General features: G+C 58.4%; 47 protein-coding genes, 5 tRNA genes and 1 riboswitch (2 of these 53 only partly in view). Of the genes, 28 read left to right on the top strand and 24 right to left on the bottom strand.

Annotated elements, in window-relative coordinates; genetic code table 11:
* From mddA to ACZRMS_RS15645, 4 genes are all read right to left on the bottom strand, one after another.
* Positions 1 to 6, bottom strand: the beginning of a protein-coding gene (mddA, locus tag ACZRMS_RS15660) for a methanethiol S-methyltransferase (protein ID WP_463995972.1). The gene continues 783 nt to the left of window position 1, outside the view; the window shows 6 of its 789 coding nt (coding positions 1-6); its start codon is at positions 4 to 6; the stop codon falls past the left edge of the window.
* A gap of 56 nt (positions 7 to 62) precedes the next feature.
* Positions 63 to 1,271, bottom strand: a complete 1,209-nt coding sequence (locus ACZRMS_RS15655; protein WP_463995971.1) for a GAF domain-containing sensor histidine kinase — start codon at positions 1,269 to 1,271, stop codon at positions 63 to 65.
* A 155-nt stretch (positions 1,272 to 1,426) separates the two neighbouring features.
* On the bottom strand, positions 1,427 to 1,732 hold the full coding sequence (locus ACZRMS_RS15650) for a PepSY domain-containing protein (protein WP_463995970.1): 306 nt from the start codon (positions 1,730 to 1,732) through the stop codon (positions 1,427 to 1,429).
* Positions 1,733 to 1,827: 95 nt separating this feature from the next.
* Positions 1,828 to 2,955 carry a glycerophosphodiester phosphodiesterase gene (locus ACZRMS_RS15645; protein WP_463995969.1) on the bottom strand — a complete coding sequence of 376 codons (1,128 nt, stop codon included), beginning with the start codon at positions 2,953 to 2,955 and terminating at the stop codon, positions 1,828 to 1,830.
* Positions 2,956 to 3,179: 224 nt separating this feature from the next.
* Here ACZRMS_RS15645 and ACZRMS_RS15640 point away from each other — a divergent pair, with 224 nt between their 5' ends.
* The gene (locus ACZRMS_RS15640; protein ID WP_048359794.1) at positions 3,180 to 3,503 is read left to right on the top strand and encodes a DUF2025 family protein; all 324 of its coding nucleotides are present in this window, start codon (positions 3,180 to 3,182) and stop codon (positions 3,501 to 3,503) included.
* On the opposite strand, the gene ACZRMS_RS15635 is transcribed toward ACZRMS_RS15640, so the two are convergent.
* Complete coding sequence (locus ACZRMS_RS15635; RefSeq protein ID WP_463995968.1) at positions 3,500 to 4,039, bottom strand: DUF1003 domain-containing protein; 540 nt, start codon at positions 4,037 to 4,039, stop codon at positions 3,500 to 3,502. The genes ACZRMS_RS15640 and ACZRMS_RS15635 overlap by 4 nt on opposite strands.
* Positions 4,040 to 4,070: 31 nt before the next feature.
* Positions 4,071 to 5,156, bottom strand: coding sequence for a diguanylate cyclase (locus ACZRMS_RS15630; RefSeq protein ID WP_463995995.1), 1,086 nt, complete (start codon positions 5,154 to 5,156; stop codon positions 4,071 to 4,073).
* A gap of 293 nt (positions 5,157 to 5,449) precedes the next feature.
* On the opposite strand from ACZRMS_RS15630, the gene ACZRMS_RS15625 reads away from it, so the two are divergent.
* Positions 5,450 to 6,481, top strand: coding sequence for an MBL fold metallo-hydrolase (locus ACZRMS_RS15625; protein ID WP_463995967.1), 1,032 nt, complete (start codon positions 5,450 to 5,452; stop codon positions 6,479 to 6,481).
* 14 nt (positions 6,482 to 6,495) lie between these two features.
* Here the strand turns inward: ACZRMS_RS15625 and ACZRMS_RS15620 are convergent, their stop codons facing one another.
* The 4 genes from ACZRMS_RS15620 to ACZRMS_RS15605 all read right to left on the bottom strand — a co-directional run bounded on the left by ACZRMS_RS15620 (position 6,496) and on the right by ACZRMS_RS15605 (position 9,446).
* The gene (locus ACZRMS_RS15620) at positions 6,496 to 6,813 is read right to left on the bottom strand and encodes a helix-turn-helix domain-containing protein (protein WP_463995966.1); all 318 of its coding nucleotides are present in this window, start codon (positions 6,811 to 6,813) and stop codon (positions 6,496 to 6,498) included.
* Positions 6,814 to 7,067: 254 nt separating this feature from the next.
* On the bottom strand, positions 7,068 to 8,318 hold the full coding sequence (locus ACZRMS_RS15615; protein WP_048359788.1) for a ribonucleotide-diphosphate reductase subunit beta: 1,251 nt from the start codon (positions 8,316 to 8,318) through the stop codon (positions 7,068 to 7,070).
* 502 nt (positions 8,319 to 8,820) lie between these two features.
* Entirely contained in the window at positions 8,821 to 9,039 is a 219-nt protein-coding gene (locus ACZRMS_RS15610; RefSeq protein ID WP_463946120.1) for a heme utilization protein, read from the bottom strand.
* Positions 9,040 to 9,182: 143 nt separating this feature from the next.
* Entirely contained in the window at positions 9,183 to 9,446 is a 264-nt protein-coding gene (locus tag ACZRMS_RS15605; protein ID WP_048359786.1) for a DUF2790 domain-containing protein, read from the bottom strand.
* Positions 9,447 to 9,861: 415 nt separating this feature from the next.
* On the opposite strand from ACZRMS_RS15605, the gene acs reads away from it, so the two are divergent.
* The 7 genes from acs to argR all read left to right on the top strand — a co-directional run bounded on the left by acs (position 9,862) and on the right by argR (position 17,566).
* Complete coding sequence (gene acs / locus ACZRMS_RS15600) at positions 9,862 to 11,817, top strand: acetate--CoA ligase (RefSeq protein ID WP_463995965.1); 1,956 nt, start codon at positions 9,862 to 9,864, stop codon at positions 11,815 to 11,817.
* A 491-nt stretch (positions 11,818 to 12,308) separates the two neighbouring features.
* A complete protein-coding gene (locus ACZRMS_RS15595; protein WP_463995964.1) occupies positions 12,309 to 13,082 on the top strand; it encodes an ABC transporter substrate-binding protein in 774 nt (257 codons plus the stop codon).
* 91 nt (positions 13,083 to 13,173) lie between these two features.
* Positions 13,174 to 13,863 carry an ABC transporter permease gene (locus ACZRMS_RS15590; protein ID WP_463995963.1) on the top strand — a complete coding sequence of 230 codons (690 nt, stop codon included), beginning with the start codon at positions 13,174 to 13,176 and terminating at the stop codon, positions 13,861 to 13,863.
* On the top strand, positions 13,860 to 14,558 hold the full coding sequence (locus ACZRMS_RS15585; protein WP_463995962.1) for an ABC transporter permease: 699 nt from the start codon (positions 13,860 to 13,862) through the stop codon (positions 14,556 to 14,558). The genes ACZRMS_RS15590 and ACZRMS_RS15585 overlap by 4 nt, the downstream gene beginning before the upstream one ends.
* Before the next feature lie 3 nt (positions 14,559 to 14,561).
* Entirely contained in the window at positions 14,562 to 15,674 is a 1,113-nt protein-coding gene (locus ACZRMS_RS15580) for a succinylglutamate desuccinylase/aspartoacylase family protein (protein ID WP_463995961.1), read from the top strand.
* A gap of 23 nt (positions 15,675 to 15,697) precedes the next feature.
* Positions 15,698 to 16,462 carry an ABC transporter ATP-binding protein gene (locus ACZRMS_RS15575; RefSeq protein ID WP_019823425.1) on the top strand — a complete coding sequence of 255 codons (765 nt, stop codon included), beginning with the start codon at positions 15,698 to 15,700 and terminating at the stop codon, positions 16,460 to 16,462.
* 123 nt (positions 16,463 to 16,585) lie between these two features.
* Entirely contained in the window at positions 16,586 to 17,566 is a 981-nt protein-coding gene (gene argR, locus ACZRMS_RS15570; RefSeq protein ID WP_463995960.1) for a transcriptional regulator ArgR, read from the top strand.
* Between the two features lie 3 nt (positions 17,567 to 17,569).
* On the opposite strand, the gene ACZRMS_RS15565 is transcribed toward argR, so the two are convergent.
* Positions 17,570 to 21,613, bottom strand: a complete 4,044-nt coding sequence (locus tag ACZRMS_RS15565) for a dermonecrotic toxin domain-containing protein (protein ID WP_463995959.1) — start codon at positions 21,611 to 21,613, stop codon at positions 17,570 to 17,572.
* Positions 21,614 to 21,802: 189 nt separating this feature from the next.
* Positions 21,803 to 25,849, bottom strand: a complete 4,047-nt coding sequence (locus ACZRMS_RS15560) for a dermonecrotic toxin domain-containing protein (protein WP_463995958.1) — start codon at positions 25,847 to 25,849, stop codon at positions 21,803 to 21,805.
* Between the two features lie 394 nt (positions 25,850 to 26,243).
* Between ACZRMS_RS15560 and ACZRMS_RS15555 the strand changes: the two genes are divergently transcribed.
* The 7 genes from ACZRMS_RS15555 (at position 26,244) to astE (ending at position 34,053) form a co-directional block, all read left to right on the top strand.
* Entirely contained in the window at positions 26,244 to 27,464 is a 1,221-nt protein-coding gene (locus tag ACZRMS_RS15555; protein ID WP_463995957.1) for an aspartate aminotransferase family protein, read from the top strand.
* A 107-nt stretch (positions 27,465 to 27,571) separates the two neighbouring features.
* Entirely contained in the window at positions 27,572 to 28,591 is a 1,020-nt protein-coding gene (gene aruF, locus ACZRMS_RS15550; protein ID WP_463995956.1) for an arginine/ornithine succinyltransferase subunit alpha, read from the top strand.
* A 55-nt stretch (positions 28,592 to 28,646) separates the two neighbouring features.
* Positions 28,647 to 29,684: an arginine N-succinyltransferase gene (gene astA, locus ACZRMS_RS15545; RefSeq protein WP_463995955.1), complete on the top strand. Its 1,038-nt coding sequence runs from the start codon at positions 28,647 to 28,649 to the stop codon at positions 29,682 to 29,684.
* Positions 29,681 to 31,150, top strand: a complete 1,470-nt coding sequence (astD, locus tag ACZRMS_RS15540) for a succinylglutamate-semialdehyde dehydrogenase (RefSeq protein WP_463995994.1) — start codon at positions 29,681 to 29,683, stop codon at positions 31,148 to 31,150. Before astA ends, astD begins: the two co-directional genes overlap by 4 nt.
* A gap of 157 nt (positions 31,151 to 31,307) precedes the next feature.
* Positions 31,308 to 32,654, top strand: a complete 1,347-nt coding sequence (gene astB, locus ACZRMS_RS15535) for an N-succinylarginine dihydrolase (RefSeq protein WP_463995954.1) — start codon at positions 31,308 to 31,310, stop codon at positions 32,652 to 32,654.
* A gap of 66 nt (positions 32,655 to 32,720) precedes the next feature.
* Positions 32,721 to 33,017, top strand: a complete 297-nt coding sequence (locus tag ACZRMS_RS15530) for a topoisomerase II (protein ID WP_463995953.1) — start codon at positions 32,721 to 32,723, stop codon at positions 33,015 to 33,017.
* Positions 33,018 to 33,030: 13 nt separating this feature from the next.
* Positions 33,031 to 34,053: a succinylglutamate desuccinylase gene (astE, locus tag ACZRMS_RS15525; RefSeq protein WP_463995952.1), complete on the top strand. Its 1,023-nt coding sequence runs from the start codon at positions 33,031 to 33,033 to the stop codon at positions 34,051 to 34,053.
* Here the strand turns inward: astE and ACZRMS_RS15520 are convergent.
* Positions 34,038 to 35,543, bottom strand: a complete 1,506-nt coding sequence (locus ACZRMS_RS15520; RefSeq protein WP_463995951.1) for a M91 family zinc metallopeptidase — start codon at positions 35,541 to 35,543, stop codon at positions 34,038 to 34,040. The genes astE and ACZRMS_RS15520 overlap by 16 nt on opposite strands.
* 152 nt (positions 35,544 to 35,695) lie before the next feature.
* Positions 35,696 to 36,208 (bottom strand): 6,7-dimethyl-8-ribityllumazine synthase, encoded by a 513-nt coding sequence (locus ACZRMS_RS15515; RefSeq protein ID WP_048359770.1) that lies wholly within the window; start codon positions 36,206 to 36,208, stop codon positions 35,696 to 35,698.
* A gap of 131 nt (positions 36,209 to 36,339) precedes the next feature.
* Positions 36,340 to 36,510, bottom strand: a riboswitch (FMN riboswitch).
* A 217-nt stretch (positions 36,511 to 36,727) separates the two neighbouring features.
* Here ACZRMS_RS15515 and ltaE point away from each other — a divergent pair.
* From ltaE to mgtE, 9 genes are all read left to right on the top strand, one after another.
* Positions 36,728 to 37,732: a low-specificity L-threonine aldolase gene (ltaE, locus tag ACZRMS_RS15510; RefSeq protein WP_463995950.1), complete on the top strand. Its 1,005-nt coding sequence runs from the start codon at positions 36,728 to 36,730 to the stop codon at positions 37,730 to 37,732.
* 146 nt (positions 37,733 to 37,878) lie between these two features.
* Positions 37,879 to 40,497, top strand: a complete 2,619-nt coding sequence (alaS, locus tag ACZRMS_RS15505) for an alanine--tRNA ligase (RefSeq protein WP_463995949.1) — start codon at positions 37,879 to 37,881, stop codon at positions 40,495 to 40,497.
* Positions 40,498 to 40,580: 83 nt separating this feature from the next.
* The gene (locus tag ACZRMS_RS15500; protein WP_463995948.1) at positions 40,581 to 41,816 is read left to right on the top strand and encodes an aspartate kinase; all 1,236 of its coding nucleotides are present in this window, start codon (positions 40,581 to 40,583) and stop codon (positions 41,814 to 41,816) included.
* A gap of 188 nt (positions 41,817 to 42,004) precedes the next feature.
* Positions 42,005 to 42,178: a carbon storage regulator CsrA gene (gene csrA, locus ACZRMS_RS15495; protein WP_463995947.1), complete on the top strand. Its 174-nt coding sequence runs from the start codon at positions 42,005 to 42,007 to the stop codon at positions 42,176 to 42,178.
* 76 nt (positions 42,179 to 42,254) lie between these two features.
* Positions 42,255 to 42,345 (top strand) — tRNA-Ser (locus ACZRMS_RS15490).
* A gap of 107 nt (positions 42,346 to 42,452) precedes the next feature.
* Positions 42,453 to 42,529 (top strand) — tRNA-Arg (locus tag ACZRMS_RS15485).
* Between the two features lie 71 nt (positions 42,530 to 42,600).
* Positions 42,601 to 42,677: transfer RNA gene (locus ACZRMS_RS15480), tRNA-Arg, on the top strand.
* A gap of 70 nt (positions 42,678 to 42,747) precedes the next feature.
* Positions 42,748 to 42,824: transfer RNA gene (locus ACZRMS_RS15475), tRNA-Arg, on the top strand.
* Between the two features lie 424 nt (positions 42,825 to 43,248).
* Complete coding sequence (gene mgtE / locus ACZRMS_RS15470) at positions 43,249 to 44,691, top strand: magnesium transporter (protein WP_463995946.1); 1,443 nt, start codon at positions 43,249 to 43,251, stop codon at positions 44,689 to 44,691.
* A gap of 112 nt (positions 44,692 to 44,803) precedes the next feature.
* Here the strand turns inward: mgtE and ACZRMS_RS15465 are convergent, their stop codons facing one another.
* The 4 genes from ACZRMS_RS15465 to ACZRMS_RS15450 form a co-directional block, all read right to left on the bottom strand.
* Positions 44,804 to 45,130, bottom strand: coding sequence for an Arc family DNA-binding protein (locus ACZRMS_RS15465; RefSeq protein WP_463995945.1), 327 nt, complete (start codon positions 45,128 to 45,130; stop codon positions 44,804 to 44,806).
* Between the two features lie 276 nt (positions 45,131 to 45,406).
* Complete coding sequence (locus tag ACZRMS_RS15460) at positions 45,407 to 45,583, bottom strand: PA3371 family protein (protein ID WP_463995944.1); 177 nt, start codon at positions 45,581 to 45,583, stop codon at positions 45,407 to 45,409.
* A 30-nt stretch (positions 45,584 to 45,613) separates the two neighbouring features.
* Complete coding sequence (locus tag ACZRMS_RS15455) at positions 45,614 to 45,853, bottom strand: hypothetical protein (protein ID WP_463995943.1); 240 nt, start codon at positions 45,851 to 45,853, stop codon at positions 45,614 to 45,616.
* Positions 45,854 to 46,105: 252 nt separating this feature from the next.
* Complete coding sequence (locus ACZRMS_RS15450) at positions 46,106 to 47,644, bottom strand: NCS1 family nucleobase:cation symporter-1 (protein WP_463995942.1); 1,539 nt, start codon at positions 47,642 to 47,644, stop codon at positions 46,106 to 46,108.
* A 538-nt stretch (positions 47,645 to 48,182) separates the two neighbouring features.
* Between ACZRMS_RS15450 and ACZRMS_RS15445 the strand changes: the two genes are divergently transcribed.
* A tRNA-Arg gene (locus tag ACZRMS_RS15445) sits at positions 48,183 to 48,259 on the top strand.
* Between the two features lie 317 nt (positions 48,260 to 48,576).
* Here the strand turns inward: ACZRMS_RS15445 and nhaA are convergent.
* Positions 48,577 to 49,779 carry a Na+/H+ antiporter NhaA gene (gene nhaA / locus ACZRMS_RS15440; RefSeq protein WP_463995941.1) on the bottom strand — a complete coding sequence of 401 codons (1,203 nt, stop codon included), beginning with the start codon at positions 49,777 to 49,779 and terminating at the stop codon, positions 48,577 to 48,579.
* Between the two features lie 347 nt (positions 49,780 to 50,126).
* Between nhaA and ACZRMS_RS15435 the strand changes: the two genes are divergently transcribed.
* Positions 50,127 to 50,669: a MepB family protein gene (locus tag ACZRMS_RS15435; protein WP_463995940.1), complete on the top strand. Its 543-nt coding sequence runs from the start codon at positions 50,127 to 50,129 to the stop codon at positions 50,667 to 50,669.
* A gap of 288 nt (positions 50,670 to 50,957) precedes the next feature.
* Entirely contained in the window at positions 50,958 to 51,632 is a 675-nt protein-coding gene (locus tag ACZRMS_RS15430) for a DUF3313 domain-containing protein (protein ID WP_463995939.1), read from the top strand.
* A 61-nt stretch (positions 51,633 to 51,693) separates the two neighbouring features.
* Here ACZRMS_RS15430 and ACZRMS_RS15425 read toward each other — a convergent pair whose 3' ends face one another.
* The 5 genes from ACZRMS_RS15425 to denD all read right to left on the bottom strand — a co-directional run.
* On the bottom strand, positions 51,694 to 52,875 hold the full coding sequence (locus tag ACZRMS_RS15425; protein WP_463995938.1) for a fumarylacetoacetate hydrolase family protein: 1,182 nt from the start codon (positions 52,873 to 52,875) through the stop codon (positions 51,694 to 51,696).
* Positions 52,876 to 53,008: 133 nt separating this feature from the next.
* Positions 53,009 to 54,793 (bottom strand): IlvD/Edd family dehydratase, encoded by a 1,785-nt coding sequence (locus ACZRMS_RS15420; RefSeq protein ID WP_463995937.1) that lies wholly within the window; start codon positions 54,791 to 54,793, stop codon positions 53,009 to 53,011.
* Positions 54,794 to 54,809: 16 nt separating this feature from the next.
* Positions 54,810 to 55,694: an NAD(P)-dependent oxidoreductase gene (locus ACZRMS_RS15415; protein WP_463995936.1), complete on the bottom strand. Its 885-nt coding sequence runs from the start codon at positions 55,692 to 55,694 to the stop codon at positions 54,810 to 54,812.
* Positions 55,691 to 57,061: an MFS transporter gene (locus ACZRMS_RS15410; protein WP_463995935.1), complete on the bottom strand. Its 1,371-nt coding sequence runs from the start codon at positions 57,059 to 57,061 to the stop codon at positions 55,691 to 55,693. The genes ACZRMS_RS15415 and ACZRMS_RS15410 overlap by 4 nt, the downstream gene beginning before the upstream one ends.
* A gap of 151 nt (positions 57,062 to 57,212) precedes the next feature.
* Positions 57,213 to 57,285, bottom strand: partial view of a D-erythronate dehydrogenase gene (gene denD / locus ACZRMS_RS15405; RefSeq protein ID WP_463995934.1) — the end only. It continues 902 nt past the right edge of the window; the window shows 73 of its 975 coding nt (coding positions 903-975); its start codon lies beyond the right edge, outside the window; its stop codon occupies positions 57,213 to 57,215.

Below are 57,285 nucleotides of genomic sequence, written 5' to 3'. Positions count from 1 at the left end.
GTGCATGATCGACTCCTTTCGAACATGGCATAACCGCAAGGCAAGCGGTTGTAGCGATTACCTTAGCCCTGATGTGGAAAATCACCAGCATTCGCAGGCAGGGAAAAACTGAAGGTAAAGACCGTGCCGTGCTGTTCATCCGAAGCCGCTTCGATACGGCCGCCGTGGGAGAGGGCGATCTGGTCGGCAATGTACAACCCAAGGCCAAGGCCGGCTTGCGGGGTGTTGCTGGCGGGGCGGGAATAGGGTTTGAACAAGTGCTCAAGCTGGTCGGCAGGAATGGGCGTGCCCTGATTGGTGACGGAGAGGGTAAATACCTTGTCGCGGATCATGGCGGCGACGTGCACCGCGCCTGTGGACGAGCCGTGAGTGATTGCATTGGCCAGCAGATTGGAGAGCAGCTGCGCCAGGCGGCCGCTGTCGCATCGAATGCCGTCAAGTGGCCCGATCCGGGTCTGGATCACACGGTCGGGATGCACGCTTTGTACTTCTGAGATGACGTGCCTGAATACCTGATCGAGGTCGGTGCACACCTGAAGTGTCAGGGGGATGCCATTGCCAAGCCGGCCTCGGGCAAAGTCCAGAACGTCCTCAACCAGCTGCGAGGCGCGTTGGCCGCAGCTCAGAATGTGTTGCACCAGCGTATCGGTTGGCGGGTTGGGATGCTTGCGTAACAAGCGTTCAGCCGCGGTGTTGATGGCGAATAACGGGTTGCGCAGATCATGGCCGATCACTGCGATGAATTGTTCGCGCAGCTCCGCATTTTCGCGCTCCTGTACCAGCTCGGACTCTGTGCGTTGCAGGTTTTCTTCCGCCTCGATCTGCAGCGAAAGCAGGCGGGCAAAGGACTCCATGGTGGTCTGTATGGTGCTGCCCTTGAGCCTTGCAGGCTCGGGGTCCAGAGCACACAGGGTGCCGAAGAAACTGCCGTCGGTGCGAAACACCGGAATAGTGATGTAGCTCTCGAATCGGTACAGTTTTGGCGTGTGATGATGCTCGTAGAGCGGGTCTGTGCTGGCTTCGTCGATGATGATCGGCAGATGCGAACTCATGGTTTCAAAGCACAGGGTACTGACCAGGTCCAGCTCCCCACCTGCTTGCAAACCAAAGCCAAGATTGTCGAGCACCGCGCAGGCGGTCCAGGTTGTCTGGGTAACACGGGCAACGGCGGCAAAGCGCATCCCGGTCATTTCAGCGATGACCCGCAAGATGGCGGGCACTGCACTGATCCGGTTAATTGTTGCGATATCGTCAGCCGCGCTATGGCCCATGGGATGTGCTCTGGTTCAAAAAGCTGATTCTAGCCACAACCATTGTGGGTAGCACGACTTCATATGTCATGTATAAGCTATTCAGCCGAGCGTCCATATGAAAAGGCCGCGCCACTCAGGGTGAGTGGTGCGGCCTTTTAATTAAATCTACTTACTTAAGTGTCTTGTTTGTTTTGCAGGACTTCGGCAGTTTTAGCGTCGAGATCGACATCCCACTTAATGCCTTTGGTGTCACGCAATTCAACTTCATAAACCAGTTTGCCGTAGGAGTGATCAAGCTCGGTGTCGAGAATGGTTGCGCCAGGGTGCTTGGCCAGCGCGGCTTGATTCAACTTTTCAAATGAAGTGATTTCACCTGATTTGAGCAGGTCTGGAATATGGTCAGGGCGAACATCAGCCTGGGCCAGGCCAGCAGTCAGTGTCAGGGCAACAGTGGCGAATACAAGATTAAGTGCTTTCATGTTTAGTCCCTTGGGGTTGATCTGTTTAAGTGGGGCTAGATTAACCGTCGCAACTTAATTCATCCTTAATTTTCGCCCTGTGCTCCGCACACTCATTAATAACCGTTGTGTTCCAGCAGTTGGGGGACTGTTTGTGACGCCGGGCGCTGGTAGTACTTGAGCAGTTCGCTGGCGCGGTTAGTGAAAATGCCGTCGACGCCAGCCTCCATAGCCTTCTTGAAGTCCGCCGGTTCGTCCAGGGTATAGACGTGCACCAGCATGCCCTTGTCGTGGGTGGCCTTGTTCATCCATGGCTGGATCAGGTCGAAATAGCTCTGGTCGCCGCCGTCGGTCAAGGCTGCCGAAGGGCCTGTACCCATGGCGCCGCTGGCCTTTGCAAAGTCGATCCATTGCATGAACGCGGCCTTGTCCTTGGGCTGAAGCCTGGCGTAGTAGGTGGCTTTGTCCTTCTCGCCCGAGTCGGCAAAGCTGAGGGGACTATTGGGCGTTATAGCGTCTTCACCGACCCACAACAGCAGGATTTTCGGCGTGTCGGGCATTTCTTTTTGCAGCAGCCCAAGGCTGTTTTTCTCAAAGGTCTGCAAGACGACCCGGCCTTTGCCCTGGCCAGTCTGCGGCTGTCCGTTCAGCCCGGCCACAGGCTCAAGCCAGCCGCGTTCGTTCAGTTTGTTCTTCAGGTCGTGTTCGATGCCGGGAAATTGCTTGGGTTCTTTGGTTTCGATGTACAGGCCGGGTTTGTGCTGCGGGTTGGCCTGGGCGATGTCGATGATTTCATCCAGGGTCAGAATCGGCAGCCCAACGTAGGACGGCCGCGCACGATCCGGGTACGCCTGGTTGAACCAGCTGCCGGCATCCAGGGTTTTCAGCTCTGCCAGGGTGAAGGCGCTGGCGGGGCTGTCCTTGCGGTCCGGGAATTTTTTGGCCACGTCGGTGGTGCGCAACAGGCTGTTGTCGTGCAGGGCAAACAGAACTCCGTCCTTGCTGCGTTGCAGGTCCATTTCCAGATAGTCGGCGCCCAGGTCCCGGGCGAGGGTGTAGGCGGCTGCCGTTGACTCCGGGGCGTCGAAGGATGCACCGCGATGGGCAATGACTGCCGGGTGCGGGATGCCATGGGCGTTGGCCAGTTTCGCCTCGGCGGTGTTCGTCTCGCTGGTGGCCTGTGCGCTGCTCATGCCCAGAAGCAGGCTCAACAGCAAAACGCTTTTGCCAAAGGTGTCAGGCATTGGTTGAATTCCTTTCGATTAGACGTAGAGAGTGTTTGTTGGCAATCGGCCCCCTCGCAGGCTATCGGGAACCCGGCGTGGGCGTGCATCGCACTTTTTTAGCGATCTTTCGTGCAGATGTGCAGTACTCTGGCGACACCAACGTCCCCGGCAGAGGGACAAGCGTTAAATCTTGCGTGTAAACCATTGTTCCAGAGCCTTTGGGCTCGTCAGTGAGGTTTACCATGCGCATCACTTCGCAACTCATCTGCCAGGCCGCCGACCTACTTAACGGCTTTGTTGGTTTCAATCGTAAGACAGGCCAGCACATTGTTCGTTTTAGTGAAGACTCTTTCGGGATGGATGTTGCTGACGACAACATCACGCCCACCAGCGAGTTTGTCTGGCAGGCCGGTGCCGCAGACACCATGACCCTCAAACGTGAGTTGATCCAGTTACTGCTGGATCAAAATATCGATGACCGCCTGAACATTACCGAACCCTTGCGTGTGTATATGCGGCGTCAGGACGTGCCTGAAATTTCGGCTGTGCGTCGCTGCGTCAACTAGGGCGCTTTGCGGACAAAATGCTGGTGCATCTCAGTAGTCAGGCTTTCGATCCGCTCGGTCAGTTGCTTGGTCATTTCGGTCAGCCGGGTGTTTTGCTCCAGCAGCGCCATGATTTGCTCTGTGGTTTGAGCTGCGGCGGCTTGCCGTTCGGCGTTGGCCACGGCCAGTGCTTCACGGTGTTGGGCGTCCGCATCGGACTGGGCTTTGTCGCGGGCGGCCTGACGCGTTTGCGCGAGCAGGATCAGCGGTGCGGCATAGGCCGCTTGCAAGCTGAAGGCGAGGTTAAGCAGGATGAACGGGTAAATATCAAAGTGCGTCACGCCAAACAGGTTCAAACAGATCCAGATCACCACGATGAGTGTTTGTGCACCGAGAAATGCAGGTGTGCCAAAAAAACGGGCGAAGGCTTCTGCCTGCAAGGCGAAACGGTCACTGCCGAAGGTCGGTGCCAAATGTTCGTAGGCCCGATGAAAGCGCAAGTGGTCAACCTTCTTTGACGGTGCTTTGGCTGTGGTGTGTTTTTTTTCTGGGGGCATGGTTTTTTTCTCATCTCGGGTGCTTGAGGGGCTACTCCGGACTGGGGCTCAAAACTGACTCAGGCAGTGTGTCTGCGGCCCCGACGCTGATTTTGTTACGGCCAGTATTTTTTGCGACGTACAGAGCTTTATCGGCTTCGTTCAGCCAGGTGGAGGCATTTTGAAACTCGGGGCGGCAGGAGGCCAGTCCTATGCTCAGGCTTACGCTTATCTGCGACTCGGGTTCGTCGCCGTGTTGGTAGTTGCAAAACACCTGACGCAACCGCTCCATGATTTCCCGGGCCTGGACCAGTGAACAGTTGGGCAAGATGACGCAGAACTCATCGCCGCCATATCGTCCTGCCAGGTCCTGGGCCCGCAAGTTGTCCTTGAGTTCCTTGCTGAGCCGGCGCAATACGCTGTCACCGATGATATGTCCGTAGGTGTCATTGATTTGCTTGAAGTGATCGATATCAATCAGCGCCAGAGTGGCGGGTTTATTGCTTTCCTGGCTCTGATGGAAGCTCAGTTGCAGCAGGTCTTTCCATGAACCGTGATTGAGCAGTCCGGTCAGGCTGTCGGTACGGCTGAGGGCGCTTAATGCACGTTTATGCTCTGCCAGTTTTATCGCCAGGCGATAGCTGACCATGCCTACCGCAAACGGGTAGAGCGTCAGCATGGGCAGACAGGCATAGATCTGCAGGGCGCTGGTGTTCGGGTTGAAAGCGATACCCAGTAACAGCCATGAGAACAGGGCGCCGGCCAGTTGTGCCAACGCACCGCGTACCAGCATTCTGGGGCCGCCAGCCGCTACGTTATTCATCATCATCATCGACAGAATGGTGACTGTCGGCAGGGGGTTGAACTGCATGCTGGCCGCCCAGAATCCCCCCCAGAGCGAATCCATCAACATGTTGCGGCGCTCGGCCTCATAGGGGAAGGCGGAGCGGGTCGATAATTGAAAGGCGAGATGCGGCCAGACAAAGCCGTTTAACAGCAGCAGGCACCACACCCATACAGGCATATTGAGCGGGTAGAGGGCAGCCATCACGCTGAAACAGCCAACCCCCAGGCCGATGGTTCGCGGCAGGTAAATACGCTTGGCGAACGACAGCCCTTTGCCTCTTTTATTGTCCATGGTTATCTGCGCAAGATGTTTGGGTTCAGTGCCGCGCCCTGTTGGGTGCCGCACCGCCCACTGTTGGGTTGTGTTAGCTTGCCGAAAGGCAGTGTCGAGAAAAAATCGCACATATTCCGCAATTCTCTGAGTCAACCATGAGGTCAAGCCTAGCTCCTTAAGCTGAAGATGAGTCTGCGATAACGGTAATAAACCACGCGTCTGCAGGCTCGGATGTTTATTGAATGACAATTTCCTTTTCATGGGGCGCGCAGCTGGGCGGTCATCGCGTTTTTTACTGGAGTCTTCAAACCATGGCACTCGAGTCCGGCAGTGCAGAGGGCCCTAAACCCGCTGAGCATTATCAAGGCGCATTTCGAAATGAAGGCGCAAGGCCGTCTTCCAGTCTTGGGAAGACATTGGGTATTTTCTGGAAGATGCTTTTCCAAAAACCTGCCAATACCCGCCCGACAGGTGTGGTCCCGGTCCGGTCATTGACCCGCGAGCAGTTGCACGCCGCGCCGGATTTCAGCGTGTACCGGTTGGGGCACTCAACCCTTCTGCTCAAGCTCAACGGTAAATACTGGCTGACCGACCCGGTCTACGCTGAGCGTGCTTCGCCGTTCCAGTGGGCAGGGCCCAAACGTTTCCATGCACCTCCCATCAGCCTTGATGAGCTTCCATCCCTGGAAGCCGTGATTCTTTCCCATAACCACTACGACCATCTCGATCAAAAAACCGTCTTGCAGTTAGAGGCCAAAACCCGGCAGTTTCTGGCACCGTTGGGTGTCGGCGATCTGCTTGTCAAGTGGGGTGTGCCAGCCGGCAAGGTTAAACAAATGGACTGGTGGCAGGATACCCACCTCGATGGCATTCGCTTTGTCGCCACCCCGTCCCAGCACTTTTCCGGTCGGGGTCTGTTTGATCACAACCAGACGCTTTGGGCATCCTGGGTGATGATTATTGATGATGTGCGAATTTTCTTCAGTGGAGACTCGGGATACTTCGACGGCTTCAAGTTGATCGGTGAGCAGTTCGGACCGTTCGACCTGACCCTGATGGAAACGGGGGCCTATAACGTCGACTGGCCCCACGTGCACATGCAGCCCGAACACAGCCTGCAAGCTCATATCGACCTGAACGGGCGCTGGTTGTTACCCATTCACAACGGCACCTTTGATTTGGCCTTCCATGCCTGGTCCGAACCCTTTGACCGCATTGTGGCGTTGGCCGAGCAACGCAATGTGCTCATCACCACGCCTCAAATGGGGGAGGCGTTCAACCTCAAGCAGCCTCACAAGGGCCGTGCCTGGTGGCTTGAAGTGCACACCGCTGAAGGCGAGTGAGGGCGCTCGTTTTTTTACTCGATCAGGGCAAAGTCGTCGCGCCCCATTGGGTCAGGGGTCGTGCCGCGAACATTGCCGCCGCGGCCAGGAGAAAAGCCAGGGAAGAACACCAGACCTTGTGCCTCCAGGCTGTAAGCCAGAGCCAGCCTGGTGACGTCGCGCACGGGCTCTGCGGCTTCAAAGCGCTGAATGGCGGGCACTGAAACCCCGGATTGTTCACTCAGGTGTTCCGGGCTCCAGCCGAGCATTTCGCGGGCTTGCGCGCAGTGCAGCGGGGTAAATTGATTGATCACGATGCGTTCAAACGTACTGCGCATGGCTGAGTTGGGCATGGGCGTTCTCCAGGGCTGAGTCAGTGCTTGAAAATATACTGTGTTTTTATACAGTTCTTTTTTGCGTGGATCAAACTCATTTCTTGATAAATGCTGATCGGGGAAATCTGCCGCTCAGCGGCCCTGTCGCTGCGTTTAACGGGGAGAGGAATGAGTCGAAAATTTCGATGATGGCCGCGGGCTCAAATATTTGGGGCAAAAAAAAGGGCTGCCTTCAGGCAGCCCTTTTACTCAGCAAGTAGCCAGGGTACGGATCAATCCCAGCTCAGCGCACCGCCGGTCTGGTATTCAATAACCCGCGTCTCGAAGAAGTTTTTCTCTTTCTTCAAGTCCATGATTTCGCTCATCCATGGGAACGGGTTAGTGGTGCCCGGGTATTCTTCTTTCAGGCCGATTTGCGACAGGCGACGGTTGGCGATGAACTTGAGGTAGTCCTCCATCATGGCCGCGTTCATGCCCAGTACGCCGCGCGGCATGGTGTCGCGTGCGTATTCGATTTCCAGCTGGGTGCCTTGCAGGATCATCTGCGAAGCTTCTTCCTTCATTTCGGCGTCCCACAGGTGCGGGTTTTCGATCTTGATCTGGTTGATCACGTCGATGCCGAAGTTAAGGTGCATGGATTCGTCGCGCAGGATGTACTGGAACTGCTCGGCGACGCCGGTCATCTTGTTGCGACGGCCCATCGACAGGATTTGGGTGAAGCCGCAGTAGAAGAAGATGCCTTCCAGAACGCAGTAGTAGGCGATCAGGTTGCGCAGCAGCTCTTTGTCGGTTTCAACGGTCCCGGTTTCGAACTTCGGATCGGAGATCGAACGGGTGTACTTCAGGCCCCAGGTGGCTTTTTTAGCGACCGACGGGATCTCGTGGTACATGTTGAAGATCTCGCCTTCATCCATGGCCAGCGATTCGATGCAGTACTGGTAGGCGTGAGTGTGGATCGCCTCTTCGAATGCCTGGCGCAGGATGTACTGGCGGCACTCGGGGTTGGTGATCAGGCGGTACACGGCCAGCACCAGGTTGTTGGCAACCAGGGAGTCGGCGGTAGAGAAGAAGCCCAGGTTGCGCATCACAATGCGGCGCTCGTCGTCAGTCAGACCTTCCGGGTTTTTCCAGAGGGCGATGTCGGCGGTCATGTTGACTTCTTGCGGCATCCAGTGGTTTGCGCAGCCGTCCAGATACTTCTGCCAGGCCCAGTCGTACTTGAACGGTACGAGCTGGTTGAGGTCGGCACGGCAGTTGATCATCATCTTTTCGTCAACCGCAACACGGGCGGAAGCGCCTTCGAGCTCGGCCAGGCCTTCAGCAACGTCGAGGTCGTCCAGAGCGGCCTTGGCGCGAATGATCGCGGCCGAATCGGTAGCCGTGACTGCACGTGCTTCCTGTGCGGCAACACCGCCGGCGGCGTCGAGGCGGTCCATGTTGGCTTCCGTTGCGTGGCCAGCGTTGGCGCCTTTAACAGCGACTTCGCCTTCGTCTTCTTTGTCGAATTCGTCCCAGCTCAGCATGACGTGTCGTCTCCTGCGTGAGGGCCCAGGCCCGTGTGAAAACACTTATGGTTTGGTTTTTACACGGCCATAGGCCACTTGGATCTAAGAAATGTTGCTTGCAGTAGCGTTGTGCTCACGCAAAAACATGAATGTATTCGTGGGCTTGTCCCGCTGTCGCTCAGAGGGGCAGGTTTTACCTGCACTCGCTCTGGACCTTGAGGTCGTAGCAGCGTGGGTTTATAGCCCGCCAAGGGGATATATCAAGCCTTTTTGATGGGCGCAGTATACGGCTTTTGCACAAGGTATTTCAGCCAGTTTTTTTTCGGGGCATGCGACGAAACGCCCTAAATTTGTCCTGGACTTACGGAGGGCTGCGGCTGAGCGAGGGTTTGCCGGTGCAGAAGTTTTTTTGCCGTGGGCCAGGGACGTCAAATGACCTGCGGTGTGAGCGGGGATGTGGCGGGATTTGGTGCGGGGCAGATCAAGCCCGGCCGAAACCGGGCGTCAAGTTGATGCGGTGTCAGCTGAGTCGATGGCCGTTGGTGCGATCGTAGCCGTCTTCGGCAAAGGTAGCCGAGCGGGTGCTGTCGTATCCGTCTTCGGCAAAGGCAGCCGAGCGGGTGCTGTCGTAGCCGTCTTCGGCAAAACCCGCCGAATGCGTACGGTCATAACCGTCAGCGGCAAAAGCAGCGCTGGCCAGAACGGACAAACTTAAAGCCATTATCAATGAGCGTTTCATTTAATGATTCCCGGGCGATATAAGCGCAGGCGGGCAACTGTTCAAGGGCGGTCAAGTTACGATGAAAGTTGCAGTCAAGCGCCGCGTTGGATCGCTTAAACAAGTGTGAGGATTGAGGGCTGGAATAAACCGCAGAACTTCAATCAGCCGTTGGAGCAGCCGTTGCCCATTACGCGGTATTCAAGGGTGTGCTGCATGCCCTGGGAGTCTTCGTAGACCATTTGAGCCGGCACGACCTCACAGACGCTGGGGATCTCGCTCATGGAAATCACTTTGGCGATATCCAGTTCGGAAGAATAAGAATACTGTTCAACGGCAGGTTGCTGGCGGGGAACTTGAGTGTTCACTTCATCAGCCAGGGCGGTTAAACACACACTGCTGAGGGCCAGAACTAACAACGCTTTCATTTCAAAATTACCTGTTTTAGGTCGAGTGGGTTCACACAGCCCTTATGAGGCCGTGTGTGAAACTGAGTAATGAAGAGCGACTAAACTTGCCTTCGTGGGGGCTGTAACTTGGGTTAATCGCGGTGCCTTGGTTGGCGAGATGAATTTTAGGCCTGCGCTGCACCGGCATATAGAGGGACTTTTGATAAAGACTGTTGGCATTTTTTGCAACAATCGACGAAAACCCGGCTCATTTGCAGCGTTTGCCCGATGTGAGCCGAAGGGTAAATCGCTGTAAGCATTGATTTTGAGCCTTGCGCAGAAAAACCATGGTTTTTCTGCGTGTTTCTTACTACCAACGTCGAATGGTTCTCACGGCCTGGCCCGGCTAAAACAGGGTCATAAAACAACAACTACAAGCATTGAGGTATGAAACATGAGTGCCGCTTCCCTGTATCCCGTACGCCCTGAAGTTGCAGCCAATACGCTGACCGATGAGGCGACCTACAAGGCGATGTACCAGCAGTCCGTCGTCAACCCCGATGGCTTCTGGCGCGAGCAAGCAAAGCGTCTCGACTGGATCAAGCCTTTCACCACCGTCAAGCAGACCTCCTTCGACGACCATCATGTCGACATCAAATGGTTCGCGGACGGCACCCTCAACGTTTCCTACAACTGCCTGGACCGCCACCTTGCCGAGCGCGGCGACCAGGTAGCAATTATCTGGGAGGGGGATGACCCTTCCGAACAGCGCAACATTACCTACCGCGAACTGCACGAAGAAGTGTGCAAGCTGGCCAACGCCTTGCGCGGTCAGGATGTGCACCGTGGTGACGTCGTCACTATTTATATGCCGATGGTGCCTGAAGCCGTGGTCGCCATGCTGGCCTGTACCCGGATCGGCGCGATTCACTCGGTGGTGTTCGGCGGCTTCTCGCCCGAAGCGCTGGCCGGGCGGATCATCGACTGCAAATCCAAGGTGGTGATCACTGCCGACGAAGGCCTGCGTGGCGGCAAGCGCACACCGCTCAAGGCCAATGTCGATGTGGCACTGACCAACCCTGATACCTCAAGCGTGCAGAAAATCATCGTGTTCCAGCGCACCGGCGGTGACATCGCCTGGTACAAGCACCGTGATATCTGGTACCACGACCTGATGGCAGTGGCTTCTACGCACTGCGCGCCGAAAGAAATGGGCGCCGAGGAAGCGCTGTTCATCCTTTATACCTCCGGCTCAACCGGCAAGCCCAAGGGCGTGCAGCACACCACCGGCGGCTACCTGCTGTATGCGGCGCTGACCCACGAACGCGTGTTCGACTACCGTCCGGGCGAGGTTTACTGGTGCACGGCCGATGTGGGCTGGGTGACCGGTCACACTTATATCGTTTACGGGCCGCTGGCCAATGGCGCGACCACCTTGTTGTTTGAAGGCGTGCCGAACTATCCGGACATCACCCGGGTGTCGAAAATCGTCGACAAGCACAAGGTCAATATCCTCTACACCGCGCCTACCGCCATTCGCGCCATGATGGCCGAAGGTCAGGCAGCGGTTAAAGATGCCGATGGCTCCAGCTTGCGCTTGCTGGGCTCGGTGGGCGAGCCCATCAACCCGGAAGCCTGGAACTGGTACTACACAACGGTCGGCAAGGAGCGTTGCCCGATCGTGGACACCTGGTGGCAGACCGAGACCGGTGCTTGCATGATGAGCCCTCTGCCGGGCGCACACGCACTCAAGCCGGGCTCCGCTGCCCGCCCGTTTTTCGGCGTGGTACCAGGACTGGTGGATAACCTGGGCAACCTCATAGAGGGCGCTGCCGAAGGCAACCTGGTGATTCTGGATTCGTGGCCGGGGCAGGCGCGTACCTTGTATGGCGATCATGACCGGTTCGTCGACACCTACTTCAAGACTTTCCGCGGCATGTACTTCACAGGTGACGGCGCACGTCGCGACGAAGACGGTTACTACTGGATCACTGGCCGTGTGGATGACGTGCTCAACGTGTCCGGCCACCGGATGGGTACAGCTGAAATCGAAAGCGCGATGGTGGCGCATCCTAAAGTCGCTGAAGCTGCAGTGGTGGGCGTGCCGCATGACATCAAGGGGCAAGGCATCTATGTCTACGTCACCCTCAATGGTGGCGAAGAGCCAAGTGAAGCGCTGCGCCTTGAGTTGAAAAACTGGGTGCGCAAGGAAATCGGTCCGATCGCCTCGCCGGATGTCATCCAGTGGGCGCCGGGCCTGCCGAAAACCCGATCGGGCAAAATCATGCGCCGTATCCTGCGCAAGATTGCTACCGGCGAATACGATGGTTTGGGTGATATCTCAACCCTGGCCGACCCGGGAGTGGTGCAGCACCTGATCGAAACCCACAAGAGCATGCAGGGCGCATAACACTTCATGAGCGTCATCGAACCCCGCCCGGCATTGCCGGGCGGGGTTTTTTGTGGGTGGGGGAAGTGTTACCGGATTTGTAACCGGATGCGCCAAAGTGGGGCTTTGCGACACCAAGAGCGCCGTTTTAGAGCGCTTTTTGGGCTCCGAGAAAATAAGATGAAACGCTACACTTGCCGGAATAGAAGGGTTTGCGAATAATAGGCCCGCTATTTGCAACTCATATAGGTTTTATATCTTTTGCTCTTGCATTAATTTGAAGGGCTGTCAATGCCTAGGGTCGCCTTTTTCGGTGCATCTGTAATTAGTTGTCGCATTGAAGAAATAACGGCTTGAAGCCTGTCGTTAGAATGCCGATCACTCGCTCGTCGTTGTTGTGCTGAACCCAGCGCAACGCCAGTAGGACGTGGCGCCGCATTCCCGGTTTAACCTCCGCATATTGGGCTCAGGCTCACTCTGCATTTATTGCCCTTTACCGATGGAGTCCTAAGATGAAGAAACTCGTGCTTCTTGGCGCCCTGGCACTGTCCGTGCTGTCCGTGCAGGCTTTTGCTGCTGACAAACCTCTGAAGATTGGTATTGAAGCGGCGTACCCTCCGTTCGCTTCCAAGGCCCCGGATGGCAGTATCGTGGGTTTTGACTATGACATCGGTAACGCACTGTGCGAGCAGATGCAGGTCAAGTGTGTGTGGGTCGAGCAAGAGTTCGACGGTCTGATCCCAGCGCTTAAAGTACGCAAGATCGACGCGATCCTGTCCTCGATGTCCATCACTGACGACCGCAAGAAGTCTGTCGATTTCACCAACAAGTACTACCTCACCCCGGCACGCCTGGTAATGAAGGAAGGTACTGTGGTCGGCGACAACCTTGACGAGCTCAAGGGCAAGAAAATCGGCGTACAGCGTGGTTCGATCCACGACCGTTTCGCCAAGGAAGTGCTGGCACCTAAAGGTGCAGTCGTCGTTCCTTACAGTTCGCAGAACGAAATCTACCTGGACGTGCAAGCGGGTCGCCTTGATGGCACCGTTGCTGACGCCACCCTGCTGGAAGATGGCTTCCTGAAAACCCCGGCGGGCAAAGGCTACGCATTTGCGGGCCCGGCATTCACCGACGTCAAATACTTTGGTGATGGCGTAGGCATTGCCGTGCGCAAGGGCGACGCCCTGAAAGACAAGATCAACACTGCTATTACGGCTATCCGTGAAAACGGCAAGTACAAGCAAATCCAGGACAAATACTTCAACTTCGATATTTACGGTCAGTAATACATCGCAGCAGTACGTCCGAAATGGCGCAAGCGACAGGATCTCTGAAGTTTGCGCCATTTTTTCATCCCCATTTTTGAGGACCTGAATCATGTTGAAAGGCTACGGGGCTGTCATCCTCGATGGCGCTTGGCTGACGCTTCAGCTCGCCTTGTCGTCCATGGCCCTGGCCATTGTTCTAGGTCTGATCGGTGTTTCATTACGCTTGTCGCCGGTGCGCTGGCTGGCCTGGCTGGGAGATCTGTATTCGACGGTAATCCGCGGGATTCCCGATCTGGTGCTGATCTTGCTGATTTTTTACGGAGGCCAGGATTTGCTCAACCGCGTGGCGCCGATTCTGGGTTACGACGACTACATTGACTTGAACCCGCTGGTGGCCGGTATCGGCACCCTGGGCTTTATTTTCGGTGCCTACCTGTCCGAGACCTTTCGTGGCGCCTTTATGGCCATCCCCAAAGGTCAGGCCGAAGCCGGCATGGCGTACGGCATGAGCAACCGTCAGGTGTTTTTCCGGGTACTGGTGCCGCAGATGATTCGCCTGGCGATTCCGGGCTTTACCAATAACTGGCTGGTCTTGACCAAAGCCACTGCCCTGATTTCGGTGGTCGGCCTGCAAGACATGATGTTCAAGGCCAAGCAGGCGGCAGATGCCACTCGCGAGCCGTTCACCTTCTTCCTGGCCGTTGCGGCGATGTACCTGGTGCTGACCAGTGTTTCGCTGCTGGCGTTGCGACAACTTGAGAAGCGCTACTCGGTAGGCGTAAGGGCGGCTGATCTATGATCTTCGACTACAACGTCATTTGGGACAGCATGCCGCTGTACTTGAGTGGCATGCTGGAAACCGTGAAATTACTGGGCATCTCGCTGTTCTTCGGCCTGCTGGCGGCAGTGCCGCTGGGGTTGATGCGGGTCTCCAAGCAGGCCTGGGTCAACCTGCCGGCCTGGCTGTTTACGTACGTGATTCGCGGCACGCCCATGCTGGTGCAGCTGTTCTTGATCTACTACGGCCTGGCCCAGTTCGAGAGCGTGCGCGACAGCTTCTTGTGGCCACTGTTGTCCAGTGCCACGTTCTGCGCGTGCCTGGCCTTTGCCATCAACACCAGCGCCTACACCGCCGAAATCATTGCCGGTAGCCTGCGGGCCACGCCTAATGGCGAGATTGAAGCAGCCAAGGCCATGGGCATGTCGCGCTACAAAATGTATCGCCGTATTTTGCTGCCGTCGGCCATGCGCCGGGCGCTGCCGCAGTACAGCAACGAAGTGATCATGATGTTGCAGACCACCAGTCTGGCCTCCATCGTGACCCTGATCGACATTACCGGTGCCGCGCGTACCGTGAATGCCCAGTACTACTTGCCGTTCGAGGCTTACATCACTGCCGGTGCATTCTACCTGTGCCTGACTTTCATTCTGGTGCGCCTGTTCAAACTGGCCGAGCGCCGCTGGCTGGGCTACATGGCCCCGCGAAAGGCCTGACCCATGGAACGCATTGATCACGTGCTGCCCTGGAGCAGCCTGGGTTCTGAACGCCACTTGACGGTGTTTCGTTTCGGCGCAGGTGAGCGCAAGGCCTACATTCAGGCCAGCCTGCATGCCGACGAACTGCCGGGCATGCGCTGTGCCTGGGAGCTGAAAAAACGCCTGGCCGAGCTTGAGGCGCAGGGTGCCTTGAACGGTGTGGTTGAGCTGGTGCCCGTGGCCAATCCACTGGGGTTGGGGCAGTTGCTGCAAGGTGCCCATCAAGGGCGCTTTGAGTTCGGCAGCGGCAAGAACTTCAATCGCGACTTCGCTGAATTGAGCGAGCCTGTGGCGGCGAAGCTGGAGGGGCGTTTGGGTGATGACCCGCACGCCAATATCCGGTTGATCCGTCAGGCGATGCTTGATGTGTTGTCGCAATTGCCGCCTGCGGCCAGTCAGTTGCAAGGCATGCAACGTGTGTTGCTGAGCCATGCCTGCAATGCCGATATCGTGCTGGACCTGCATTGCGAGACCGAAGCCGTACTGCACATGTACGCCTTGCCGCAGCATTGGCCGCAATGGCGCGCGCTGGCCGCGCAGCTTGATGTGCGGGTTGGTTTGCTGGCCGAAGACTCGGGCGGCAGCTCCTTCGATGAGGCCTGTTCATTGCCGTGGTTGCGCCTGCAGCGCCAGTTTGCCGACGCGCAGATTCCCCTGGCGTGCATGGCGACCACCCTGGAGCTGGGCGGGCAGTCAGACACCGGGCGCCCGCAAGCGCAAATGCATGCCGAAGGCATCCTGGCGTTTCTGGCCGGGCAGGGCCTGATCAGCGGCGACTGGCCAGCAGCGCAGCATGAGGCGTGTGAAGGCATGCCGTTTGAAGGCACCGAATTGTTATTTGCACCGCACGCGGGTGTGGTGAGCTTTTTATGTCCGACGGGCGCCTGGGTTGAAGCCGGCGAGCCGTTGTTTGAAGTAATTGATCCATTATCTGACCGGGTCAGTACGGTATGCGCGGGCACATCCGGCGTGTTGTTTGCCGTTGAGCGGCTGCGCTATGCCCAACCCGGTTTCTGGCTGGCTAAAGTGGCGGGGCGCGAGCCTTTGCGTCACGGGCGCTTGCTTAACGACTGACTGTTTTTGTGAGAACCGACAGCATGTACAAACTTGAAGTCCAAGACCTGCATAAACGCTATGGCAGTCACGAAGTCCTCAAAGGCGTTTCTCTGGCCGCCAAGGCAGGCGATGTCATCAGCATCATCGGTTCCAGTGGTTCCGGTAAAAGTACCTTCTTGCGTTGCATCAACCTGCTTGAGCAGCCGCATGCGGGCAAGATCCTGCTCAATGGCGAAGAGCTCAAGCTGATCGCCAACAAGGATGGTGCGCTCAAGGCCGCTGATCCCAAGCAGTTGCAGCGCATGCGTTCGCGCCTGTCGATGGTGTTCCAGCATTTCAACCTGTGGTCGCACATGACTGCGCTGGAAAACATCATGGAAGCGCCGGTGCATGTGCTGGGGATGACCAAATCCGAAGCCCGTGAAAAAGCCGAGCATTATCTCAACAAAGTGGGTGTCTCCCATCGCAAGGACGCCTACCCGGGGCATATGTCCGGCGGCGAACAGCAGCGTGTGGCAATTGCCCGTGCGCTGGCAATGGAGCCGGAGGTCATGCTGTTTGATGAGCCGACTTCAGCCCTCGACCCCGAGCTGGTGGGCGATGTGCTCAAGGTGATGCAAGACCTGGCGCTGGAAGGCCGGACCATGGTGGTGGTCACTCACGAAATGGGCTTTGCCCGTGAAGTGTCGAACCAGCTGGTGTTTCTGCACAAAGGCATCGTTGAGGAAAGTGGCAATCCCCGTGAAGTGCTGGTTAACCCACAGTGCGAGCGGTTGCAGCAATTCCTGTCGGGCAGCTTGAAGTAACTGCAATTTTAAGACTGCCGCTGTGCACCAAAATAGGTCATGCTCCGCATCCCGCGAAGCTGGCCTAGGCTCAGTGTTCGGCTCCTCCCGTTTTTATTCCCGTTTCGTTCCGGATAGCACGCTATGACCGCCCATCGAATTGGCTTCCTCATTTGGCCCAGCACCAAAGCCTTGACTCTGGCGCTGGCTGAGGAAGCGTTGCGTGTTGCTCAGCGCGTGCACCCTGAAGTCGTCTACGAGTTGTTGTTCCTGCAGGCCGAGCCACCGCTCGAAGGTGCCTGGCAATTGCCCGGCGAGCCCTGGAACGGAAAGCTTGAAGGTTGCCAGAAGCTGTTTTTGCTGGCGGACGAACCTCCGGCCACCCTGGCTCCTGCCCTGAGCAGTGCGCTCAAGCAACTGGTGCGGGCAGGGTGCGTGATTGGCGGGCTGTCGGCCGGTGTCTACCCGCTGGCGCAACTGGGGCTGCTCGATGGGTATCGTGCTGCGGTGCATTGGCGCTGGCAGGATGACTTTGCCGAACGTTTCCCCAAGGTGATCGCCACCAGCCACTTGTTTGACTGGGACCGTGATCGCCTGAGCGCCTGCGGCGGGTTGTCGGTGCTCGATTTGTTGCTCGCGGTGCTGGCCCGTGACCACGGCGCCGAGCTGGCGGGTGCGGTGTCCGAAGAGCTGGTGGTGGAGCGTATCCGCGAAGGCGGTGAGCGCCAGCGGATTCCGCTGCAAAACCGTCTGGGTTCCAGCCATCCCAAGCTGACCCAGGCCGTGTTGCTGATGGAAGCCAACATTGAGGAGCCGCTGACCACCGACGAAATCGCCCAGCATGTATGCGTGTCCCGTCGTCAGTTGGAGCGGATCTTCAAGCAGTACCTCAACCGGGTGCCCAGCCAGTACTACCTGGAGCTGCGCCTGAACAAGGCCCGGCAAATGCTGATGCAGACCAGCAAGTCGATTATCCAGATCGGCTTGTCGTGCGGCTTCTCGTCCGGGCCGCACTTCTCCAGCGCCTATCGCAACTTCTTCGGCGCCACCCCCCGTGAAGACCGCAACCACCGCCGCAGCAGCAGCCCGTTTGAGCTGTCCTCGGCGCCCGCCGAGCGTGGCTGAAGGTTATTGCTCGGAATTACCGAGGTCGATGGGTTCAACGTCGTCGAACGAGACGTTCATATCAATGCCTGTCTGATTAAAGTACTCGCGCAGCCGGTTCAGGCTGTCGGGTGACAGAGGGTTGCCTTCCAGATCAAGGGCATTGGTGATGTAGGCCGGCGCCTCGAACAGCTCGCTGGGCAAGGTACTTATCAGGTTTTCACTCAAATCGATCACCTCAAGCTCAGACAGGCCCAGAAGTGAGTCAGGGAACTCTCTCAACTCGGTGTTTCTCAGGTGTAGCGTGTTTAGATTCGGCATGTTGCTGAAGTCTGGAGTGATATTGAGCGGGTTATCGTCAAAGTCGATGTACTCCAGATACTCAAGCCCTGACAGGTTCGCAGCGCTGGCTGGGGTCAAGGTGATATTGCTGTCTTCAAGGCGCAACTGGGTCAGGTACTGCATTGAGAAAACGGCGTCCGGCAAGCGGTCAAGGGCAAAGCCTCTAAGGTCCAGAACCCGTAGCTTGGGGAAGTGCTGCAAAAACTCGTTAACCCCTGTCACTGCCTGGGCTCCATATAACGACAAATACGTGACATGGCTGAAGTCGGCCGTGATGGGGGGCATGTCTTCCAATATCGTTCGCGTAAATGTCAGCTCAAAACCATCACGATCAGGGTCGGCGTAAAAGTTGTCGAAGGCCGTTTGCCGACGCCAGCAGCGCTCAAGTTCTTGACTGAAGGCGCGCCTGTCCTGAACACGCGCTACCCGTAGATTCGGCCGCAGTAACTCGCCTGTGCTTTGGCTTACGGCAGGCGCATTGAGGGTCCACACCTCCAGCTCATCACGCAACCCAAGCAGTTCGCTCTGCCGGTCTGCAAGTGCGCGCCGAGCCAGTACGCCGCCCTGGGGCAGGGTTGCAATAATGCGTGCCCTTTCCCGAGTGCTGAGGCCGGGATAGAGCTGATACACCAGCGTGTCAATGGATGCGGGGCGTGGCGTTGGTGCATCGGCACCCAGTAATGGGTAACCGGCCCGCCCATGCACCAGCGCCATCGGCGACGTGAAGCCCTGTGCGACCGGCGGCTGATCCAGATACAGGCTCACGGACAGGCGCGGCAATAACGGATGCTGGCGCACCCGGTCTTTGAGCGCGGCGCCTTGGCCGACGTGAGGGAACCCCAGCGCATTGCGCTCCTGGTCCGGTAGCGCGTGCAGCAATGCGCTGTAGAGATCGTCCGCGCCGTGCAACTCCTGGCCCTGTGTATCGCGGGTGCTGTAGCGGTGCTCTGATTTGATCAGGACCTTGCGCACCGGCGCCGTCTCGCTGCCCAGGCTATTGAGCAAGGTGCCATCAAAGTGGGCATCGCGGATTTCCAGGCGCAGGGTTTTGGGCCAGCCAGGCAGGGTTTCAATGGTTTTGAGGGCCAGCCATTCGCTGTCGGGGTTGTTTACCGAGTCCAGGAACAGGCCTTCGTAGGCGCGGTTGACCCGGGTTTCCCGCTCCTGCCAGCGAGCCTCTTCTTGAAGGCGCAGAGGGACGGTTTGGTCATTGAGCAATTGCAACACTTCGTCGCCACTGGCATGCCAGATCAGCTCTTGAGCCGCTGTGCTCGACAGCCCGGGGAACTCGCGCTGCAGCAGGGCTACTGGGGGATTGGCGCGCAGTTCAAGGGTGGCGTAGCGGGAATTGAACAGCTCAAAACGCTTGCTGCGGGCCATGCGCGCCAGAACCCCGTACAGCGTGTCGATCCTGATCTGCAGGTTAGGCAGCTCATCGCCAAACGCCGGGCTTTGCCCCAGCAGGGCCCGGGTTTGGACGTCGTCGAGGTTGCGTAGAACTTCATCCAGTAATTTGCCCTCCTTGATGTGCGAATCCTGGATGTCCAGGCGCGTGATGTTGTCGTCAGTGTTGCCGTATTGCGCAATCACCTCGCCCTGTTCGTCCAGCACCCGCAAGCCTTTGCTGGCGGGCCAGCGCTCGCTGGTGGTGAGCAATTGCAACTGGGTTTGCGGGTCGGCCTTGAAGCGCAGGGCCGGGGTTTGCATGTGGGTGATAAAACCCTCGATGTCGTGGTCGATCTTGAAGCGCTGCACGGTGTCGGCCAGTTGGGCCGGGGCTGGCAAGGCGTCGGCGTGAATTCGGCGCAGTACAGCAGGATCTGTGTGGGTAATGGCCAGAATGCGTGAGGCCTGTTCATCGGTAAATGCGGCGCAGGACGGGCCCAGGCGCCTGAACAGCTCAACATCGGGCCATTGCAGCGGCGATTCGGTTTCCACCGTCCAGGCCCCCATTGCGTTGTGCCGCAAGCGCGGTGAATAGCGGTTGGCCCGTGTCGGGTGCTTGATCCGGTACTGCTGGCTGCGAGGGTCCTTTTCCACGCGATAGGGCTGGCGTTCGATCAGCAATAACTCGGCATCCTTATGCTGATGCAACCCCATGTCATTGGGCTCAAGGGTGTCGGGGAGCGTGTCGCCATGCACATAGGGTTGCAGGTCCGGCTTCCAGAGGCGGGTTTGGCTGTCGGGCAAGGTGACGGGTTGCAAACCGTCAACAAATGCAGAATTTTGCACTGCGGGAATCACGTGGCTCGAAACGCCGATCAAACCCAGATTCAACGCCACACCCGCCAAATGCCTCCACGCTTGATCTATCTCGTCTTGTTCCCAGGCCTCGATACCGCTGAATACTTCATTGAGCATTTGCGCGCAGCCCACCAGCATCATGATTTCGCCAATACCCGGGATCAGCAGTGCGGCGAAATTGAAGGTGTCGATCGATGCCTCAAAAAAACCTTCGAGCCGCGCCAGACGTGTGTGCTGATCTTCGATGTCGGTGGGAACTGCGGCGGTCTGTGCATCACTGAGTATCTTGCGAATGTGCACCTCGCAGCGATTGACCCACAGGTCGCTGATAAATTCGTCCGCAAACTCCAGCCCTTTGGCGGTGCCGGTGTAGTCATCCGAGTGCGCAAGCCGGTTGTGGGGGTCAAAGCTGCGCTTGAGTCGGTGAAAGAACAGCCCTTGCTGGCTGAGTCCGACAAACTGGGCGAAAAACTGGCGATAGCGGGCCCGCTTCAGGCGTTCGAGCAGTTCATCCACACACTGGCGGTAGGAGTCGTACTCCTTGAGCGGTTGGGTATCGTCACCGGGGATGTAGAGCAGCACCCGTTCTGTGGTGGGGCTTTCACGGTCAGGGCTGATCAGTAAAATCCCGCTGATCACCCGGTTGAAAATTTTCAGGCGGCTGTAGCGCACGGGCTTGCCATACCAGTGCACAGCGCCCGGATTGGCAATCACCCGCAGCACCATGGCGTGGGTGTCGGGTTTGATGTCGCCTTTGAGCTGTGCGGTATGAGCACTCAGGGCCAGGGCTTTCTGGTCGCTCTGGATCAGGCTTTCACGTACGTTGGCCCGTTTGACGGCATCGCCGGGCTCGAGAACGCTGTTGAGGTGCTCCTGATAGCGTCGCCCCAGGTTCAGGGTACGGCACAGTTGGGCAAAAGCGTCGGGGGGTATCGGTAATGCGATTTCAGCGGGCCAGATGGCGTCTTGAAAAGGCACGAGCATGTGGCAGTCCGGGCAGGTGCCGGGTATGGCTTCACTGGCTTCGAAGTTGGCGAGTGCGGCTTGTAGCAAGGTGATTTCGCGATATCGGGGGATCAGGTTGTTTTGGGTGCTATCGAACACCAGAACGCCACCCAGATCGCTGCGCGAAGCATTGGCCAGCTTGCGTCCATAGAAGGTGTTTTTGACATCCAGCTCTACCCCGAACGTGTTTTTGATCGCTTGCTTGAGCAGCGGTTCGGCGAAACTTTGCAGATCCTGAATGGGGCCTAATAGCCGGTCGGAGCGATTAACCGCGTTTCGCAGTTGTTGATGGCTGTGGCGCAGTGTCGTTTGTGCCTCGTCGGTGGCGCCGCGCAACCAGGCAGGCAGCGCCGGTTTAAGGCGGTGCAGCGCTGACTGTCTGTGGGGCGCCGCTTCTTTGAACCAGTCGGCAATACGTTGTTGTATGAATTCGGTGTGAAGACCCAAAGCAGGTTCTAGTGGGGTTGGCTCAGGCATTTGAAATCCTCGATTGTCTGTAAATCAGCAATCAAGATCGTCCAGCGTCGGGCTTAAAAAAAGTGCAAATACCTGCTTGAAGTCAATGCGTAACCAGCAACAATTCGGGCGTTACCCATACATATCTGGCCCCCGCGAAACCATCCATCCCAATCGCAGCCTCCTTTCTCGTTAGCGGATTTCAGTGCGTCACTCCTCTGGCGTCGTTTCAGGCAGTGGCTGTGCGTCGAGCATGTCTATGCCCAGGTCGACACCTGTTTGCAGGTAATAGGCTCTGACCCGCTGCAGACTTTGTTCCGAAAGTGCTGTGCCGGAGATGAAAATCAGATTGGTTTGAGCGGTGGGCGCTTCGAAAATATCGTCCGGTAGCGTAACAATCGGGTTGTCCGTGAAATCGGCGGTTTGCAAGTGTGGGCGGGTCAGTATTGAGACTGGAAACTGGCTGAAGTTGCAGTTTTGCATCGAGACCGATACCAGATCAGGCATGTTGCTGAAGTCGGGGATAATGCCCAGTGGGTTGTTATCCAGTTCGATGATTCCCAACTGTTCCAAACCGCCCAGTACTTGTGCGCTATCGGGTGTGAGCGTGATGCCGCAATTGGGCAATTTAAGTTCAAACAGTCCAGGCATGGCGGCCAGCACTTCAGGCAAGCGATCCATTTGAATGCCCTGGAGTTTTAAACGTCGCAAATTGGGGAACCGTTGCAAAAATTCCTCCAGACCGGTGACCGGGCCCAGCCCCACTAACGAGAGGCGGGATACGTGGCTGAAATCGGCATTGAGGGTGGGCATTGAATCAAAAAGAACGCGCGACGAGATCAACTCATGGTTGTCGCCTGGCGGGTAGGTGTAAAAGTGGTCAGAGCCGGTCTGTCGACGCCAGCAACGCTTGATCAGCGCGCCAAACTCGCGGCGGCTGTGCAGTTGCATCTGCAACATGGTCTGTGAATAGGGCGCACCGGTTATGGGGTGATTGGCCGGACTGTTCAGCGCCCAGATCTCCAGCTCATCACTGAGTTCGAGGTATTCGGTGCGCAACCGGGTGAGGCGTTGACGGGCGAGCACGGGGTCTTCGGGCAGTGTGGCAAGAAAGCGGGTTTTATCTATCGGGTTGAAGCCGGGAAACAGGCGCTGCGCCAGTTGCCCCAGCGATGGCAGGTTTTGACCGGGGGTGTCGCCGCCGAGCAAGGGATAACTTTCTCGTCCGCTGGCCAGACGCATGGGCGATTCAAAGTAGGGCGCCACGGGTGGGTAATCCAGATAAAGCTGTACCGGTAAGCGGGGCAATAGCGGTCGCTGACGCACGGACTGTTTCAGGCTTTGCCCCTGGCCGACATGGGGCAGGCCCAATGCCTTGCGCTCCCGGTCAGGCAGGGCGTGCAGCACTGCGCTGTAGAGGTCGTCCGGGCCGTGCAGTTGCAGGTTGTCGGCATCGCGGGCGCTGTAGAGGTTTTGTGTCTTGATCAGGACTTTGCGAATCGGTGCATCCTGGCTGCCGATGCTGTTCAGCAGTTTTCCGGCAAAGTGTTCTTCGCGCACTTCCAGGCGGATGTCGGCCGACCAGCCGGGCATCGCCTCAATGGTCTTCAGTGCAAGCCACTCGCTGTCGGCGCTGGCCACCGAGTCCAGAAACAAACCTTCATAAGCACGGTTGGCCCGCGTTTGCAGCACGTGCCATCTGGCCTCTTCTTGAAGGCGCGGGGCGAGGGTGTTGTGGTCGAGCAATTGCTGCAGTTCTTCCAGATCGGCATGCCAGATCAGCTCCTGGGCCGACCTTACTGTGAGCCCGGGAAACGTATCTTGCAGTAGCGATACCTGTGGGTTGGGGCTCATATGTGCGGCGTCGTAGCGTGAGTCGAACAGCTCGACCCGTTTTGCCTGCGCCATGCGCACCAGCGTGCTGTAGAGACGGGCTGTCCTCACGGCATGGTTCGATAGCGTATCGCCCGGGGCCGGGCTTTCGCCCAATAGAAGGCGGGTCTCGGTGTCGTCCAGGGTTTGCAGGACGGTGCTCAGCAGGTCGCCGTTTTGCAGTTGCGACTCCAGAATGTGTATCCGCGGCAGATGCCCCTCGGCCTTGGGGTATTGGGCAATGACTTCGCCCTCGTGACCGATCACGCGCAAGACTTTGCTCCTGGGCCACAACTCATCGCTGGTCAGCAGTTGCAATTGGCTTTGCGGGTCGGCTTTTTGCCGCTCTGCCGGGTCGGGGCTTTGCATCTGCGCGATGAAACGCTCAATGTCCCGATCGATTTTGAAGCGTTGCACGGTGTCGGCCAGCAGTGCGGGTGTCGGCAAGCCATCTGCGTGAATGCGGCGCAGTACGTCGGGCTCCGTCTGGGTGATGGCCAGAATGCGCGCGGCTTCTTCATCGCTGAAGCTGGCGTTGACCGGGCTCAAGCGCTTGAATAGCTGGCTGTCGCTCCATTGCAGCGGCTGCTCGGTTTCGATCAGCCAGGCGCCCTGGCCGTTGTGTTGCACCCGGGGGGCGTAAAACTGGGGCCGGTCGGGGTGTTTGATCCGATAACCCGGGCTGCGCGGGCCTTGCTCCACGCGGTAGGTCTTGCCTTCAACGCTCAGCCACTCAGCGCCGTTGTACTGATGCAGTCCTCTATCGTTGGGCTGCAACGCGGCGGGTACTGGGTCGAATTCATAGGGGCTCAAGTCCGGCTTCCAAAGGCGGGTTTCGCTGTCGGGCAGGGTCACCGGCTGCAAACCGTCAACCAGCGAGCTGTGCTCAATTGCAGGCAGCACCTGGCTGGAGGTGGCGATAAACCCGACATTCAGGGCGACACTGGCCAGGTGGCCCCAGGCCTGATCGATGTCTCCCTGCTCCCAGGCTTCGATTCCGGTAAACGCGTCGTTGAGCATTTGTGCGCAGCCCACCAGCAGCATGATTTGCCCGACCCCGGGAATGAAAAACGCTGCGACGTTAAAGGTATCGATGGCGGCGTTGAAAAAGCCTTCCAGACGGCTGAGCCGCTCGCGTGCGTCTTGCTTATCTGTGGGCACCGCAGCGGTTTGGGCGTCGCTGAACAGTTTTCGAAGCTGGACATCGCAGCGGTTGAGCCACAGGTCGCCGATAAACTCGTCCGCAAACTCCAGCCCTTTGGCCGTGTCACTGTAGTCATCGATATGGGAAAGCCGATTGTGCGGGTCAAAGCTGTGCTTGAGCCCGGAGAAAAACGCTCCCTGCTGGCTGAGCCCCACAAACCGGGCAAAAAACTGGCGGAACCTGGCGCTTTTCAAACGCTGCAGCAGGTCGTCGATGCACGCCCGGTACGACGCATACTCCTTGAGCGGCCGGGTGTCATCCCCGGGGATGTAGATCAGCACCCGCTCCGGTGTGGCGGCTGAGCGGTCGCAGCTGATCAGCAGGATGCCACTGAGCACGCAGTTGAGTATTTTCAGGCGGCTGTAGCGCACGGGTTTGCCATGCCACTGAACATGGGGCCTGTCGGCGATAACCTCTTGCACCAACACGAGGGTATCGGCCTGGATATCGCCCTTGAGCAAGGCGATGTGGGCGCACAGGGCCAGGGCTTTCTGATCGCTGGCGATCAAGCTTTCGCGTATCTGTCGGCGTTTGCTGGCCTCCCCGGGTTCGAGTATGGCTTTGAGGTGTTCCTGATAGCGTCGCCCCAGATCCAGGGTTCGGCACACGCGCGCGAAGGCCTCGGGGCGGATGGGCAAGGCGATGTCCAGAGGGTTGATTGAGTCGCGATAAGGCACGATGGCCAGGCAATCGGTGCAGCGTCCGGGCGAGGTTTCGCTGGCGGTAAAGTTGGCCAGGGCGGCCTCCAGCAAGCTGATTTCGTGATAGTTGGGGATGAGGCCGTTTTGCGTGGTATCGAGCACCAGCGCTCCGCCCAAATCGTTGCGCGAAGGGCGGGCCAGTTTGTGGGCGAGGTAGGTATGGCGCACATCCAGTTCAAGACCGAAGGCGGTTTTGATCGCCTGTTTGAGCAGTGGCTCGGCGAACAGGTCCAGACCCTGCAGGCGGCCTAGCAGGCGGTCGGTATGGTTGAGTGCCTGTCGGTGCTGTTGATGGCTGTGTTTGAGGGTGTGCCGGGTCTGGGCCGTGGCGTCATGCAGCCATTGGGGGAGAGTGGGCTCAAGTTGTTTGAAGGCCAGCTGGCGATGCAGGGCAGCGTCTTTGAACCATTGGGGGATGCGTTGCTTGATGAACTCGGTGTGAAGGCCGATCGCGGGTGTCTGAACGGTAGGTTCGGGCATTTGAAACACTCGATTGTCTGTTTAATGAACAATCAAGATCGATTAGCCGGAGGCTGAAAAAAAGCGCAAATACCTGCTGCAAGCCTGCCTGTATGGATCAATATTCAGCGCCCGGCCAATACACATCTAACACCCGATCAATACTGCGCCTCAGGCGAGCGCTGAAACCTGATTGTTTTGGCGCAATCAAAATGTCATGAAGCTGCCGCAAAGACCTCTCAACGTTTAAACTGCGCCTTTGTGACGGAATATGTCGCATTGCCGAAAACCCGGGCAAATCATGGTTTAGCGCTGTAAGAAGTTGTCGCTTGGCGGCAAGGCTTGACCCCCATCTGTCCTTACAATCCCCCATCGCTCGCCAGTTTAGGCAGGCGTTCCTCTCCAGGAGACTCCGATGTCCGTTGAGCAAGCCCCGGTGCAACGCGCCGATTTCGACCAGGTCATGGTTCCCAACTACGCACCTGCAGCCTTTATTCCTGTGCGCGGCGCCGGCTCCCGAGTCTGGGACCAGTCGGGTCGCGAACTGATCGACTTCGCAGGCGGCATTGCCGTTAACGTGTTGGGGCATGCGCATCCGGCCCTGGTGGGTGCATTGACCGAGCAGGCCAATGCCCTGTGGCATGTGTCCAACGTGTTTACCAACGAGCCGGCGCTGCGCCTGGCCAGGAAGCTGGTGGATTCGACCTTCGCCGAGCGCGTGTTCTTCTGCAACTCGGGTGCCGAAGCCAACGAGGCCGCTTTCAAGCTGGCCCGTCGTGTCGCCCACGACCGTTTCGGCGCCGAGAAGTACGAAATCATTGCCGCGCTCAACAGCTTCCACGGCCGTACCCTGTTCACCGTGAACGTGGGCGGGCAGTCGAAGTACTCCGACGGTTTCGGTCCGAAAATCACCGGTATCACCCATGTCCCGTTCAACGATCTTGACGCGCTGAAAGCGGCGATCTCGGACAAGACCTGCGCCGTGGTGCTGGAACCGATTCAGGGCGAAGGCGGCGTGCTGCCGGCCGAGCAGGCTTACCTGCAAGGCGCCCGCGACCTGTGCGACCAGCACAATGCGCTGCTGGTATTTGACGAAGTGCAAACCGGCATGGGCCGTACCGGCGAACTGTTTGCCTACATGCATTACGGCGTGACCCCGGACATCCTGACCAGCGCCAAGAGCCTGGGCGGCGGTTTCCCGATCGCAGCCATGCTGACCACCGAGGCGCTGGCCAAGCATCTGGTTGTCGGCACCCACGGCACCACATACGGCGGCAACCCGCTGGCGTGTGCTGTCGGCAATGCCGTGATTGATGTCATCAACACCCCGCAGGTGCTGGCTGGCGTGAAAACCAAGCACGATCAGTTCAAAACCCGTCTTGAGCAAATCGGCCAGCAATACGGCCTGTTTACTGAAGTACGCGGCATGGGCCTGTTGATCGGTTGTGTGCTGAGCGATGCCTGGAAAGGCCGTGCCAAAGACATTTTCAACGCCGCAGAAAAAGAAAACCTGATGATTCTGCAGGCGGGCCCTGACGTGGTGCGTTTTGCTCCGAGCCTGGTCGTAGAAACAGCCGATATCGAAGAAGGCCTGAACCGCTTCGAACGCGCGGTTAAAACGCTGACCCAAGCCTGAGTGTGACCTCGACGCCTGAGTTGTCAGGCGTCGAACCGAATTAATGTGGGAGCGGGCACGCCCGCTCCCACACCCTCTATGTAGTTCAAGGATTAAGGAGTGACACCATGCTGGTGATGCGCCCCGCGCAAATGGCTGATCTGGGCGAGGTACAGCGTCTGGCTGCGGACAGCCCGATTGGTGTCACTTCATTGCCGGACGATATCGAACGCCTGCGCGACAAGATCGCCGCGTCCGAAACCTCGTTTGCCGCCGAAGTCAGCTTCAACGGCGAAGAGAGCTACTTCTTCGTCCTTGAAGACACAGCCACCGGCAAGCTGGTGGGCTGCTCGGCGATCGTGGCCTCGGCCGGTTACTCGGAGCCGTTTTACAGCTTCCGAAACGAAACCTTCGTGCATGCCTCCCGCGAGCTGAAGATCCACAACAAGATCCATGTTCTGTCGCAGTGCCATGACCTGACCGGTAACAGCCTGCTGACCAGTTTTTATGTGGTCCCGGAACTGGTGGGTTCGACCTGGTCGGAACTCAACTCCCGTGGCCGCCTGTTATTTGTGGCCAACCACCCGGAACGCTTTGCCGATTCGGTAGTGACCGAGATCGTCGGTTACAGCGATGAAAATGGCGACTCGCCGTTCTGGGACGCCATTGGCCGCAACTTCTTCGACTTGAACTACGCCGCCGCCGAGCGTCTGTGCGGGCTCAAAAGCCGCACCTTCCTCGCCGAGCTGATGCCGCATTACCCGATTTACGTGCCGCTGCTGCCCGACACTGCCCAGGAAGCCATGGGGCAGGTTCACCCGCGGGCGCAGATCACCTTCGACATCCTGATGCGCGAAGGCTTCGAGACCGATCATTACATCGATATTTTCGACGGCGGCCCGACCCTGCATGCACGGGTTTCGGGTATTCGCTCAATCGCCCAAAGCCGCGTGGTGCCGGTCAAGATCGGTGAACCGAGCAAGGGCGGCGGTCGCCAGTACCTGGTGGCCAATGCCCAGTTGCAGGACTACCGCGCCGTTTTGCTGGAGCTTGACTGGGCGCCTGGCAAGCCGGTCACGCTGGATCTGGAAGCGGCCGAAGCACTTGGCGTTGGCGAAGGTGCCAGCGTACGAGTCGTGGCGGTTTAACGCGTTTGAGCGAGTTTCGCGGGGTTCGTCAGCGAGCCCTGTCTGAGGAGATAGCATGATCGTTCGTCCTGTACGCAACAGCGATTTACCGGCCCTGATTGAGCTGGCACGCAGCACCGGCACCGGCCTGACCACCTTGCCGGCCAACGAGGAGCGCCTGCTGCATCGTGTCACCTGGGCTGAAAAAACCTTCCGTGGCGAAGCCGAGCGCGGTGATGCGGACTACCTGTTTGTGCTCGAAAACGACGAAGGCAAGGTGGTGGGGATTTCCGCCATTGCCGGCGCTGTGGGCCTGCGCGAGCCCTGGTACAACTTCCGGGTGGGCCTGACCGTCAGCGCCTCCCAGGAGCTGAATATCTATCGCGAAATCCCGACCCTGTTTTTGGCCAACGACCTGACCGGCAACTCGGAACTGTGCTCCCTGTTTCTTAGCGCCGACTCCCGCACCGGCCTCAACGGCCGCATGCTGGCCAAGGCGCGGATGCTGTTTATCGCGGAATTCCCGGATCTGTTCGGCAACAAGATCATTGCCGAAATGCGCGGCATGTCCGATGAAGCCGGGCGCTCGCCATTCTGGGAAAGCCTGGGCCGGCACTTCTTCAAAATGGAATTCAGCCAGGCGGACTACCTGACCGGCGTGGGCAACAAGGCTTTTATTGCCGAATTGATGCCCAAGTTTCCTGTGTACACCTGCTTCTTGTCCGAAGACGCCCGCGGGGTGATCGGCAAGGTGCATACCCACACCGAACCGGCCTTGAACATGCTTAAAAGCGAAGGTTTCAGCTACCAGGGCTACGTTGATATTTTTGACGCAGGCCCGGCAGTGGAGTGCGAAACCAGCAAAATCCGCGCCATACGCGAAAGCGAATCGCTGGTGCTGGCCATCGGTACCCCGGGTGACGACGCCACGCCGTACCTGATCCACAACCGTAAACGCGAAGATTGCCGCATCACCGCCGCACCTGCGCGCCTGGCAGCCGGCACCCTGGTGGTCGACCCGCTGACCGCCAAACGCCTGCAACTGACCGCAGGTGATCAAGTGCGAGCGGTGACGTTGTCTGCCCAGCCAGTAGCCCCACGGGAGTCGAAATAATGAGCACGTTGTACATCGCAGGCGCCTGGCAGAACGGGCAGGGCGAAGCCTTTGAATCGCTGAACCCGGTGACCCAGCAAGTGCTGTGGGCCGGCAATGGTGCCAATGCAGGGCAAGTGGATGCCGCCGTCAAGGCAGCGCGTCAGGCTTTTGCGGCCTGGGCCAGGCGTTCTTTTGAAGAGCGCCTGAGCGTGCTTGAAGCATTCGCCGCCAGCCTTAAAAGCCACGCCGACGAACTGTCGCGCTGCATCGGTGAAGAAACCGGCAAACCCCTGTGGGAGTCGGCCACCGAAGTCACCAGCATGATCAACAAAGTGGCGATCTCGGTACAAAGCTACCGCGAGCGCACGGGTGAAAAAAGCGGCCCGCTGGGTGATGCCACGGCCGTTTTGCGCCACAAGCCACACGGTGTAGTGGCCGTGTTCGGCCCGTACAACTTCCCGGGCCATTTGCCCAACGGGCATATCGTTCCGGCCTTGCTGGCCGGTAACACCGTGGTGTTCAAACCAAGTGAACTGACCCCCAAAGTCGCTGAGCTGACGGTTAAGTGCTGGATCGAAGCAGGCCTGCCCGCGGGCGTGTTGAACCTGCTGCAAGGCGCGCGGGAAACCGGTATTGCGCTGGCGGCGCATACCGGCATCGACGGTTTGTTTTTCACCGGCTCGAGCCGTACCGGCAATGCCCTGCATCAGCAGTTCGCCGGGCGTCCGGACAAAATTCTGGCCCTGGAAATGGGCGGCAACAACCCGCTGGTGGTTGACCAGGTGGCCGATCTGGACGCTGCGGTCTACACCATTATCCAGTCGGCGTTTATCTCTGCCGGCCAACGCTGCACCTGCGCCCGGCGCCTGCTGGTCCCGCAAGGGGCATGGGGCGATACCCTGCTGAACCGTCTGGTTGAAGTCAGCCAGAACATCGAAGTCGGCGCCTTTGACCGCCAGCCTGCGCCCTTCATGGGTTCGGTAATTTCCCTTGGCGCTGCTCAGGCCCTGATGGATGCCCAGGAAGTGTTGCTGGGTTCGGGCGCTGTTGCCTTGCTGGAAATGACCCGGCCGGACAGCAACGCAGCCTTGCTGACGCCAGGCATTATCGATGTGACGGAAGTCAGTGACCGGTCGGACGAAGAACTGTTCGGGCCGCTGCTGCAAGTGATTCGCTACGCCGATTTCGACGCGGCGATTGCCGAGGCCAACAACACGGCGTTCGGTTTGGCGGCAGGTTTGTTGTCAGACTCCGAAGAGCGTTACCAGCAGTTCTGGCTTGAAAGCCGTGCCGGGATCGTGAACTGGAACAAGCAGTTGACGGGCGCGGCGAGCAGCGCCCCGTTTGGCGGTGTCGGAGCGTCGGGCAACCATCGCGCCAGTGCCTATTACGCGGCGGATTATTGCGCGTACCCGGTGGCATCCCTGGAAACGCCGACGCTGGCGTTGCCTGCGGCGCTGACCCCGGGCGTGCGCTTGTCGTAACGCCTGGCCCCATCCCTTTGTGGGAGCGGGCTTGCTCGCGATAGCATCAGCGCGGCCTGACAACAGCGCCGCGTCGCCAGCATCGCGAGCAAGCCCGCTCCCACAGGGGGGGAACAGTAAGACCTTTAGCCATACACCGTTTGCTGGAGCCTCACCGATGAAGTCCTTTGAAGTCAATTTTGACGGTTTAGTGGGGCCGACCCATAACTACGGCGGTTTGTCGTTTGGCAACGTCGCTTCCCAGAGCAACAGCCAGCAGGCTTCCAACCCCAAGGAAGCCGCGCTGCAAGGCCTGGAAAAAATGAAAGCGCTGATGGACATGGGTTTTGTCCAGGGCGTGCTGGCCCCGCAAGAGCGCCCGGACGTCGCGGCTTTACGCAGTCTGGGTTTTGCCGGCACTGACGCTCAGGTCATTGAGCGCGCCGCCAAAGAAGCCATGCCATTGCTGGTTGCCAGCTGCTCGGCATCGAGCATGTGGGTGGCCAACGCGGCCACTGTCAGCCCGAGTGCGGATACCGCAGACGGGCGCGTGCATTTCACGGCGGCCAATCTCAACTGCAAATTCCACCGCAGCATCGAGCATCCGACCACCAGTCGTGTGCTGGGCGCGATGTTCGCCGATCAGCAGCACTTTGCGCATCACGCGGCGTTGCCGGCTGTGGCGCAATTTGGCGATGAAGGCGCAGCGAACCACACGCGTTTTTGCCGCGAATACGGTGAGGCGGGTGTGGAGTTCTTTGTGTTCGGGCGCAGCGCGTTCGACAGCCGCTACCCGGCACCGCAAAAATATCCGGCCCGCCAGACACTCGAAGCCTCCCAGGCGGTGGCCCGTTTGCATGGTTTGAGCGAAGAGGGCGTGGTGTTTGCCCAGCAAAACCCGTCCGTGATCGACCAGGGTGTGTTCCATAACGATGTGATCGCAGTGGGCAATGGCGAGCTGCTGTTCCATCACCAGGATGCGTTCCTCAATACCGAGCAGATGCTGGGCGAACTGCATGGCAAGCTGGCCGCGCGCGGTGGCAACTTCCAGTCGATCAGCGTGCCGCGCGATCAGGTGGCCGTGGAAGACGCGGTGCGTTCGTACCTGTTCAACAGCCAGCTACTCAGCCGTGCAGACGGTTCGATGTTGTTGATCGTGCCCGAAGAGTGTCGCGCCAACCCGCGCGTCTGGCAGTATCTGCAAGGGTTGACGGCCGCTGGCGGACCGATTCGTGAGGTCAAGGTGTTCGACCTCAAGCAGAGCATGCAGAACGGCGGTGGTCCGGCATGCCTGCGGTTGCGGGTCGCACTCAATGAAACCGAGCTGGCGGCAGTCAATCCGGGGGTTATCATGACCGCTCCGTTGTATGACACGCTGACCCAGTGGGTAAACAAGCACTACCGCGATGCCCTGCGCGAAAGCGACCTGGCCGACCCGCAATTGTTGCTTGAATGCCGTACGGCATTGGATGAGCTGACGCAAATCCTTAAACTGGGCGCGGTTTACCCCTTCCAGATCAATTGAACAGTTGCGTGCCTGAGCGATTATTAGCGCCGGGCACGCACCTTACCTCCCAATGAGAGCGAAATAATGACCGATACCCTGAAGCTGATTCTTGAAGATACCGACGGCACCCAGCTGGAAACCAGCTGCACCCGCGTCGCCGTCATGTGGCAGGGCAAAGAGTTGTGGATCCAGCAAGACGGCCGTGGCCAGCTGCTGATCGGTGTTGACGTTGAAGAAGGCGATGCCGAATACGCCAACCTGCTGCTGCGTCCATTAGCGACTAACCTTGTCAGCCTGCAACTGGAAATGGAACCGGCTGAACTGAGCGATGACGAAGATGGTGAAGACGGTCATGTGCACGGCCCAGACTGCAACCACTGATTAAGGATGCACTATGCTCGCTCTCGGCAAACTGCTTGAACTGACCTTGGCCGGACGTGAACCGGCCGAGAAAACTCAACTGACTGTCGACGGCGTGCGGATGCGCTGGCTGACCGAAGGCGCGCTTGAAGTGCGCCCGCCCGAGGTTCGCGACAACGGCCTGGATCTGTTGTTGTCAGCCGGCATCCACGGCAACGAAACAGCGCCGATCGAGTTGCTTGATCGCCTGTTGCAGGCCATTGCACGGGGAGAAATCAAACCCCGTGCACGTATTCTGTTCCTGTTCGGCAACCCGGGCGCCATGCGCACCGGGGCACGATTTGTCGAAGAGGACCTCAACCGGTTGTTCAACGGTCGCCACGAAAGCAGCAGTGGCCCTGAAGCCTTGCGCGCATGCGAGCTTGAACATCTGGCTGAAACTTTTTTCAGCCCGCCTGAGCGCACCCGTCTTCACTACGATTTGCACACGGCAATTCGCGGTTCGAAGATCGAGCAGTTCGCGCTGTATCCGTATAAAGAGGGGCGGGCCCATTCCCGTGACGAACTGGCCCGCCTGCGTGCTGCCGGGATGGAAGCGGTGCTGTTGCAAAACAAACCGTCGATCGTTTTCAGTGCCTATACCTACGACAAGCTGGGCGCCGAGGCATTCACCCTGGAGCTGGGCAAGGCCCGGCCTTTTGGGCATAACGGCGGGGTCAATGTCGGGCGCCTTGAGCTGCGCTTGCAGCAGATCATCGAAGGTACCGAGTCGCCACTGGCCCAAGCATCGCTGGACGGCTTGCAGCTGTTCAGCGTGGCCCGTGAAGTGATCAAGCACAGCGATGCATTCATCCTGCACTTGCCCGCAGATGTAGAAAACTTCTGCGAGTTGCCCAAGGGCTATTTGCTGGCGCAGGACACGGGCAAGACCCGCTGGGTGATCGAAGAAGAGGGCGCGCGGATCATCTTTCCCAACCCGAAGGTGAAGAATGGCTTGCGGGCCGGGATGATTATCGAGCCGGCTACCCTCAATCAGGCGAGTCAGTCACCCACGTAGTGGATATAGGTTTTGCGCAGGGGCAGCCCCAGCTCCTCGCGCATGCCGTTTTCGCTATAGGGCACGGGGTTTGTCGTGCGGGCCGGGGTGGCGGGATCGTTATCAAAGTCAAAGGGTTCAATGTTGCAAGGCAAGCCCACGGCCTGCAGCTCCGCATTATTTACCAGCGGGGGTTGCTTGGTGCCTAGATGCCCGTCTGGGCTTGTGCCTGGGAATTGCGTGCCTGTGACGCAGTTATACGCGTGGCAAAGCTCGTGGTAGAGGCCAATAAGCGGTATTGAGCCCGGCATTGAATAGGTCGGGTTGTAATACACCGTTCCTCCGAAATCCGGCAGCCCGTGCTTGCCGGCTTGAACACGGGACCTGCCATCACCCCTGCCCGGGATGTAAAGGCCGTTTTCCACATGCTTGAGTTCGACGATGGTGATGGCTTTTCGGCTCTTGCGAATGCTTTTTGTCAGCTCTCTGAGTAGTTGGCTTCCGTTGCCAGAGCTAAGTAACAGCTTCAGGTCATCCTGGACCCGTTTGGTGAATTCTTCGCTGCCATAAATAACCAGCCCCGACTCGGACAGAGGTTCGGAGGTGACCTTAAATGTGTTTGCGCCGAAACGGCCCGGGGTGTTTTCGACCGCTTTGCGCGGGACGATTGTGCCTTCAGAAATGTAGGTGGGATCACTCTCGGTGAATACCTTGTCCTTATTCTTGATTTCATTAAGCATGTCCCGGCCCAGGCCGGTGTAGATCACACTGGAGCCAGCACCTGCGGTGATCAGGTCGTCACCATCGCTACCGCATAAAATACTGTGGCCCTGGCCTCCGACGGCGATGTCGTCATCTTCGCCAGCGTCTACAAAGGACGTTCCCGCCCCTCCACGAAAGAAGTCTGTGCCTTTGCCCGTATAGGCAACCGTTGTGCCTGAGCCATTGGCATTGACAATGTCATTGCCGTCCCCGGTGTCTACATAGATTGTGCCTTCGCGCGTCATCACCATGTCATCGCCAGTGCCGGTCAATACGGTGGCGTGCCCGCTGCTGGTGACGACAGTGTCATTGCCGGGGCCGGTTTCGATATGGAATGGGTTTTTGATGGTGTCGGCGATGTAAACCGTATCGTTGCCGTGCGAGGTGTGGATTTCGATGATTTGTTGGGGGCTGGCAGGTTTTATTCGATAGCGCTCGTGGTTCAGGTCGATCAAAAGTGCATCGTTGTCGGCCTTGGTAATGCAGATGGACGCTCGCGCAGCTAAAGCACGGAACACCAGGCGATCAATGGGGTGGGGGTAAAGGGATCCTTCAGTAACGAGGCGCACTATTGTGGCGTTGTCGCCGATATGAAGAACGCTGTGTGTGGTGGTTTCTGTCGCGTGAGGCAGGGGGTGCGAAACCGTTTGTTGGGTTCTTTCGGGCGAGGCTTTGGCGCCGCCGTCAAACTCGAATTGATGGTGTGCAGGCTGAGTGCCAGTTGTCACTGACGGTGGGGTGGGGCACATAAATGAGACTCCGAAGCGTCAAGTTCAAAAGTGATCAGGTGGCCGGGCACCTGTTGCAGACGATTGAAACGCTTGGGTGACTCATGTGTGCTTTAGATAGTTATGCGTACGCCCCGGCTGGCCCGTTTTTGGGCCCGCCGGGGCGCCTGGCGTTACACCGCGCGTTTTTGCTGGCTATCCATGCGCTTGATGTTGCGGATCTTGTGCAGGGTATCGGCGCAGGTTTTTGCAGCTTCTTCGCCTTTATGGACGAAGTGGTCAAAGAAGAACTTCTGATGTTCTTCGCCGGCATGGAAGTGGTGCGGGGTCAGGCTGACCGAGAACACCGGCACTTCAGTTTCCAGCTGGACTTGCATCAGGGCGCTGACCACGGTCTGGGCCACGAAGTCGTGACGATAGATGCCGCCGTCTACGACCAGTGCCGCACCGACGATCCCGGCATAACGGCCGGTCTTGGCCAGCAGCTTGGCGTGCAGCGGGATTTCGAAGGCGCCGCCGACTTCAAAGAAATCAATGTCGCTTTCCTGGTAGCCCTGCACCAGCATTTCGGCCAGAAACCCTTTGCGGCTCTGGTCGACAATCTCTTTGTGCCAGCAAGCCTGGATAAACGCTACGCGCTCGTTGTGGTGGTTTTTGCTTTTGCTATCGATTGCGGTGGGTTGCATGTTCTGACTCCTGTTTGTGTGAAAAACAGGGCATATGAATCGAATGGGATTTAAGGGTGCGCTCAGACGGGCTGCGCGTGGCCGTTGAGCCTCGACACACACCCGCCTGGTTGACGGCCCTTTGGCGCCAATCCCGTTCTCTCTTCATCCGGACTATGACCGTCGGCCCCGGGATCACACCGGGTCTGCTGACCTTGGCCTATCCTCAACCGAAGCCGATGGATCTGCCAAGCGCTCGCGGGCTATGCGCATTGCGCGCAATTACCGCCGGTGGGGAGTTACACCCCGCCCTGAGAACGTTGCCGCCAGCCTTTCTGGCGGCGGACATTTTGTATCACAAATGTTTCAAGGATGCATTGCTGCTTTTTGCTAATAGCCATCAATTTTTATGATTGTTTTGTTCATGGATTCTCACGTAAACCCTTGAATATGAGCAATCTTGCCCGTCGTGCCCTTGTTCGAAAGGGAATACCCCGATTAGCATCCAGTGCTGATTACTTAATTGCCGAGGCTCCTCCAATGACTGTTATCGATCTTCGTAGTGACACCGTGACCCAACCCAGCCCCGGCATGCGCGAGGCCATGGCGAATGCGCCGATGGGCGACGATGTTTATGGCGAAGATCCCTCGGTCAACAAGCTGGAGGCCGAGCTGGCCTTGCGTCTTGGTTTTGCCAGGGCGCTGTTTGTGCCAACCGGCACCATGAGCAACCTGCTGGCGCTGATGGCGCATTGCGGGCGCGGTGATGAATATATCGTGGGCCAGCAGGCCCACACCTATAAGTATGAAGGCGGCGGGGCGGCGGTCCTGGGCTCCATCCAGCCGCAGCCGCTGGAAGTGCAGGCGGATGGTTCGCTGGACCTGGGCCAGGTCGTGGCTGCGATCAAGCCTGACGATTTTCACTTTGCCCGCACACGCTTGCTCGCTCTGGAAAACACCATGCAGGGCAAGGTGTTGCCGCTCGAGTATCTGGCCGCAGCCAGTCGCCTGACCCGTGAGCATGGCCTGGCGCTGCATCTTGATGGTGCGCGGCTGTACAACGCGGCCGTCAAGCTTGGGGTCGATGCCAGGGACATCACGCGTCATTTCGATTCGGTATCGGTGTGCCTGTCCAAGGGCCTGGGTGCGCCGGTGGGCTCGGTGCTGTGCGGTACTGCTGACCTGATCGCCAGGGCGCGGCGCCTGCGCAAGATGGTCGGTGGCGGCATGCGCCAGGCTGGCCAGCTGGCTGCCGCCGGGTTGTATGCGCTGGATAATCAGGTTGAGCGTCTGGCCGATGACCATGCCAACGCCCAGTTCCTGGCCGAGGGCTTGCGCGCCGCCGGTTATGAAGTCGAGCCGGTGCAGACCAATATGGTGTACGTTCAGGTCGGCGAGCAGGCCGAGGCCCTCAAGGCCTTCGCGGCCGAGCATGAGATCAGGCTCAGTGCGGCACCGCGGTTGCGAATGGTGACGCATATGGATGTCAGTCACAGTCAGATCGAGCGTGTAATAGCCGTTTTTGCCGACTTTTCCCGCCAATGAGCTTTCAATCCGTCCAATTGCTTGTCGCTATCGTATAAACACGCTGTACCCGGGGCGAAGGGCCGATATAATGCGGCCCTTTGCGAGTCGCACTGTCGATTGACGTGATTCACTTGCCTCTGGCCGCAGCCTCCGTGGAAGAACCTATGAAAAGCGCAGAAATCCGTGAAGCCTTCCTTCGCTTCTTCGAGGAGCAAGGTCACACCCGTGTCCCTTCCAGCTCCTTGGTCCCGAATAACGACCCAACCCTGCTGTTCACCAACGCGGGGATGAACCAGTTCAAGGACTGCTTCCTGGGTCAAGAAAAACGTGCCTACACCCGGGCGACCAGCAGCCAGAAGTGCGTGCGCGCCGGCGGCAAGAACAGCGACCTGGAAAACGTCGGTTATACCGCGCGTCACCACACCTTTTTTGAAATGCTGGGCAACTTCAGCTTTGGCGATTACTTCAAGAAAGATGCGATCAATTTTGCCTGGACCTTCCTGACCGGCGTCTTGAAGCTGCCTAAAGACAAACTCTGGGTAACCGTCTACGCCAGCGATGACGAAGCCTATGAGATCTGGACCAAAGACGTCGGCGTACCTGCCGAGCGCATGATCCGCATCGGCGACAACAAGGGCGCCCCATACGCGTCAGACAACTTCTGGACCATGGGCGATACCGGCCCGTGCGGCCCTTGCACCGAGATTTTCTACGATCACGGTCCTGAAATCTGGGGCGGCCCGCCGGGCTCGCCAGATGAAGACGGTGACCGTTACATCGAAATCTGGAACAACGTGTTCATGCAGTTCAACCGCACCGCCGATGGCGTGTTGCATCCGTTGCCAGCGCCGTCGGTAGATACCGGCATGGGCCTGGAGCGGATCAGTGCGGTGATGCAGCACGTCAACTCCAACTACGACATCGATCTGTTCCAGAGCCTGCTCAATGGCGCGGCGCAAGCCATCGGCTGTGCCAACGAAGGCCAGGCATCGCTCAAGGTTGTAGCCGACCACATCCGTTCGTGCAGCTTCCTGATCGCTGACGGTGTATTGCCATCGAACGAAGGCCGCGGCTATGTGCTGCGTCGCATCATTCGTCGCGCCTGCCGTCACGGCAACAAGCTGGGTGCTACCGGCAACTTCTTCTTCAAGATCGTCGCGGCCCTGGTGGCCGAGATGGGCGAGAGCTTCCCGGAGCTGGTGCGCGAGCAGGCCAACATCGAGCGCGTGCTCAAGGCTGAAGAAGAGCAGTTCTCCAAGACCCTGGAGCAGGGCCTGAAAATTCTCGAGCAGGACCTGGCTGACCTCAAGGGCACCGTGGTTCCTGGCGACGTGGTGTTCAAGCTTTACGATACTTACGGCTTCCCGATGGACCTGACGGCCGACATCGCCCGTGAGCGCAACCTGACCGTGGACGAAGAAGGTTTCGAGCGCGAGATGGAAGCCCAGCGTGTGCGTGCACGTTCGGCCAGCTCTTTCGGTCTGGACTACAACACTCTGGTTAAAGTCGATGTGCCAACCGAGTTCATCGGTTACACCGCTACCCAGGCCCCGGCCAAGGTTGTTGCGCTCTATAAAGACGGCCAGTCGGTTGCCAGCTTGAGCGAAGGCGACGAGGGCGTGGTGATCCTCGATCAGACCCCGTTCTACGCCGAGTCGGGCGGCCAGGTCGGCGACTGTGGTTACCTGCAGGCTGGCGCAGCGCGCTTTGACGTGCGCGACACCACTAAAACCGGCGGTGCGTTCCTGCACCACGGCGTGATTGCCGCGGGTGGCCTGGAAGTTGGCCAGTCCGTTGAGGCGAAGGTTGACGCTGATGTGCGTCACGCCACGGCACTGAACCACTCGGCAACGCACTTGCTGCACGCGGCCTTGCGTCAGGTGCTGGGTGAGCACGTCCAGCAGAAAGGCTCGTTGGTAGACAGTCAGCGCATGCGCTTCGACTTCAGCCACTTTGAAGCGATCAAGCCTGAGCAGATCAAGGCGCTGGAAGATATCGTCAACACGCAGATTCGTAACAACACGCCTGTTGAAACTGAAGAAACCGACATCGAAACCGCCAAGCAAAAAGGCGCCATGGCGCTGTTTGGCGAGAAGTACGGCGACAATGTGCGCGTACTGAGCATGGGCGGTGATTTTTCGGTTGAGCTGTGTGGTGGTATCCATGCCAAGCGCACCGGTGATATCGGCTTGATGAAAATCACCAGCGAAGGTGGTGTAGCCTCCGGTATCCGTCGTATTGAAGCGGTGACGGGCGCTGCAGCACTGGCTTACCTGAACGCCGCCGAAGAGCAGCTCAAGGAAGCCGCAAACCTGGTCAAGGGCTCGCGTGAGAACCTGGTCGACAAACTGTCGGCGGTCCTTGAACGCAATCGCCAGCTGGAAAAACAACTTGAGCAATTGCAGGCCAAGGCCGCAAGCGCTGCCGGTGATGATCTGTCATCGTCGGCGGTGGACGTCAAAGGCGTGAAAGTGCTGACCGCTCGCCTGGACGGTCAGGACGGCAAGGCGCTACTGGCGCTGGTAGATCAGCTGAAGAACAAGCTCGGCCGTGCAGTGATCCTGCTCGGCAGTGTCCATGAAGACAAGGTTGTACTGGTTGCAGGCGTAACCAAAGACCTGACTGGCCAACTCAAAGCCGGTGATTTGATGAAACAGGCCGCTGCGGCAGTGGGCGGGAAGGGCGGTGGTCGTCCGGACATGGCGCAAGGCGGCGGTGTTGATGCCGCAGCCCTGGACGCCGCGCTGGCCCTGACTGTGCCATTTGTCGAGCAAGGTATCTGAGGTCCAGTACGCGCTGTCGTCTAGTGATGGCGCGTCGTTTGAATGATAAATGGGCGCCCTTTATGGGCTGAGGCTGCTTTGAAATGGCTTTGATCGTACAAAAATTCGGAGGCACCTCGGTCGGCACTGTCGAGAGAATCGAGCAGGTCGCCGATAAAGTTAAGAAGTTCCGCGAAGCCGGCAATGATCTGGTGATCGTGCTGTCTGCCATGAGCGGCGAAACCAATCGCCTGATCGACCTGGCCAAGCAAATCACTGATCAGCCGTTACCCCGTGAGCTGGATGTGATTTTGTCCACGGGCGAGCAGGTGACGATCGGCCTGCTGGCAATGGCGCTGAACAAGCGCGGTGTGCCAGCGGTGTCCTACACCGGCAGCCAGGTACGTATCCTGACGGACAGTTCGCACACCAAAGCCCGCATCCTGAAAATTGACGACCAGAAGATTCGCGCAGACCTCAAGGCCGGGCGTGTGGTTGTGGTTGCAGGTTTCCAGGGTGTGGACGAGGACGGCAACATCACCACCCTGGGCCGTGGCGGCTCCGACACCACCGGTGTGGCGCTGGCGGCAGCCTTGAAGGCTGACGAATGCCAGATCTACACCGATGTCGATGGCGTTTACACCACTGACCCGCGGGTTGTGGCCCAGGCTCAGCGTCTGGAAAAGATCACCTTCGAAGAAATGCTGGAAATGGCCAGCCTGGGCTCCAAGGTGTTGCAGATCCGTGCTGTCGAGTTCGCAGGCAAGTACAACGTTCCGCTGCGCGTATTGCACAGCTTCAAGGAGGGTCCAGGCACCCTCATTACTATTGATGAAGAGGAATCCATGGAACAGCCGATCATTTCTGGCATCGCTTTCAATCGCGATGAAGCCAAGCTGACCATCCGTGGCGTGCCAGACACCCCGGGTGTGGCATTCAAGATTCTGGGCCCGATCAGTGGGGCCAATATCGAAGTCGACATGATCGTGCAGAACGTTGCGCACGATAACACCACCGACTTCACCTTCACCGTACACCGCAATGACTACAGCGCTGCCCAAAGCGTGCTGGAAAACACCGCGCGTGAGATCGGTGCCCGTGAGGTGGTGGGTGACACCAATATTGCCAAGGTTTCGATTGTTGGCGTGGGCATGCGTTCGCATGCGGGTGTTGCCAGCCGCATGTTTGAATCGCTGGCCAAAGAGAACATCAACATCCTGATGATCTCGACCTCCGAGATCAAAGTCTCGGTGGTGATCGAAGAGAAGTACCTGGAGCTGGCCGTGCGTTCCCTGCACACTGCTTTTGATCTGGACGCGCCTACCCGACAGGGTGAGTAGCGCGTTGCCAGAAGGGCGCGGTTGATCCGCGCCCTTTGTTTTTTGAGCAGCGTGACCGAAGACCTCCAGTTTCGTCATGCTGGTCGATACTTAAGGAGCACGGGGCGCTATAGCTATTTAGCTAGTAGGCCCGGGCTCTTTTTTTTTGCAGACTGTTGTTCCTGAAATGAAAGTGTGAGGAGAGACGTATGCTGATTCTGACTCGCCGGTGTGCAGAGAGCCTGATCATAGGCGATGGCGAAATTACTGTGACCGTGCTCGGTGTCAAAGGAAACCAAGTACGAATTGGTGTGAACGCCCCAAAAGAAGTGGCGGTGCACCGTGAGGAGATCTACCTGCGGATCAAGAAGGAAAAGGACTAAGAACCAAGTCTTTAATTTTATTTAAGTTTTTAGTTGCATGCGGGGAAAAGGCTGGTTATTATACGCCCCGTGTTGCGGAGAGGTGGCCGAGTGGCCGAAGGCGCTCCCCTGCTAAGGGAGTACATCTCAAAAGGGTGTCGGGGGTTCGAATCCCCCCTTCTCCGCCATTATTCAAGTAGCACGTTTGATCTAGCCGGTTTCAGTAAGTTGTTGAAATTATTGAAAAAAAAGCTTGGCAGAGAGATTAAACGGTCTATAATACGCAGCTTCAAATGCACTCGTAGCTCAGCTGGATAGAGTACTCGGCTACGAACCGAGCGGTCACAGGTTCGAATCCTGTCGAGTGCACCATTTCAAAGGTTAGTTGCTTCTGCGGCTAACTTGCTTCAACCAGCGGTGGTCTGGTTTAACAAACACAACTTGCACTCGTAGCTCAGCTGGATAGAGTACTCGGCTACGAACCGAGCGGTCACAGGTTCGAATCCTGTCGAGTGCACCATTTAAGAGTTAGTTGCTTCGGCGGTTAACTTGGCTTCAACCAGGGTGGTCTGGTCTAACAAACACAACTTGCACTCGTAGCTCAGCTGGATAGAGTACTCGGCTACGAACCGAGCGGTCACAGGTTCGAATCCTGTCGAGTGCACCAAACACCAAAAAGCCTGCATCTGATGCGGGCTTTTTGCTGTCTGGGATTTGAGTGATCTCAGGCATGCTGTCGCACCGGGCGCTGCTGTCATCCTGCAGACTTCTCGCCTGTTTACTCTCGCAGTGGCTATCGGAACCCACCGGTGATGGTTTTTTGCCGGGGTGTGTGCCCCGGGCGAATCATCTTGCGTCGCACAGGCGTCGCGCAAACAAAGCCTGGTGGCGCCCCGCAAGCTTTTGTTATCCCCGAGATTTTTGCGTCATAAATTTTTAAGCCGTGTATGATTGCGCCCGTCAGCCCCGCCGGGGCTTGTGGAACACCTCCATGGACTTACCCAGTAGTAACTCAGCATCCCGTTTTTCCAATCATGAATTGACTGATTGATCCTTCCGGCGTGCCCTGCTGCTGGGAGTGGAGTTCGCCTATGACCGAAGTTGAAGTAAAGAAAACGCAAGACAGCCTGCAAAGCCGCCTCGCTCAAGTTATTGAGCTGCTTAATCGCCAGCGTGTGGTCGAAGACCTGACTCATCGTCAGGAAGGCCATCACCATGATCGGGTCGAGAACCTGGTCCACCGGCAAAACCTTGTCGAGCTCCAGCGTAAACTGGAAGACCTGCACTCCGCAGACGTTGCCTATATCCTCGAAGCATTGCCGCTGAACGACCGTCTGACGGTCTGGCAGCTGGTCAAGGCTGATCGCGATGGCGACATCCTGCTCGAGGTTTCCGACTCGGTACGTGAAACCCTGATCGCCGACATGGACGATCACGAGCTCCTGGCTGCGGCCAAGGAGATGGACGCCGACGAACTTGCTGACCTGGCCCCCGAGCTGCCGCGAGACGTCGTCCATGAGCTGATGGAGACCCTTGATGGCCAGCAGCGTGAGCGTGTTCGCTCCGCACTGTCCTATAACGAGGATCAGGTCGGCGCCCTGATGGACTTTGAGATGGTGACGATCCGCGAGGACGTCAGCCTTGAAGTCGTACTGCGTTACCTGCGTCGTCTCAAGGAGTTGCCGGGCCATACCGACAAACTGTTTGTAGTCGACTATGACGGCGCACTCAAGGGTGTGTTGCCGATCAAGCGTTTGCTGGTCAATGACCCTGAAAAACAAGTGTCCGAAGTGATGGCCAGCGATCCGGTGAGTTTTCACCCGGACGAAGACGCCTACGATGCGGCCCTCGCCTTTGAGCGTTATGACTTGATTTCGGCTCCTGTCGTCGACAAGAACGGCAAGCTGATCGGCCGTTTGACCATAGATGAAATGGTCGACTTGATCCGTGAGGAAAGCGAAAACGAAGTCCTCAACATGGCGGGTCTTCGTGAAGAGGAGGATATTTTCGCGTCAGTCTGGAAATCCCTGCGTAACCGCTGGGCCTGGCTGGCAGTCAATCTGGTCACGGCGTTCATTGCTTCGCGGGTGATCGGCCTGTTCGAAGGCTCGATTGAAAAACTGGTAGCGCTTGCCGCGCTGATGCCCATCGTGGCCGGTATTGGTGGTAACTCCGGCAACCAGACCATCACCATGATCGTACGGGCGATGGCCCTCGATCAGGTCAACACCGGCAGCACCTCACGCCTCATGCGCAAGGAGCTGGCTGTAGGCTTGATCAACGGCCTGGTGTGGGGTGGAGTGATCGGCATTGTCGCGTACCTGCTGTACGGCAGCTGGTCGCTGGGCGTAGTGATGACCGCTGCGATGACACTCAACCTGCTGCTGGCAGCGCTGATGGGGGTATTGATCCCCATGACGCTTGCCCGGATGGGGCGTGACCCGGCCATGGGGGCAAGTGTGATGATCACTGCCATGACCGACAGCGGAGGGTTCTTTATCTTCCTGGGGCTGGCAACCATCTTCCTGCTCTGATGGCTCGCGGCCTGATCCGACAACCGTCGGGTCAGGCCGTTTTTGTATCCGGCGTTTGTAGCGCCCATAAAAAAAGCCAGCGCAGTGCTGGCTTTTTTGTGCCCGGGTTAAATCAGGAGGCTTCGGATGCGGCTTCGGCGTCGTGGGCAATCAGTGAAACCAGGGCGTTTTGTTGGCGGTGCGACAGTTGGCGGAAGCGTTGCAGCAGCTCACGCTCATGCAGGGAAAGCTCGGGGCTGTCCAGGTGCATGCTGAGTTCTTCACCCAGTGCGCCTTCCTGGATAAGGCTTTGCTCGAGGCGAGCAATGATTTCTGAGTTCATGCTGCGGTGATGATTGCGAGCCACCTCGGCGATGCGCTCGCGCATTCCGTCTGGCAGGCGCACGACGAACTTGTCAGCCGTACGGCTGGAGTAAATTGCCTGTTTCAATGGGCGCATTATAGTTAACCGGTTAGTTCAGGGGAGCGGTTCTCGGAAATTGGCCGCAGGATGTGAGTTAAGACCGTCCTTCTGGCCAAATGTTCAACCTGAATTGCATGAGAGGCGCGCATCATGCCTCAAATCTGCCACTTCCCTGGCGTCAATTCTGTGACAAATATTGAACCGGATAAAGGCGTTATGCCAGTAGTGATTATCAAAAATATGCACTGTTTTTGATAGCGTACTGGTTTACCGCTGATCTAAAAAGGCACGGGACCTTGTCAGATGGCTGTTTCAACGTAACTGCGGGTCAAACTTGATTCTGCGCCCGATAACCAGAGCCGCCAGCCAGCAACCGAAAAAAACTGCCGAAGCGATCAGCGGCAGGTTACCGAATTCATTACGAGCCAATACATCCAGGGCGAGGCTCGCCAGCGCCATCATCAACAAAGCCAAAGCAATTTTGGACATGTTTTTCCATCACTCTTCTCAATGTGCCAGTCAAAAGACCCAGCCCTTTCCCACGGTAGCTCCGCTGGTGGCTGGATGCTCGGCGTTCGCCTGAGGTGACACCCTGCTTGCGCCGGTCATCACCGCGATTTGTGCCTGCGGCTTGGGGGGCTTGGTGTAAGTAGTGGCCAGTTCAACCTGTTGCTCAGCAGCAGCGGGTGCAGGTTGAAAGTGGAAGACCACCAGTACGGCCAGTGCAAGAGCGTTTAACAGTAAAAGCGTGTTGTTCATGGCACTCATCTCTGAAGGCATGGACGGGATACTGTTAATAGAGCAGTCTTCGTGCCAACTGTAACAGGTTACAAAACCCTTATAAAACAGTGGTTTGGATGGTTATTTTGGAGGGGTTTGATTGCAATTTGCAATGATGGCTTTTTGATGTAGTGCAAATTGCACGATGGGCGTCGGCGGCTTGAGAAGGGCGAGCGGATCCGGGCATCTGGCTTGCCCGGTGCGGCCTGGGTGAGCCAGGCCGCAATGACATCAATGACTGGCGTTATCGACCGCGATGGATTCCCCGCTGACCTGGGCGTAGTGGGGTTGGCGCTTGGAGATGATCAGGTAGAGCATCGCTGCGATACCGGCACCAATCAGCCAGGAGAATGGCGATACGGTTTGGAAGCCCGGAACGAGTGCCAGAACGATTGCGATCAGCGCGGCCGGAATAAACGCCGCTACAGCACGTAAATTGACGCCACGGGAGTAGTAGTAAACCCCGGTTGGATCTTCGCTGTACAACGCCGGCACATCCACCTGACCTTTTCGCAGCAGCCAGTAGTCGACCATGATCACGCCATACAGCGGGCCGAGCAGGGCGCCCAGGCCGGACAGGAAGTAAACAATCACCAGCGGGCTGTTAAAGAGGTTCCATGGCAGGATCACCACCGCGATGGTTGCGCTGATCAGCCCGGCCCGGCGGAAAGTCAGGTACTTGGGGGCCAGGTTGCTCAGTACGAAAGCCGGCGCAACGAAGTTGGCCATGATATTCACCGCCACCGTCACAATCAGAAACGCCAGGCAGCCCAGCACCAGGAAAAAGGTGTTCGGGATCGAGGCAATAATTTGCGTCGGGTTCTCGATTATCTTGCCGTTGATTTGAAACTGGGCGCCGCACAGCAGGACGGTAATACCCGCGAACACCAGAATATTGACCGGTAGCCCCCAGAAATTACCGACCTTGATGGTTTTGCAGCAGGGTGCCGAGCGTGAGAAATCACTGAAGTTCAGGATCATAGTGCCGTAAATGGCCAGCCACAGCGCCCCGCCTGCAAACACATTGCGCCATACCTCGCTGCTGCTCAACGGCGCGCGATTCGACCACGCGATGCTGCCGTTGGCCTGAAAGCACATCCAGGTGGCGAGGCAGATCACTGTCAGCAGAATCACCGGCCCGGCAAAGGCTTCATAGCGGCGAACCATTTCCATGCCGTAGGCGAGGATCGCCAGCTGCACCAACCAGATCGCCACAAAACACACCCAGCCCAGGCTCGACAGCCCAAGGATCGAGTCGTGGTCATAGGCGGCAAAGCCGGGGTGGATGGCGGTGAGCAGCACACGCAAGACCACTGAAGCCAAATACGTCTGAATCCCGAACCAGGCGATGGCGATAACGGCGCGTATCAACGCCGGAATCTGTGCGCCATGAATGCCGAAGCTTATACGGCTGATCACTGGAAACGGCACCCCCGTCCTCTGGCCCATATAGCCCGAAAGGTTCATGAAGTTGAACACCAGTGCTGCGCCGATCCCCAGCGAAAGCAGTATTTGCCAGCCGTTCAGCCCCAGCGCGTACAGCCCGATGGCGAATGAGTAGTTGGCAATGTTGTGCACATCGTTGGTCCACAGCGCAAAAATACTGTATCGGCCCCAGCGTCGACCTTCGGCCTTGGTCGGTGCCAGGTCGCTGTTGTGCAAGCGGGGGCTGAGCGCCAGCGTTGGCGAAACGCAGCCCGAAACGGGGAGGGGGGTTGAAACCGGGGAAGGTAAATCCAGTGCGAGGGTGTTGGAGAGTCTTGAACGCATTCTGGCAAGCTCCTGATGCCCGCTGGCGTGATGACTGTTCATGAGCGTTGGCTCGACAAATCTTCGTCACGGCAGCGGTAATCACTGGTTGTGAGAGTCCGCGGTATGCCTGCTTCACACTGCAGGCTACGAAACAATGTGTACTTAGTTTTTGTTTGTTTTGTATACAAGTGTCGTGTGGGTGTAAGCGATATTCATGCCAGCGCAAAGGCAGGGATCAGTCACAGGGTTTGCAGGCTGCGTTGTTATTTTTTAATCGACTGAAAACAAAAGAATTTTTGTTTTTTATTTGAGTGCTGAATAATCAGCGGTGGGAGAGGCGGAGAGTTGTTGATCGATTTTAATCAAGGAGAGAGTTGTTACTTTTTGATGCATAAAGAATGTTTTGGAAGATTTGGTGCACCGTTACGTGACATTTTGTATACGATTTTTATGTGGTGGCTGAATTTCGGGCGTAACAGTCGGCGACTGACAGTTAAAAAGGCCACACGCGACATGACAAACAAAGGCCCGGCCGTTACCATGCTCGCCGGTATTTGTCTCAGTAGCTCAATTGGATAGAGCATCCCCCTCCTAAGGGGAAGGTTGCAGGTTCGAACCCCGCCTGGGACACCATATTTTTCAAGGCTTCACGACCATTGATCCAGTGGTCGCTTATCTCGTACCTGCAGTGGACCAGCATGAGTGTGCTGTGAGGCTGAGGACGAAAGCAGTCTGGATGTGTGTTTCTGGCATCCTTCTCGCCCAAATAGTCTCCCCTCCTGCCCAACGACCGGAACTGCGCCCGCAGCTAACTTCCGAGCGCGCCCGGCTGTCTGCAAGGGCAGCAGGCAGCTCGTTGGCTTTATCTCGGAAGTTGGGGCCAGTCCAGCCCTCCGGTGCGGTGCGGCCCAGATCGGCCGCACTTCAGGATCTATATCTTTTAAGCATGTTTATGTTCTTTGGCGCCCGGCCCTCATCAGCACCACAACGCCTAAAAGGGCGCAAAGAACGGACCCCATAAGCACTCCGACTTTAACCTCATCGACAAGATGTGGCGCACCCGGAAATGCCAGGGCACCAATGAACAGGCTCATCGTGAATCCGATTCCGCACAGCAGTGCTATGCCATACAGCTGAAGCCAGCTACATCCCTGTGGCAGCTTTGCCAGACCAAAGCGAATGGCCAAAGCCGCCAGACCAAAGACGCCCAGCTGTTTGCCCAGCAACAGGCCCAGAGTGACTCCGAGCGGTACCGGATCGATCAAGTCTCGTGCTGAGATACCTGCAAGTGATACGCCTGCGTTGGCAAACCCGAAGATGGGCACCACCGCGAATGCGACCCACGGGTGCATTTTTTCTTCGAGGTAGAGAAGGGGGGACTTGTGCTTCTGTTGCGGATCACCCAGCGGAATGCACAGCGCGAGAATGACGCCCGCCAATGTCGCGTGAATACCGGATTGCAGCATGAAGAACCAGAGCAGCCCACCTGCAACCAGATAGGGCGCAAGCCTTCTCACCCCGCAACGGTTCAGCACCACCAACCCAACCACGATGCCCACAGATACCAACAGCATGCTCACGGAGAGATCGCTGGTGTAAAACAGGGCGATGATCAGCACGGCCCCAAGATCATCGAGGATCGCCAGCGCCGCCAGAAAGATTTTCAACGAAACGGGTACGCGTTTGCCGAGCAGTGAAAGCACGCCTAATGCAAACGCAATATCGGTGGCTGCGGGGATGGCCCACCCACCCAGGGTCTCGGTGTTTCCCCAGTTGATGGCGATATAGATCAAGGCAGGAAACACCATGCCGCCGAGTGCGGCAAAACCTGGAAGGGCGCGTTGGCTCCAACTGGCAAGTTGGCCAGCCAACATCTCACGCTTGATCTCCAGGCCGACCAGCAGGAAGAAGATAGCCATCAGGCCATCATTGATCCAATGCTCAATCGAGAGCCCAAAGAACTTGACGTGCAGTGTCGAGAAGTAAGTCGCAGCCCAAGGGGAGTTGGCCAGCACAAGTGCTGCGAAAGCAGAGGCCATGAGGATCAAGCCGCCCGCCGACTCGGCAGCAAAAAAGCGGGTGATAAAAGCGAGGGAAGCAGCAGATTTGTGACGGACTGGCGCTTTGTCCAGACGCGAAGGTTCTAGATTCATGGGTGTGATCATTCCGCGATGGCGGCCCGACCTTCGCTGAATAAACCTGCCCTGCCGCGTTTTTGCGGTGGCACCCAGCGCCGAATACTACAGGAAACAGGGGCAGAATGTAGGAAGTGTCCAGTAGCCTTGCAGTTTCAAGGGGAGTGGGGGGCTTCCAGGCCCTCGCTCATGCATACGCAATTTTAACGACGAAAGACTTAAGACCGAATCACCCGGCACTCTCTAGACACCTTGTAAGCGGGCTGATCTACAGGCTACGGCTCCCCGAAGTTTCGCGATCTCGACCGCCCTGCATACAATCGTGGATAACCCGGGTTCCGGACGTCCAGATAAAGGCGGATTTGATGGCAAGTATTGACCCACAGGCTACGCATGCCGAAGCACTTCCCGGCGAACTGATCGCCGCAATCGGTGACGTGTACCTACCCGCTGGCCTACAAGTGACGAAGGCGCCTTCACGCGAAGCCGAGAGCTCTGAGTACGGTGCTGCCCGTTTCTCGCTCGATGGCCGCTCGATTGTGTTCCGCGTGGCGAAAACGACACCCACCAAGGTTGGACAATTCGTCACCCTGTGGAAACGTCCCGCGCCGGATAGCGTTATTGCGCCGCTGGATATCGAGGATGGCATCGATGTAGTTGTGGTGAGTGTTTGCAGTGAAAGCCAGCGCGGGCAGTTTGTTTTCGACCGCACGATCTTGCTCGCGAAGGGCGTTATGGCGGTCAACGGCAAGGGCGGTAAACGGGCGTTCCGTGTCTACCCGCCTTGGGTCAAAACCGTTGCTGCGCAGGCTGTGAAAACGCAGCAATGGCAACTTCGGTACTTTCTTTCATTCGCAGAAGACGGGCGCGCCGGCTGCGCGATGGTGCGCAGGCTATTTGAAGTTTGAGATCTCGAACAGTATCCGGCCCCATCCATTCAATGGCGGGTTAACGCCCGCTCAGACCGTGAAAAAACGTGACGCCGTGTCCGGGATTGGTTGATCGCTACACGTACCGGCCGGGCTTTTTGTTTGGGCGCTGCGCTCGCCATATTTCAACCCGGAAACAAAGCAGACATCTTCAAGCAAGGTCTGAATGCCAGCATCCCGCTCCTTTTCGGCAAGACCCTTTCCCATGCCTGTCCGGGCAGGTCTTCGCTGTGCTGACATTCAGTTAAACGCAAAAGTGAGAAACACATGAACATGGTTCACAAGCTCTTATCCGGTGTCGTATTGGGCAGCCTGCTGCTAAGTGGCTGCACGTCCAGAATTACCGACAAAGAGCAGTACACCAACTTTCTGTTCGACTACAACGACCTGCAGGAAGTGACCACCACCAGCGGCGAGAAGTCGATGCGTTGGGTCAGCCCCTCGTGGAGCCCGAGTGCCTATGACACGGTTGCGTTCAAGCAACTGGAGTTCTTCCCGGAGCCTCGGCCCGATGAAAGAACCAACCTCAAAACCCTCGAAGAGCTGCAGGCGTACATGAGCCTCAGCACTAAAAAAATCCTCAGCGAGAAGTACCGGGTGGTTATGAACACCCATCTGGCGCCTGCCGGTTCGCGCACGCTGATCATGCGTGCGGCCATTACCGGTGTTTCTGCGTCGAATGAAGGCATGCACTGGTATGAAGTGGTCCCTGTTGCCGCCTTGGTTGGCAGCGTGACGGCTGTGACCGGCCACCGCGACCAGGATTCCGAGCTTTACGTTGAAGCCGAATTTATCGACGCGAGCACCGGCGAGACTGTGGCCAAAGTGGTGCGCAAAGTCTTCGGTGAAACCCTGGAAAATGCCAGCCAGCCCGTCACCGTCAATGACTTCAAAGTAGCGATCAAGAAAGTAGGCAGTGATTTGCAGGCGTTTATCCGCTAACGGCCAACACCCCGCCCGGCCTTGGTGGCCGGGCAGGGTGCGAAGGGCTGACAAACAGCGCTTACCCCAGCAGCCCGCGCTGCGCCAGGTTCTTCATTAATGTCCCGACCCCAAATGCCCATTGCGGGGCCTGGTCGCTGCCGGTGACGCGGTTGTGCAACGCACCCAGCATCGGGGACGAGATGCTCACCACGTCGTCCGCTTTGTGGGTGAAGCCCTGACCCGGCTGATCGCGGTCTTCTGTCGGCGCGAACAGAGTGCCCAGGAACAGCACAAAGCCGTCCGGGTACTGGTGGTTGGCGTTGAGCGTTTGTTCGGCCAGGTCTGCCGGGTCGCGGCTGATCTGGTTCATTGAGCTTTTGCCGTCAAGCACGTAGCCGTCCATGCCCTCAACGCGCAGGGTCACTTCGCACTGGCGCACGTCGTCCAGGTTGAAGTGTTCGTCGAACAGGCGAATAAACGGCCCAAGCGCACAGGACGCGTTGTTGTCCTTGGCCTTGCTCAACAGCAGCGCGCTGCGGCCTTCGAAGTCGCGCAGGTTGACGTCGTTGCCCAGGGTTGCGCCGTGTATCCGGCCCTGGCTGTCTGCCGCCAGTACCACTTCCGGTTCCGGGTTGTTCCAGCTCGAACCCGGGTGGATGCCGATGGCGTTGCCGCTGCCCACGGCCGACAGAATCGGCGCCTTGGTGAAGATTTCGGCGTCCGGGCCAATGCCGACTTCCAGGTACTGCGACCACATGTTCTGTTCGATCAGCACCTGCTTGAGGCGCATGGCCTCGGGCGAACCGGGGCGCAGGTCGCGCAGGTTGTTGCCAATCACTTCATGCACCAGGGCGCGGACTTCTTCGGCGCGCAGGGCATCGCCACCGGCTTTTTCCTCGATCACCCGTTCAATCATGCTGGCGGCAAAGGTCACGCCCGCTGCCTTGATCACTTGCAGGTCCACAGGAGCCAGCAGGTACGGTTTGGTCTGGTCGCGTTGCTCGCCACTGTTGGTCAGCAGGGCCTGGATTGTGCCCAGCGAGGTACCTCGGATTTCGCGCACGGCTTGCAGCGGGTTTTCGCTATCCAGCAGCAAACTCAAAGTAGGGAAGTGGGCGGTACAGTCGATCACTTCGCCGTCACGAATAACCACCACGGCTGGGCCACCACGTTCGCCGGGCAACCACGCGCGACCGACCAGTGTTGCGCGTTGCCAGTCATCCGGCAGGGAGTTTTTTACGGTCAATTGCAGGGTTTGCATTAGCGTGATCCTTGAAAGAGGGGGTGGGAGCGGGCTTGCTCGCGATGCAGGCGCTGCGGTTTCTCAGGAAAACCGAGGTGATGTCATCGCGAGCAAGCCCGCTCCCACAGGTCAGGTCATGTGTCCAGTGTGTTTAGTGGGAGTGGCGGGGCGGGCCGTTTTCCGGGATCACGCGCCAGTACAGCGTCGCCGGTTCCAGGCAGCCGCCCGTGGACAGCTGGCCCACCAGTTGGCGATACAGTTCCTGCCATGGGGTTTGTGACGGTGCCAGCGGTGGCAGCGGTTCCTGGCGACGCTCATCGAGCACGCTTTCGTCCACCAGCAGGTTGACGCTGCGGGCATTGAGGTCGACGCGCAGGCGGTCACCGGTGCGCAGCAGCGACAGGCCACCGCCCACGGCGGATTCCGGGGACATGTTGAGGATCGACGGGCTGGCCGACGTGCCGCTCTGGCGGCCATCCCCCATGCACGGCAGGGAGTCGATCCCGGCCTTGATCAGGTTGGAAGGCGGCGCCATGTTCACCACTTCGCCGCTGCCGGGGAAGCCTACGGTGCCACAGCCGCGAATCACCAGAATGCAGCGCTCGTCGATGTCCAGGGACGGGTCGTTGATCCGCGCCGTGTAGTCTTCCGGGCCCTCGAACACAATGGCCCGCGCGTCGAAGCTGTTGGGTTGCAGCGGATCGCTGAGGTAGGTCTTGCGGAAGGCTTCACCCACCACCGACATTTTCATGATGGCGCTGTCGAAGAAGTTGCCGCTGAGCACGATAAAGCCGGCACGGTGCATCAGGGGGTCTTCGTACGAGCGGATCACATCGCGGTCGCCGGTGACGCAGTCGGCTACCACCTCGCCCATCTTGCGGCCACTCACGGTGAGGCAGTCGCGGTGCAGGCGCCCCACCTTGTCCAGCTCATGCATCACCGCCGGTACGCCGCCGGCGCGGTGGAAACTTTCGCCCAGGTATTCGCCGGCCGGCATGCAGTTGACCAGCAATGGCACGTCTTCACCCACGCGCTGCCAGTCTTCGAGCGACAGGTCGATGCCGCTGTGGCGGGCAATGGCGATCAGGTGGGGCGGGCAGTTGGTGGACGCGCCCAGCGCCGAGGCCACGGCAATGGCGTTTTCGAATGCAGCGTGGGTCATGATCTGTGACGGGCGTACGTCTTCGCGCACCAGGTCGACAATCCGCATGCCGGTGGCATAGGCCATTTGCCCGCGTTCGCGGTAAGGCGCCGGGATGCTGGCGCAGCCGGGCAGCGACATGCCCAGTGCTTCGGCCAGGGCGTTCATCGACAGGGCGGTGCCCATGGTGTTGCAGTGGCCAATCGACGGTGAGGAGGCGGTGGTCAGGGTCATGAACCCTTCGTAATCAATCTCGCCGGCGCTGAGCAGATTGCGCGCATGCCACAGCACCGTGCCCGAACCGATGCGCTGACCCTTGTGCCAGCCATCGAGCATCGGCCCGCCGGACAGCACAATGGAGGGCAGGTCAGTGGTGGCGGCGGCCATCAGGCAGGCCGGGGTGGTTTTGTCGCAGCCGGTGGTCAGCACCACGCCGTCCAGCGGGTAGCCGTGGAGCACTTCCACCAGGCCCAGGTAGGCGAGGTTGCGATCCAGCGCCGCAGTGGGGCGCCGCGATTGCTCGGCAATCGGGTGCACCGGGAACTCCATCGGGATGCCGCCCGCGTCGCGGATGCCGTCCTTGACCCGCTTGGCCAGTTCAATGTGATGGCGGTTGCAGGGTGTCAGGTCGCTGCCGGTCTGGGCGATCCCGATGATGGGCCGCCCCGATTGCAGCTCGGCCCGGGTCAGGCCCTGGTTCATGTAGCGTTCCACATACAGCGCGGTAAGGTCGGCGTGGCTTGGATCGTCGAACCACAGCTGGCTGCGCAGGCGGCGTGGGGTTGAATCGGTCATGGCAGGCTCCGGCAAGTTATTCGGGCAATGGGTTGTTGCGGCGCAGCTGACGGATCAGCCCGGCGTGGTCGAGTTCGCCGTCACCGGCCTCGACCATGGCGGCAAACAGGCTGTCCACCAGGCTGCCCACGGGGAGCGACAGACCAAGCTTTTGCGCCTGGGCGAGGGCGGTGCGGGTGTCCTTGAGTTGCCATTTGGCAGGACCGCCCGGGGTGAAGTCGTTGGTGAGCATGCGTTGCCCGTGTTGACGCCAGATCGGTGAGTCGACAAAGCCGCCCATCAGCGCTTCGTGGACCTTGGCCGGGTCGGCACCGCCCCGTTCGGCCAGCAGCAGGCCCTCGGCGACGGTGGCGATGGTGCTGGCGACGATCAACTGGTTGACCAGCTTGGACAGCTCGCCGGTGCCGGCCGGGCCGACATGTACCGGACGGCCCATGGCCGCCAGCACCTGGCGGCCCTGCTCGAAGGCGGCTACGTCGCCACCGACCATGATCGCCAGGCTGGCTTCCCGCGCCCCGCGCTCGCCCCCCGACACCGGAGCGTCGAGGTAGCGCAGGCCCAGCGCCGTGCAGCGGCGTGCCTGATCGGCGGCGGTGTCCACCGGGATCGAACTCATCACCACCACCAGCGCCCCCGGCGCCAGTGCCAGTGCGGCGCCGTTTTCACCCAACAGCACCTCGTCGCAGGTCGGGCCATCGCTGAGCATGCAGATTAGTACCTGGGCACCGTTTGCGGCTTGAGCCGGGGTCTGGAACACCTCGGCACCCTGTGCCGAGAGTTCCTGCACCTTGGCCGGCGAGCGGTTCCATGCCCGCACCGGGAAGCCTGCCTGCAGCAGGTTGCGGGCCATGGGCTGGCCCATGATCCCGGTACCGATAAAGGCTACGGTTGGCAGGCTCATGCTTTACCTCCAACAGCCGGAGCCATGGCGGCGCCAATCTGCGACACCTTGTTGCGCGGCATCAGCACCATGCCCAGACCGCCCAGACCGACCAGCGCTGCAATCACCAGGAAGCCCGGGGTGTAGCTGCCGGTCACGGTGAACAGGTAGCCGGTCAGGTAAGGCCCGATAAAGCCGCTGAGGTTACCGATGGAGTTGATCAGGCCAATCCCCACGGCCGCGCCAACGCCGGTCAGCACTTGCCCCGGTACGGCCCAGAACACGTTGATTGCGCTGTAAACGCCCATGGCCAGCAGGATAAAACCGACGACGATGATCCACGGCTGGTTGAGCCACAGCGCCACGGCGATCGAGACGGCGGCCAGCATGGCGGCACCGCCCGCATGCCAGTGACGTTCTTGCAGACGGTCGGAGCGACGGCTCCACCAGATCATCGCCACAGCGGCAACGGCGTACGGGATGGCAGTGATCAGACCGTTCTGCATCAGGCCGATTTCCAGCCCGAACGAGCCGCGGAACGATGCCAGTACCGTAGGCATAAAGAAGTTCATCGCGTTGGAGCCCGAGGTGATGCCGAAGTACACCAGGGCCAGCAACCACACCTGACGGTTGCACAGTGCCTTGCGGATCATCTGGCCCTTGGTCGGTTGAATGCCCACCACCAGCGGTTTGCTGCGTTCTTCCTGTGCCAGGGTGTTGATCAGCCAGTTGCGCTGTTTGTCGGTGAGCCAGTGGGCATCGGCCGGGTGGTCAGTGAGGTAGAAGTAGCACACCACACCGAGGATCACGGCCGGTACGGCCTCGACGATGTACATCAGGCGCCAGCCGACGAAGCCCCAGGCATCGCCCAGCTCCATCAGGCCCACCGACAGCGGTGCACCGATGATTTGCGCGATGGGTACGCCCAGGTAAAAGGTGGCGATCATGCGGGCGCGGTAACGGCTCGGGAACCACAGCGACAGCAGGTAAATGACCCCCGGGAAGAACCCGGCTTCGGCGATACCCAGCAGTACGCGCAGGGAGATGAAGTGCACGGGCGTCTGCAGGAAGCCCATGGCGCCTGCGATGATGCCCCAGGTCACCATGATCCGCGCAATCCAGACCCGGGCGCCGTAGCGGTGCAGCAGAATGTTGCTTGGCACTTCGAACATGAAGTAGCCGAGGAAGAAAATACCTGCGCCCAGGCCATAAATGGTCTGGCTGATACCGATGTCTTCGTTCATCCGCAGTGCGGCGAACCCGACGTTGTTGCGGTCCAGAAAGGCGACCACAAACAGCAGGATGAGAAAGGGGATCATGCGCCGGGTAACGCGCTTGATCGTCTGTTGTTCGATGTCCGAGATGTCGGGGAGCGGTGTGGTGGTCATATCGCACGGCCTCGTTTTTATTGTTGTGTGTAACGCGAGCTTGTTTTGCTTTTTGTGGGAGCGGGCTTGCCCGCGATGCAGGCACCTCGGTGTTTCAGTTAAACCGCAGTGATGCAATCGCGAGCAAGCCCGCTCCCACAGAGTTGTGGGGTTATTTGGGGGCTGTGTCCTCGATATGCGCGCGCACAATGGCGTCGAAATCAGGGTCGGCGGTAAAGCCCAGG

It is taken from the genome of Pseudomonas sp. B424, from assembly GCF_055408345.1.
Note: the sequence above shows the minus strand (reverse complement) of the source record. Positions and strands in the feature narration are given on the sequence as shown.

Excerpts from the sequence above, each read along its gene's own strand:
- ACZRMS_RS15655 (WP_463995971.1), bottom strand. The coding sequence starts at position 1,271 with ATGGGCCATAGCGCGGCTGACGATATCGCAACAATTAACCGGATCAGT.
- ACZRMS_RS15650 (WP_463995970.1), bottom strand. The coding sequence starts at position 1,732 with ATGAAAGCACTTAATCTTGTATTCGCCACTGTTGCCCTGACACTGACT.
- ACZRMS_RS15645 (WP_463995969.1), bottom strand. The coding sequence starts at position 2,955 with ATGCCTGACACCTTTGGCAAAAGCGTTTTGCTGTTGAGCCTGCTTCTG.
- ACZRMS_RS15640 (WP_048359794.1), top strand. The coding sequence starts at position 3,180 with ATGCGCATCACTTCGCAACTCATCTGCCAGGCCGCCGACCTACTTAAC.
- ACZRMS_RS15635 (WP_463995968.1), bottom strand. The coding sequence starts at position 4,039 with ATGCCCCCAGAAAAAAAACACACCACAGCCAAAGCACCGTCAAAGAAG.
- ACZRMS_RS15630 (WP_463995995.1), bottom strand. The coding sequence starts at position 5,156 with ATGGACAATAAAAGAGGCAAAGGGCTGTCGTTCGCCAAGCGTATTTAC.
- ACZRMS_RS15625 (WP_463995967.1), top strand. The coding sequence starts at position 5,450 with ATGGCACTCGAGTCCGGCAGTGCAGAGGGCCCTAAACCCGCTGAGCAT.
- ACZRMS_RS15620 (WP_463995966.1), bottom strand. The coding sequence starts at position 6,813 with ATGCCCAACTCAGCCATGCGCAGTACGTTTGAACGCATCGTGATCAAT.
- ACZRMS_RS15615 (WP_048359788.1), bottom strand. The coding sequence starts at position 8,318 with ATGCTGAGCTGGGACGAATTCGACAAAGAAGACGAAGGCGAAGTCGCT.
- ACZRMS_RS15610 (WP_463946120.1), bottom strand. The coding sequence starts at position 9,039 with ATGAAACGCTCATTGATAATGGCTTTAAGTTTGTCCGTTCTGGCCAGC.
- ACZRMS_RS15605 (WP_048359786.1), bottom strand. The coding sequence starts at position 9,446 with ATGAAAGCGTTGTTAGTTCTGGCCCTCAGCAGTGTGTGTTTAACCGCC.
- acs (WP_463995965.1), top strand. The coding sequence starts at position 9,862 with ATGAGTGCCGCTTCCCTGTATCCCGTACGCCCTGAAGTTGCAGCCAAT.
- ACZRMS_RS15595 (WP_463995964.1), top strand. The coding sequence starts at position 12,309 with ATGAAGAAACTCGTGCTTCTTGGCGCCCTGGCACTGTCCGTGCTGTCC.
- ACZRMS_RS15590 (WP_463995963.1), top strand. The coding sequence starts at position 13,174 with ATGTTGAAAGGCTACGGGGCTGTCATCCTCGATGGCGCTTGGCTGACG.
- ACZRMS_RS15585 (WP_463995962.1), top strand. The coding sequence starts at position 13,860 with ATGATCTTCGACTACAACGTCATTTGGGACAGCATGCCGCTGTACTTG.
- ACZRMS_RS15580 (WP_463995961.1), top strand. The coding sequence starts at position 14,562 with ATGGAACGCATTGATCACGTGCTGCCCTGGAGCAGCCTGGGTTCTGAA.
- ACZRMS_RS15575 (WP_019823425.1), top strand. The coding sequence starts at position 15,698 with ATGTACAAACTTGAAGTCCAAGACCTGCATAAACGCTATGGCAGTCAC.
- argR (WP_463995960.1), top strand. The coding sequence starts at position 16,586 with ATGACCGCCCATCGAATTGGCTTCCTCATTTGGCCCAGCACCAAAGCC.
- ACZRMS_RS15565 (WP_463995959.1), bottom strand. The coding sequence starts at position 21,613 with ATGCCTGAGCCAACCCCACTAGAACCTGCTTTGGGTCTTCACACCGAA.
- ACZRMS_RS15560 (WP_463995958.1), bottom strand. The coding sequence starts at position 25,849 with ATGCCCGAACCTACCGTTCAGACACCCGCGATCGGCCTTCACACCGAG.
- ACZRMS_RS15555 (WP_463995957.1), top strand. The coding sequence starts at position 26,244 with ATGTCCGTTGAGCAAGCCCCGGTGCAACGCGCCGATTTCGACCAGGTC.
- aruF (WP_463995956.1), top strand. The coding sequence starts at position 27,572 with ATGCTGGTGATGCGCCCCGCGCAAATGGCTGATCTGGGCGAGGTACAG.
- astA (WP_463995955.1), top strand. The coding sequence starts at position 28,647 with ATGATCGTTCGTCCTGTACGCAACAGCGATTTACCGGCCCTGATTGAG.
- astB (WP_463995954.1), top strand. The coding sequence starts at position 31,308 with ATGAAGTCCTTTGAAGTCAATTTTGACGGTTTAGTGGGGCCGACCCAT.
- ACZRMS_RS15530 (WP_463995953.1), top strand. The coding sequence starts at position 32,721 with ATGACCGATACCCTGAAGCTGATTCTTGAAGATACCGACGGCACCCAG.
- astE (WP_463995952.1), top strand. The coding sequence starts at position 33,031 with ATGCTCGCTCTCGGCAAACTGCTTGAACTGACCTTGGCCGGACGTGAA.
- ACZRMS_RS15520 (WP_463995951.1), bottom strand. The coding sequence starts at position 35,543 with ATGTGCCCCACCCCACCGTCAGTGACAACTGGCACTCAGCCTGCACAC.
- ACZRMS_RS15515 (WP_048359770.1), bottom strand. The coding sequence starts at position 36,208 with ATGCAACCCACCGCAATCGATAGCAAAAGCAAAAACCACCACAACGAG.
- ltaE (WP_463995950.1), top strand. The coding sequence starts at position 36,728 with ATGACTGTTATCGATCTTCGTAGTGACACCGTGACCCAACCCAGCCCC.
- alaS (WP_463995949.1), top strand. The coding sequence starts at position 37,879 with ATGAAAAGCGCAGAAATCCGTGAAGCCTTCCTTCGCTTCTTCGAGGAG.
- ACZRMS_RS15500 (WP_463995948.1), top strand. The coding sequence starts at position 40,581 with ATGGCTTTGATCGTACAAAAATTCGGAGGCACCTCGGTCGGCACTGTC.
- csrA (WP_463995947.1), top strand. The coding sequence starts at position 42,005 with ATGCTGATTCTGACTCGCCGGTGTGCAGAGAGCCTGATCATAGGCGAT.
- mgtE (WP_463995946.1), top strand. The coding sequence starts at position 43,249 with ATGACCGAAGTTGAAGTAAAGAAAACGCAAGACAGCCTGCAAAGCCGC.
- ACZRMS_RS15465 (WP_463995945.1), bottom strand. The coding sequence starts at position 45,130 with ATGCGCCCATTGAAACAGGCAATTTACTCCAGCCGTACGGCTGACAAG.
- ACZRMS_RS15460 (WP_463995944.1), bottom strand. The coding sequence starts at position 45,583 with ATGTCCAAAATTGCTTTGGCTTTGTTGATGATGGCGCTGGCGAGCCTC.
- ACZRMS_RS15455 (WP_463995943.1), bottom strand. The coding sequence starts at position 45,853 with ATGAACAACACGCTTTTACTGTTAAACGCTCTTGCACTGGCCGTACTG.
- ACZRMS_RS15450 (WP_463995942.1), bottom strand. The coding sequence starts at position 47,644 with ATGCGTTCAAGACTCTCCAACACCCTCGCACTGGATTTACCTTCCCCG.
- nhaA (WP_463995941.1), bottom strand. The coding sequence starts at position 49,779 with ATGAATCTAGAACCTTCGCGTCTGGACAAAGCGCCAGTCCGTCACAAA.
- ACZRMS_RS15435 (WP_463995940.1), top strand. The coding sequence starts at position 50,127 with ATGGCAAGTATTGACCCACAGGCTACGCATGCCGAAGCACTTCCCGGC.
- ACZRMS_RS15430 (WP_463995939.1), top strand. The coding sequence starts at position 50,958 with ATGAACATGGTTCACAAGCTCTTATCCGGTGTCGTATTGGGCAGCCTG.
- ACZRMS_RS15425 (WP_463995938.1), bottom strand. The coding sequence starts at position 52,875 with ATGCAAACCCTGCAATTGACCGTAAAAAACTCCCTGCCGGATGACTGG.
- ACZRMS_RS15420 (WP_463995937.1), bottom strand. The coding sequence starts at position 54,793 with ATGACCGATTCAACCCCACGCCGCCTGCGCAGCCAGCTGTGGTTCGAC.
- ACZRMS_RS15415 (WP_463995936.1), bottom strand. The coding sequence starts at position 55,694 with ATGAGCCTGCCAACCGTAGCCTTTATCGGTACCGGGATCATGGGCCAG.
- ACZRMS_RS15410 (WP_463995935.1), bottom strand. The coding sequence starts at position 57,061 with ATGACCACCACACCGCTCCCCGACATCTCGGACATCGAACAACAGACG.